The sequence below is a fragment of the Acinetobacter sp. ESBL14 genome, assembly GCF_036668815.1.
GTDB classification, from domain to species: domain Bacteria; phylum Pseudomonadota; class Gammaproteobacteria; order Pseudomonadales; family Moraxellaceae; genus Acinetobacter; species Acinetobacter gyllenbergii.
Genome location: NZ_JAZEVS010000002.1, coordinates 115,344 through 173,014, shown reverse-complemented (window position 1 = coordinate 173,014; position 57,671 = coordinate 115,344). Strand labels below are relative to the sequence as shown.

Genomic DNA, 57,671 nt, shown 5'->3' with positions numbered 1-57,671 from the left:
TTGACTAAATCATTGTTCGTAAATTGAAATTAATTTTGAAAATAAAAATTGAGAATGATTTTTATTTAATTTAAATCAACTAAATCATTTATATTGTTAAAATAAATATTTTAAATATAACCAAATTCTCCCATATTAGCCTACAAATTAGAGTCGTTTCTTCCGAATAACTTGATTGAAAATGATCTTAGAATTAATACTGATAATACCCTTAATCTTATTCAATTTATTAATAATGAATTGTGAAAATGCATTCAGGTCTTTGGTCGCGACATGCAGCACATAGTTCGAGTCACCTGTAATCACATAAGCATTGATGACTTCTTCAAAGCCATCAATCTGCTTTAAGAAAAAATTATGCTCTGTTTAAGTGAGTTGAATTGGCTTTATTTCAGCAATTGTCTCGATTTCAATACCCAATTTTTCATAATTGAGCTTGGCTTAACACTTCTCGATAATGCCATGACGTTGCAAAAGCTTGACTCGTCGATGACAAGCAGAGGGGGAAAAATTCACAAGATCAGCCAATTCCTGATTTCTCAGGCGAGCATCGTTCTGCAATAAATTTAATCAACTCATAGGAGCAAAACATTTTCAATCTCAAGTGCACATCAGCAGTGCTCTAAACGTTTTGCCGCTAAACTTCTATTTTAAATAATATCAATCATATTTCACTTGAGTTCAGCGCAGGTTTTCAATCTTGAACCTACTTTAAAATCGAAAAACTCTATTCCAAACATATAAATTATCAATTTCACAAATCACCTTCCAAAGCACATAATTTAAACATACAGAGATTACAGAATTTTACCCCTAACCCTCTAGGATGTTTTCTCCCCCAAGTTAAACATCCTTTCTCAGCCCAGCTTTCCCCAAAAGCTGGGTCTTTTTTTGAGTATTTAAGTGGCTAACAATCCCAACTGTTGCAAGGCTTGATACACAATCGCTTTACGTGCATCTGCATGTTCAGGCTGGCTCATTTGCATATTCAGTGAGAATGCAATGACCTTACCATTTGGCTGTTCAATCCACCCCGTCCACCAACCCACTTGCGGGCTGACATCCATTCCCCAACCGCTTTTGGCATAGATTTTGGTATCCTGGATCTGATCCACCAATAACATCGCTTTGACTTGTTGCTGTGTCGGCTGATCAAAGGGTAATTTCTGTTTTGCTAATGCATAGGCAAAACGAACTTCCTCTACGGGAGTAATTTTTAAGGGACCAACTAACCAGAAATTATCCACTTGCGTCCCAATATTTTTATTACCATAACCTACACGCTTCACTTCACGGGTCATCAGTTCTAAACCAATCCGTCTTGCCAACTCTTGATAAACGGGTACCGCCGATGCCTGCATCGCTTCAGCTAAGGTTAAATCTTTTTCCCAGCTACTAAATGCTCGCTTTTTTCCATCCCATTTAAACACTTCATTTGGTGCAGTCTTATGATGTTGTATCCCGATCAAAGCATTCAACATTTTAAAGGTTGAGGCGGGAATATAACGCTGCTCTGCACGATCAAGCGCATTGCCATAGCTTTGAATTTTCTTGCCGTCATAAATCACCAAAACACCACTGGTTTGAGCGCTCTGGAATAAACTTGAGATCTGCTGCTGATCATTTTTTTCTGTCGTGAGCTGTTGCTTTTGTTGGCTTAAACTTTGACAAGCAGCCATAGGAATTGCAAAAAAGATGGCTGTAAAAAGCGTCAGACATTTTAATTTTTTCGACATGATCATAAAGCTGGAAAAGTAGAATAATCTGTCACTATAAGTGTTTTATCGTCATTGTTCTGTAGTGTTATTTTCATCAATAATGTGTAAAAAACAAATAAAAAAAAGCTCAGCCTTGGGGAAAGCCGAGCTAGTAAAACGATGATGTAAAACATCAAAAAACTCAAAAGAAAATGTTATGAGATATTTAAATGCAAATTAGATATCTCTTGCTATGTATTATGTGAATTAGCTCTCAGAAAGTAAAGTTGATTAAATAGATCGGGTTTATCGTTACAATCGATTTTGTTAATTGATCATTAAAAGTTCGATTTTTATGTGATTTTTAGTTTATATTAACTGAGAATGAATATCATGATTTTGCAAAGTTCATCGCAGAAAAACTCAAAAACCAGATTAAATCTCACACTTTTAGCTGCATGTTTATGACAATAATAAGAATCTTTTGAGCGAAAAAAACGATTAATAAAATCGAATAAACCAATCAAAATAGTGATACATGACATTCTGATTACTTGCTTGATATTGTCAAAAAATAAACTTATCTATTTGTTTGATATGTATTTTATAAATGGTTGACACGATTTATTTTAATCGCTCATTTTTCACACACCAGCTGATCAGCATTTGTTCGTTTATCGGAAGCCCAAATTTATTACATTGACTTCATACTTTGTTACAATACAATGACTCCAACTTTACTCTTTAATTGTTTTAAAGCTGGAAATCATTATGAAAAAACTCGGTTTAGCCACTGCTTTAGTTTTAGCCATGACCGGTGCTCACGCATACCAATTCGAAGTTCAAGGTCAATCTGAATTCATCGAAGCTAAAGACTTAAATGACAAAGACTTTACAGGTGCTGCTCAAGGTACTTACTACTTTAAAAATGTAGATGCATCTAAAGGTCCTTTAGCTGAAGCTGCGTTCTTAAACCAAGCTTCTAATGTATCTGTAGCTTACAGCTTTGCAAAATTAAGCGGTGACGAAGTTGCAACTGTTAAGAACAACTCTTTCGGTGCAAAAGGTGAAGCTTACCTTCCAACACCTTACTTACCAGTATATACAAGCGCTTCTTATAGCCACTCTCAGACTAAGTCTGAAGGCGAAAAAGACAATGGCGACCGTTTTGCATTAGAAGTAGGTACAATGCTTACTCCTAACTTCTTAGTTGCTGTTGGTTATACAAACATCGCTGACCAATTTGCTTTAGACGCAAATAGCGTTCTTTCAAATGGTATTGCTAAATCAGTAGCTCAACCATTAGTTATTGGTGAAGACCAAGATGCGATTACTGCACGTACTAAATACGTAGGTAACATCGACGGTACAAACATGGCTGTAGGTTTTGAAGCTGGCCTTGTTTACGGTGACTTCCAAGCGTATGAATTGAAAACTGACGTATATGTAACGCCTAAGTTAAGCGTTGGTGCATCATATGCAGAAGCTAACTTCAGCTCAAACCCATTAAATGAAGACAACTTCTCTCCAATCAAATCTGCTTGGGGCGCGAATGTCAACTACTTCATCACTCCAGCAATTGCTGTAGGTGCAACATATGTAAACGCGAATGCAGTACATGCAAACGTAGATACACAAACTGTTGGCTTAAACGCGAAGTTCCGTTTCTAATATTGGATTTAGGTTCTATACAGAACATCTAATTCATAGCAAAAAACCAGTTCATATGAACTGGTTTTTTGTTTTTCGATCTGAATAAGCGAAGACATCCACCCCCTCAGTTTTAAACCTTACATCTTCTTATCTTCAATATTTAAGGCACTAATCGCCAAGACGGCTTGAGTGCGATTTTGTACGCCTAGTTTACGGAAAATCGCAGTCACATGCGCTTTAATCGTCGCTTCTGATACCTCTAACTCATAGGCAATTTGTTTATTCAACAAGCCTTCTGCCACCATCATCAACACACGGAACTGCTGAGGGGTGAGCGATTGTAAACGTTCGGCTAAAGCCGTCTCATCTGCCGCACGCGGATCAAAGCCCGCATGGGTTGGTAAGTTCGGTGGTAACCAGATCTCGCCTTCTAACACCTGCTTAATCGCTTCACCGATATGGCTTGGATGTGAAGATTTTGGAATATAGCCCATTGCACCATGCGCAATCGCACGTTGAATAATTGAAACTTCTTCATGTGCTGAGACCACAATAATCGGAATTGCGGGATATTGTGCGCGCACATACACCAAGGCAGAAAAACCGGATGCACCTGGAAGATTTAAGTCCAGCAACACCAGATCAGGCTCTGAACCATGCTCTAAACGTGCATAAAACTCATCAACATCAGCTGTTTCCTGAATCTGCGCCTGTGGCAAACTATAACGAACCGCTTGAATCAAAGCATGTCTAAATAAAGGATGGTCGTCTACAATTAAAATATTCATAAGCGCTTAAGCTATCTGCAAGTACGTCACTGTACGATGTTTATTTAAATTCAATCCGCTTAAGCCTATTTTCAATTCAAGGCTAGGTCAAGCACAAGACAGGATTTATTTCCTTTTCGCGCAAAATAAATCAAATATTGATATAACTTCATTAAAATGTTCTGTAAATAAAATAGATTCAAAAATCTTGAATAGAAACAGAAAATTAACCACCTAAAATTTGATATTTATTGTGATTTATCGACATATCTTTAAAAAAGATAAGCTTGCAGCATTTCCTTATTTTACAGCTTGGCCTGCGGTGTAGATAAATAAATAGCAATTCGAAATGATCTCTTAGGCCGTTATTATGTCCAATCGCAATACTCTCACAACTCCTCTCAATATTGTCGCTGTATCAGGTGGTTTAAACAGCCCGTCAAAAACTGAAAGTTTGGTTCAGGCGATTCTGGATGAACTTTCAGAAGCGATCGATATCAAAGTCCATTTCGTTAAACTCAGTGAAATCGGGCCATTATTGGGTGGAGCCATTTACCGCAATCAATTGCCACAACGCGTACAAGATGATCTCGCAGCGGTAGAAGCAGCAGATGCACTGATTGTCGGCACCCCAGTTTATCGTGCTTCGTTTACAGGTTTATTTAAACACTTCTTCGATTTTGTTGAACAGACGGCTTTGGTCGATGTACCCGTTTTACTGGCAGCCTCAGGTGGCAGTGACCGTCATGCGCTGGTATTAGAACATCAATTACGCCCTTTATTTAGCTTTTTCCAAGCACAAACCTTACCGATTGGGGTCTATGCCACTGACCGTGACTTTACGCCTGAATATACGGTCAAAAGCGAGCAATTATCAGATCGCGTGACCCTCGCCGTGGCACGTGCCTTACCGATTTTAGAGTGGGCGCCAGCCAAAGGCCAACGTGCAGCGGCAATCAAAACCAAAACTGAACAAGCCAATCAAAATCTCGGCATCAATAAACAGATTGAACAGGCAGAGGTACTCCCATCTGCTGCGGTACCGAATCTGGATGCAGCTGAATCTCGCTTACACCCCAAGTCAGCCAAGAATCTTACTCACGTGGCATAAGCATATTGAATGGAGGATACAACGATGACAACAACAGCATCCGCAATTAAATTTGCCTACTGGGTTCCGAATGTAAGTGGCGGTCTCGTTGTAAGCAACATTGAACAACGTACCGACTGGAGCTATGACTATAACGTGCGTCTCGCACAGGCAGCCGAACGCAGTGGCTTTGAATATGCCCTCACCCAAATCCGTTTTACCGCGGGCTATGGCGCAGACAACCAACATGAATCGGTCAGTTTCAGTCATGCCCTCTTGGCAAAAACTGAAAAACTGCGGGTGATTGCCGCTATTCTGCCCGGCCCTTGGAAGCCTGCGTTGGCCGCCAAACAACTGGCCACGATTGACTATCTCACCCAAGGGCGTATCGCCATTAATGTCGTCAGTGGTTGGTTCCGCGGCGAATTTGATGCGATTGGTGAACCTTGGCCTGAACATGATGAACGTTATGTCCGTTCAGAAGAATTTATCCGCACCCTAAAAGGGGTATGGAGCACTGACAATTACAGCTTTGATGGCAAATACTACCAATTTCAGAATTACACGCTTAAACCAAAGCCGCTGCAAAAACCTTATATCGAAGTGTTTCAAGGCGGTAGTTCACGTGCGGCACGTGATATGGCTGCGCGTGTATCGGACTGGTATTTTACCAATGGCAATAGCGTTGAAGAAATCAAAAAACAGGTTGATGATGTGCGCAGCAAAGCAAAGTTAGCCAATCGACAGGTCAAAATTGGCGTCAATGCTTTTATTATTGCTCGTGATACTGAGGCGGAAGCCAAAGCAGTCCTGAATGAAATCATTGCTCAAGCCAACGTCGAAGCAGTGAATGCCTTTGGTGATGCCACCCGTGAAGCAGGCGCAGCAGCACCCGAGCGTGAGGGAAATTGGGCAAAATCGACCTTTGACGATCTGGTTCAATATAACGACGGTTTTAAAACCAATCTGATTGGCACACCGCAGCAAATTGCGGAACGCATTCTTGCTTTAAAAAATGTAGGGGTAGATCTTGTTCTTTCAGGCTTTCTGCATTTCATTGAGGAAGTTGAATATTTTGGAGAAAAAGTTTTACCGCTGGTCCGTCAACTTGAACAACAACAGGAGCATCATCTCGCAGCAAAATCAGCGTAGTTTTCAGCGTTAAATAAAAAGAATAACAAAACAAATGGCAGATACTCCCCCAAGGCTCGGCTTGGGGCTTTTTTATTTTAATGGGTCTCAATTTCACGCATGACGGTTTCAACCGAATAACGGCACCACTGCGACAGCTGTTCAATAAATTCATTTAATTGTGGCGGGTTAAAGTGGCTCACGATCATATAGCAGGCATTGCCAAGAATTTTAAAACACTCATCCACTTGCTCATATTGTTTAACCAAACGCTCAACCTCAATAAAAGCTTGCTGATCATTCATAAACAATTGGATGAATTGTTGATGTTCATACTTTATCGCGATGGTGTAATTTTTGATAATGCCTGCATCCATTAACTGTGCAATACGAGCACCCACTGCCTGCCCAGTACGATGCACGCACTGTCCAATTTCTTTATGGCTTAAACGTGAGTCTTGCTTCAGCAATTCAATAATTTTTAAGTCGATGGGATCAAGTTCAATATTCATTTTTCATTACGAAAGAAAACCAGCAACAATGCTTTCACCTGAATATAGCCGATTTCTCTGTTTCAACCTATGCTTGTTTTATCTTAATCTTGGAACTAAACATAATGAAACAGGCCCTACTAATTATTGATGTGCAAAATGATTATTTTAAAAATGGCAAAATGGAATTGGTCAATCCAGAGCTTGCTCTGCAATATACCAACCAATTAGAAGATCATTTTATCCAAAACAATTTACCGATTATTTATATTCAGCATATTAATCCAGCTTCAGCCAGTTTCTTTCAGGAAAATACCGTCGGTGTTGAATTACATCCACAACTGAAAGTGACCAAGAACTCAATCATTGTTGAAAAGCATTTTCCCAATAGCTTTCTGGAAACCAATCTTCAAGCGTTGTTACAGCAGCATCAAGTTGAGCAGTTAGTGATAACTGGCATGATGACCCATGTCTGTATTGATTCGGGTACACGTGCAGCCAAAGAACTCGGCTATCAACCTATTGTGATTGCAGATGCGACGGCAACCCGTGATCTCGAACATGCGGGTAAAACCGTCAAAGCCGCAGATGTGCAAACGGCGTTCTTATCTGCACTGGGTTTCTTTGCCACTGTACAAAACACGGCAGATTTTTTGGCACACAATTAAATAATACAGATAAAAAAAAGAGCGTTCCATCGAACGCTCTTTTCACATTTGCATCGGGTTTATCGGTTTGGATAAACCGTGGCAATCAAATGTTCAACCACAGCAGGTTCAGCCAACGTTGAGGTATCCCCCAAAGTATCCAATTCATTTGCCGCGATCTTTCTTAGGATACGGCGCATGATTTTACCTGAACGAGTTTTGGGTAATGCAGGCGCCCAATGCAGTGCATCTGGGGTGGCCACAGGCCCAAGCACTTTACGCACCCAATTGACCAATTCCTTACGTAGCTCCTCAGACTCAGCCACATCAGCTTGTAAAGTGACAAAAGTACAAATGCCTTGACCCTTAATCTCATGCGGCATGCCGACCACTGCAGCCTCAGCCACGGCCTCATGTGCCACCAATGCACTCTCAATTTCAGCCGTCCCTAGACGATGACCAGATACATTGAGTACATCATCGACACGTCCAGTAATCCAGTAATAGCCATCTGCATCTCGGCGTGCGCCATCACCAGTGAAATAACTGCCTTTAAAGGTCGAGAAATAGGCTTCAATAAAGCGTTCTGGATCGCCCCAAATGGTTCGCATTTGACCTGGCCATGAATCTTTAATCACCAGATTACCTTCGGTTGCGCCTTCCAATTCATTGCCCTCAGCATCGACCAAGGCGGGTTGTACCCCGAAAAATGGACGTGTCGCGGAACCTGGTTTTAAGGCGGTTGCGCCTGGAAGTGGTGAAATTAAAATGCCACCCGTTTCAGTTTGCCACCATGTATCGACAATTGGACAGCGACCTTCACCGACCACTTCGTGATACCAGTTCCATGCCTCTGGGTTGATCGGTTCACCGACCGAACCAAGTAAACGTAAACTACTGCGATCACTTTCACGCACATAGGCATCGCCTTCACGCATCATGGCACGAATCGCTGTCGGCGCCGTATACAGAATGGTGATGTTGTGCTTATCAATTACATGACCGATACGTGCCCACGTTGGGTATTGTGGAATCCCTTCAAACATCACGGTGGTGGTGGCATTACTCAGTGGCCCGTAAAGTAAATAACTATGCCCTGTAATCCAGCCTACATCGGCGGTACACCAATACACATCATCTTCGCGTAGATCAAAGACTTCTCTAAAGGTGGTATTCACATAGACCAGATAACCACCTGTGGTATGCAATACACCTTTCGGTTTACCTGTTGAACCAGAAGTGTACAGAATGAAGAGCGGATCTTCTGCTTTCATTGGTTCTGGTGGACAGTGCTCATCCACTTCCATGATGGCAAGGTGATACCAAATATCACGCTCAGCATTGAACTGAATCGGATTACCTGTACGATGCACCACAATGACATTTTGGACACTATCCGTTCCATCAATTGTTAAAGCAGCATCCACATTTTCTTTGAGTGGAAGCAACTTGCCACCACGCATCCCCGCATCTGCGGTAATCACTAATTTCGCTTGGCTGTCTTCAATACGGCTGGCCAATGAGTCTGGCGAGAAGCCACCAAACACCACACAATGCACTGCACCGATACGTGCGCAGGCCAGCATGGCTATTGCCGCTTCAGGCACCATTGGCATATACAGCACCACACGGTCGCCTTTACCAATACCTTGCTTCTTTAACACATTGGCAAAACGGCAGACTTCATCATGCAGTTCAGAGAATGAGATGATTTTATGACGTGAGGGGTGATCACCCTCCCAGATAATGGCAGGCTTTAATGGATTATCTTTAAGATGACGATCTAAACAGTTGGCTGAAACATTCAACTCACCATCTGCAAACCATTCGATTTTGAAATTGTCTTGCTGGAAACTGGTATTTTTGACCTGTGTAAATGGTTTGATCCATTCAATCTTGCTAGCTTCCTCTGCCCAAAATGCTTCAGGTTGCTCAATCGAATGCTGGTAACGTTTGAAATAGTCTGCTTCAGAGATTCTGGCCGTTTCTTTGAATTTATCAGGCACTGGGTAGATTTCTTTCATAGCTCACTTCCTTGGTTTTTTATCTCATACCTTAGATGTTCTCATCTATTGCTCGGGTATGTTTTGTTCTCTCTCGCAGTATGGGCACCATTTACAAGCGCAAACAATGCGGCTTTGGTCGTAGAAATGTCAGGACGATGCTGTTGCAACTTTTTAGCTAACATGCTCAACTAAAATAACAAAGCCTGTTGTTTTACAACCTACTTACTTTCAAAAATTTACTCAAAATAATTTAAATTTGAACTGCTTGTCTATGCTTTTTGTTCTTAAAATAAGTGATTATTTTGATCATTGCCAAAAGCTTAAAAGATTTAATAATCAGAAAAATAGGAATACACTATGTTTGATCCCGCAACAACTGTGCAAGTACAGCCCCGCAGTGACCATCCACTCTCGCCAAGCGGCCGTTTCAACCGCCTCAGTTATCTAGGCTGGTATGGTTTACTCAGTGTGACCTGTCTGGCTGCATTTATCTTGATCTTTGCCTTCGCGGGTATTTTTGCAAGCAGCAATGTTGATGCTGCCATATTTAGTGCATTTTCAGGCATGTCTGTCTTTGCCATGATTGCCGTGTGGTTGGGTGCCTTTTATTTGCAAATCGTGCTTTTAATTCGTCGCCTGCATGACTTAAATAAAACAGGCTGGCTCTGTTTGCTGTTATTGGTGCCTGTGATTCAACTGCTATTTACACTATATGTTCTATTGGCACCAGGTACACCTCATCGCAATGATTATGGTGATATTCGCCCCTCTCGTGCTTGGGAAAAACTACTGGCATGGTTGATGATTTTGGTCACCTTACTGATGATGTCAGGTATCTTCATTTTTGCTTATTATTTTGCCACTCCAGATCTCTGGGAAGCCCCAACACAGATCATTCAAAATAGCACCGAATATTTTTAAGTGACCGCATTTAGCGAATTGATTTGATCATGAGCGGAAGCAAATATTGAATTTCACATGCGTATTGGCAATAAATTCATTATGATTGCTCCCCTCATTTACTCCTCCTTTGCGAAATAGAGAGCTTGCTGTGGCAAACGAACAAACAACATTGACTGAAGTGGCGAAAGATACCGGCGCGCTGATTCATCAAGCAAGCACCAAGACCACTGAAACGGTATTGGCCCATACCGAAAAGTATCACGATGCCTATACCACCATTGATAAAATCATGGACAGCTTTTGGGAGCGCATTCCCTATATCGGGATTGCGATTACTGTTTTCATTATTTTTTGGCTGCTGACCAAGTTGTTTAAACTCTTTATCCGCAAGACTTTAGAAAATCGCAGCTATACCCGCCAAAACCTAGTATTGGTTCTGAATCGCGTGGGTAGTACCTTTATTATCTTCTTTGGCTTCTTGATTGCGTTGGTGATTGCCATTCCGGGCTTTACCCCGAGTCAATTGATTGGTGCTTTGGGGATTGGTTCAGTTGCGATTGGTTTTGCCTTCAAAGATATCTTCCAGAACTTATTGTCAGGAATTCTGATTTTGATCAGCGAACCCTTCCGTATTGGCGATGATATTGTGGTGAATGGTTTAGAAGGCAATGTCGAAGATATTCAGATTCGTGCCACCTTCTTACGCTCACCAGATGGCCGCCGTATTGTGATTCCCAATGCCACGGTCTATACCAGTGCTGTCACCGTCAATAATGCTTATCAACGTCGTCGTTGTGAGTTTGTAGTCGGTATTGGCTATGAAGATGACATGCAAAAAGCCAAGAAGATTATTCTGGATATCTTAGACCGTAATCTGAATGTACTGAGTCAACCAGGCTTCTCGGTCAATGTCACCGCACTGGCAGATTTCTCAATTAATTTAACCGTACGCTGGTGGGTCAATACCACTGAAACCAGCACCTCAGCATCTATCAGCGAAATTCAAGAACTGGTGGTGACGGCTTTTGACGAAAAAGGCATTTCAATTCCTTATCCAGTGCAGGAAGTCAAAGTCTATCGGGGTGATCAATCTGAACAGAGCGATGCTTTAGACAAACAAGCGCCCTAAAATATTCGACACCGCTGTTTCAGTTCGCAAAATTCGGTTGCCTAAGCTCATCGCTTGGCAGCCGTTTTTAATGAGCAGATCGACCTCATAAGGAATAAATCCTCCTTCTGGACCAATGATCACACTACAGCGCTGTTGAATCGCATAAGGCATCGGCTGCTCAGCATAGGGATGCGCCACATAAGCAGGCTGTTCTGCACTGATCAACGTTGGTAAAACATCTTCAACAAAAGGCTTGAAGCGTTTATAGAGCTGAATGTCTGGTGTAATGGTATCGCCCGCTTGTTCCAAGCCCAAAGTTACATAATCATTCAGTTGCTGTAAAAACGGCGTTTGCCAATAGCTTTTATCCACACGATAACTATGAATCAAGCTAATCCGCTCCACCCCCAAAGTCACTGCATCCATGATGATACGGCGCAATACTTTAGGGCGGGGTAAGGCCAAGATCAGATGGACTGGAAGCTTGGCAGGAACGACTTCTGTTTGAATTGGACGAACCGTAATACCATGTTCGCTGATACAAACAACCTCCGTAAGGTAGCGCTGACCTGCACGAACCCCAACTTTCAGGGTATCACCAACATTGAGCTGTAAGTGCTGAGCTAAATGCTGCAATTGTCTGGGCTGGCTAATCTGCCACGCATCCACCGAACTACACTGTTCGGTTTCAAGTAAAACAATATTCATGATAATGCTGTTTGCTGTAAATAGTGATCAAGGCACTGAATGTGCTGCTGTAACGAGCCTTTATTTGCCTGTAACACCTGATCAGCCTGTCGAACCAATTGCTGAGTCTGTGCATTATCCCCTAGGCAGGCTAATAACTGCTGCCCCACCTGTGCTGCATCCTCTCCAATCAAAATGCCTTGTTGCGCCACAAACTCATCCACAATCGTTTGAAAATTGAAATAACGCGGACCAATGACGGTTGGCACATTCAAGACCATCGGTTCTAAAATATTATGCCCGCCACCTGGCTCATTCAATGAACCACCAACAAAACAAGCTTGGCTCAAAGCATACCAGAGCCACATTTCCCCCATACTATCAGCCAGAAATACTTGAGTATCTGCTTGAATGGATTGTTGCAAACTACGCCGTTGGGTTTTTAAATTTAAACCCTGACAAACTTGGTACACCTCATCAAAACGTTCTGGATGACGCGGCACCACAATACACAGCAACGCTGGATTTGAATTTAAATGCAGCTGCAATTGTTTGAGTAAACTTTGTTCTTCGGGTGCATGCGTACTGGCTAAAGTGATGATCTGACGATTCGCCAATTGCCATTCTTGTTTGAGTTGCTGTGCTTGCATGACAAAATGCTCTGGTGCAGCAATATCAAATTTAATATTGCCAACCACCTGACTTTTGACTGGATCAAGACCTAGATCGACATAGCGTTGTTGCGTTGCCACATCTTGGGCCAATAGCCAAGTCAACTGTTGCAGCATCGGTTGAGTTAAACGACGAACCTTGCCATAACCTTTGGCCGATTTTTCGGAAAGGCGTGCATTCAATAAAATACAGGGAATCTGTTGCTGCTGTGCTTCGGCAATTAAATTGGGCCAGATCTCCGTTTCAACCAATGCCAATAGCCGAGGTTGATACAAATTAAAAAAACGTTTTAATAATGCTTTTTGATCGACAGGCAAATACACCGCCTGAAATAAATCGAGATAAGGGGCTTTTAAAAACAGGGATTTTGCCCGAGCTTGCCCCGTCTTGGTGGTATTGGTCACTAAAACCGGATGACCTAATTTTAAATAATGTTCAATTAAAGGCTGTGCCGCGTTGGTTTCACCAACAGAAACAGCATGAAACCAAATTGCCCCTAAATTTTTAGCAGGCTGAAACGGCCCAAAACGCTCGATACATTCCTGCTGAAACAGCGCATCAGTTTCTGCCCGTTGTTTGATTTTCCAACGGTATAAGGGCTTGATACAAGCCAATAAAACGTTATACCAAAACGGTGTTTGCTGTGCTGCTGTGTTCTGCGCCATCCGAGACCATAGTTGACAATGTGATTGCTGCTCATTATGCGGAATTTAAAACAAAAACTCATGCAATTTTGGTAAATCACATGAGTCATTTTTTAAAGTTTTAAAGCAGATTAAGCTTCTAACTGTTCAAAGGCAGGATAATCAGTATAACCCTCAGCACCATCACCATATAGCGTTTGTGGCTGAAGTGGATTTAAAGGCAAATCGTGTTGTAAACGTTCAAATAAATCAGGGTTCGCGATATATTGTTTACCGAATGAAACTGCATCGGCTTGGCCTGTCGCCAAAATACGTTTCGCAGAATCCGCGGTTAAACCTTCATTGGCAATCCACACCCCTTTAAATTTAGGACGGAGTTGCGGCAATAAGCTATCTGCAGCCTCATACTCGCGTGTGAAAATAAAACCAATATTGCGTTGATTCAATTGCTCAACCACATAACCAAAAGTTGCCAATGGATTTTCATCGCCCATATCATGGGAATCACCACGCGGTGCAAGATGCACACCGACTCGACCAGCACCCCACACCTCGATAAAGGTATCTACAACTTGGAGCAATAAACGCGCACGGTTTTCAATTGCACCGCCATATTCATCATTTCGCTGGTTAGTTGTGCTTTGTAGAAATTGGTCAATCAGATAACCATTGGCTGCGTGCAATTCAACACCATCAAACCCAGCGGCTTTGGCCTGTTCAGCAGCATTTCTATATTGCGCAACGATTTCTTGAATTTCTTCATGCGATAAGGCACGTGGTGTCACAAAAGGACGCTTTGGACGAAGTAAGCTCACTTCACCGGCAGGTTGAATCGCACTCGGTGCCACAGGCGTATCACCATCCAATAAGTCTGGATGTGAAATACGACCGACATGCCACAGCTGAACCACAATTTTTGAACCTTGTGCGTGCACGGCTTCAACAATTTTATGCCATGCCTGTGCTTGTTCTTGCGACCACAAACCTGGTGTATTGGCATAACCCGCTGCTTTTGGGCTAATCACCGTTGCTTCGGTAATAATAAGGCCAGCATTGGCACGTTGTTGATAATATTCCACCATCAAATCGTTTGGAATACGCTGTGCACCACTACGTGCTCTAGTTAAAGGAGCTAAAACCAAGCGGTTTTTAATCGTGAAATCACCTACTTGCAAAGTAGAATTTAGTTCAGCCATGATCGCCTCAACTTACACTTCTTCGATTTAAAGTGCTTGTTTTAAATGTTCGATATATTGCTGAATCAAAGCTTCATTGCGCGTGAAATAAGACCACTGTCCATATTTCTCAACCTTAATCAAACCTGCCTGTTGCAATACAGACAAATGATTCGACATAGTTGATTGTGCAACTTTTCCTAAACGTTCGATGTGCCCTGCACATACACCCCGTTCAAAACTACCACCACATTGCTCAACGGGTAGAAATTGCTCAGGCTCTTTTAGCCATTGCAAAATCTGTCGACGTAATGGATTGGCTAAGGCTTTGCTTATAACATCAATATCCATAGACTCACCACGTTTCTCAAGCGGCAACGCTTTGTTCAGCACCTGAAACCAGTATATCGAAGTTTTTAAATATTAATATCCATTTTTTTCGATATTAATATCATATTTTTTCGATTAACCAGCCGATGCTGAACGAGATTGCCGTTTTAATTGGATTAAAACTTATAAACCTTGTTTCAAACTTGCTTCAATGAACTTATCTAAATCACCATCTAACACCGCTTTGGTATTGGAATTTTCCACACCAGTACGCAAGTCTTTAATGCGTGAGTCATCGAGAACATATGAACGAATTTGACTGCCCCAACCGATATCGGACTTCGAGTCCTCTAAGGCTTGAGCAGCTTCATTACGTTTGCTCATCTCTAATTCATAGAGTTTGGCACGTAATTGCTTCCACGCATGGTCACGGTTAGCATGTTGTGAGCGTTGGTTCTGACAAGCCACTACAATCCCTGTCGGTGCGTGAGTTAAACGTACTGCAGAATCGGTTTTGTTAATGTGCTGACCACCCGCACCCGAAGCACGGTAAGTATCGGTACGAACATCGGATGGATTGATATCAATCTCGATATTGTCATCAATCTCAGGGGAGATAAATACCGCAGAGAATGAAGTATGACGGTTGTTATTACTGTCAAATGGTGACTTACGGACTAAACGATGTACGCCACTTTCAGTACGCAACCAACCATAAGCAAACTCACCATCAACACGGATGGTTGCTGATTTAATTCCAGCCACATCACCGTCTGACACTTCCATCAATTCAGCTTTAAAGCCATGACGTTCGATCCAGCGCAAATACATACGCAATAACATCGATGCCCAATCCTGTGCTTCTGTACCACCTGAACCTGATTGAATTTCAAGGAAGCATGGATTTGGGTCCATTGGATTGCTAAACATACGGCGGAATTCAAGATTACCTAGCGCCTCTTCAGCACTATCCAACTCGGCCTGAACATCCAATAATAAACTTTCATCATCTGCTTCAACCGCAAGGTCAAGCATGGCTTTGGCATCATCTAACTGTTCAGCAAGACGATCAAACACACCAATCGTATTTTCTAAGCTGCCCTTTTCTTTGGCGATGGTTTGAGCACGGTTTTGATCATTCCAAATCGCTGGGTCTTCTAATTCTCTTAAAACTTCTTCTAAACGCTCAACCTTTAGATCGTAGTCAAAGATACCCCCGTAGTGTTTGGCTACGATCAGATAAATCTTTCAATTGAATTAAATACGGATTAATTTCCACGCGTCTGTTCTCACACTATTTTTTCACTTAATCCGTTATTTTAACATAACTGTTTTAGTCGACACAGCCATGTCATTTTTAATACTTTTATTTATTAAAATAAAAATTATAAATAAATTTATTTTATCTTTTAAATATTTCTAAGCCCTGATTTTGCTCGGCCCATTGTGTGAAAATTAGACTAAATATACTAAAACACACAATTCCTCCTAAATTTTAATAAATCAAAACAATGAATTTTTAATGATAAATATCAATAATTTAAAATGTAATTATTACAAGTTAATTACATTTGTACAGTTCGATTACCTTATCAAGATTGACGCTCGTGAAAATTGCTCTAGACTCAAGTTGTAACAAAACATGTATCAGTGTTTAACACTTGGTTTAAATCTTAATGAGGAAACAACCATGAAAAAATTAGCAATTGCATCAGCACTTTTATCTGCAATCGCAGTTACAGGAACTGCTCATGCTTATCAAGCTGAGGTAGGTGGTTCTTATACCTATAAAGACCAAGATCGTTTTGGTGACAGTGATCGTTTCAGCGTAGATGGGAAATATTACTTCAACCCAGTGCAAACACGTAATGCACCGCTTGCTGAAGCAGCTTTCCTTGACCGTGCGAGCAACGTAAAAGCACAGTACGCTTATGAAAAAGATGATGCATTCAAAAACAATCAATATGGTGCAGGTATTGAGTACTTTGTTCCTAACAGCGACTTCTATTTAAGCGGTAATATTGGCCGTGAAGAAATCAAACCAAATTCTAAATATGCAACTGATGAAGACAAATTAAAAATCAACCATTACTCGGCTGAAGTGGGTTACTTACCAGCACCAGGTTTATTGGTTGCTGCGGGTGCAAAAACGGTTGACGTGAAAGACGGCGACCGTGAAACCAGCCCGACGCTTCGTGCCAAATATGTCACTCAAGTTGGTCAAAATGACGTGAACTTAGAAGCTTATACAGCTTTTGGTGACAACAAAGAAGTGAAATTAAAAGGTGATTACTTCATCGACAAAACTTTAAGTGTTGGTGTTGATTATCAAAAACTTAAGTATGACGACACAATCGTTAACTCAAATGAATGGGGTATTTCTGCGAAGAAATTCTTCAATCAACAAGTGAGCTTGGAAGGTCGTGTAGGTTTCGGTAACGATAAATCATATATTGATAATGACTACACTTCATTCGGTCTTCGTGGTGCATACCGCTTCTAAGACCTGAACAGAAGCATATAAGCTAAAAAACGCCCTGAATCATTCAGGGCGTTTTTTATTGCTTCAAATAGTGTTCTTATCCACTTTTAACCCCTACTCTTTCTTTCTTCCCTTATAAGTTTTTCAACTGCTGTCTGCATTTAGCAATTGACGCTTATCTATTTTTGAATACACTACTCAATGTAACAAAATATGTATTATTTTTAATCGGGGGAAATTCTAATGAAAAAATTAAATCTTCTTGCAACACTTGTGAGTGCTTGCTTTGCAGTCAATGCCCATGCTTATCAAACCGAAGTTAACGGTGCATATGAACATATCAATATGGATGACGGTAAAGGTAACAGTGCGGTCATCACGGGTAAATATTATTTTAGCCCTGTGCAAACCCGTAATGCGCCTTTGGCAGAAGCTGCTTTCTTAGATAAAGCATCGAATATCGGTGGTGGTTATGCCTATAGTAAACTCAAAGATGATCAAGATTTTGGTGACTTACAATTCAACATTATCGGATTTCAAGGTGAATTTTATGTTCCTAATTCACAATTCTATCTTTCTGGCGCCTTGCACCGTACCAATATCAAAGCAACAATTAATGGCCTAGGTTCTGATTCTGAAAATGGCGATGGCTATAGTCTTGAAGCGGGTTTCTTGCCCATCAATGGATTACTCCTTGCAGTCGGTGTTGCCGATTTATCTGATAGCCTAAATCCAGTGCAAATTGCTCAATATGGCTTTACCAATACCCTTTCAAATGCTGCAATCGTGTCTGGTGAGAATGACGATACTGCTGTTTCTTTACGCGCGAAGTATGTTTCACAAATTGGGGGTTACTATACCAACTTTGAAGCACTCAGTTATATTGGTGATGAAACAACTTATCGTTTAGGTGCCGATCTTTATCTTGATCCAACCCTCAGTGTTGGTATCTCATTTGCAGATTCTACTGCGGATGATTCAGACAGTGTTTTCAGTCTTCGCGCACAAAAATTCTTTACCCCACAATTTGCTTTAGGTGTCGGTTATACCACAACAGATGGCGCTGACTCTTACGGCCTTAACGGTACTGTCCGCTTCTAATCAATCGCATATTAACAATAAAAAAATCCGCTCATCAGAGCGGATTTTTTTATTGTTTTAAATAGGCAATCTGCAGTTGTAGACTAGTGCTGCCATTAAATATATTGCGCTCCAAGGTATACACTAAATCCACATAACCCAGCATTGGATTAAATTCAAAACGATCCATGGCATTAAATGCAATCGCATCAATGGCATGTGACCCAACCGCCAACTTGAGTTTTAAATGTTGCTCCTTGAGCCAACGATAATCAATGACTTTAAAGCGTCCTTCAAACTGCGGTAAAGGAAACTTTTGTCCCCAAGGTCCAAGCTGCTCAATCCAATCCAAGGTTCCTAAATGCAAATCTGACTCATGTAATTCCCCATCAGTCCATAAAGTCGCTGTAAATAAATCATCATCCATCTCAGCAATAGCGTGGGTGAAAGCAGCTTTGAATGCATCAAAATGTTCTTTCTTCAACGTCAGGCCCGCTGCTGCTGCATGGCCGCCAAAATGACTAACCAAATGCGGATTTTGCTCAGCAACTTGCTCAATGGTATCGCGAATATGAATACCATCGATTGAGCGTGCTGAACCTTTAATATGGATACCATCTTCATCGGGTGCAAATACCAGACTTGGACGATGGAATTGCTCTTTTAAGCGCCCAGCCACAATACCAATCACACCTTGATGCCATTGTTCATCAAACATCACCAGTGCAGCAGGTAAATGCTCTGTTTCTAACTGAATATGTTGCAGTGCACTCAGTGCTTGTTGCTTCATTTCAGTTTCAACTTGACGACGTTCAATATTGAGCTGATTCAATTGCTGCGCAATTGGATAAGCTGTTTGCATATCGGCAGCGAGTAGACACTCAATCCCAATCCGCATACTTTCCATACGACCTGCGGCATTAATACGAGGACCGACGACAAAACCTAAATCCTGTGCGCGCAAGCTCGCAGCATCACGACCCGCGATATCCAATAACGCCAAAATGCCTGCACGACATTGATGTTGCTGAATCCGCTTTAACCCAGCATCAATCAAAATCCGATTGTTATAGTCTAGACTTGCGACATCGGCATAGGTTCCCAAAGCCACTAGATCTAGATACTGGGTGACTTTGCTACTGCTTTTAGCTTGCTGACTGCGGTAACTCGCCAATTTCGCCAGTACATAAAAAGCCACGCCTACCCCCGCCAATGCTTTACTGGGAAAGTCACAATCTAGCTGATTCGGATTAACCACAGCCTCAGCACTCGGTGTCGGCTTAGTGGTTAAGTGGTGATCGGTAATAATCACCTGCATACCCAGTGCCTGTGCCGTTTCCACACCGGCATGGCTGGAAATCCCGTTATCGACTGTGATCAAAAGATCAGGCTGATAACTGTGCTTGGCTAATTCAGCAATTGCCGGCGTGAGTCCATACCCATACTTAAAACGATCAGGCACCAGATACTCAACGCTAGCCCCCATATCTTGCAGGACAAGAACCATTAAAGCAGTACTGGTCGCCCCATCGGCATCGTAATCACCGACAATCACAATCTGTTTTTGCTGATCAATGGCTTGATCAATCAATACAACGGCCTGCTCCAAACCTTTGAGTTCAGGAGAGAGCAAATGTTTGAGTTTCAACTCCAGTTCTTGCTCAGACTGCACACCACGTCTTGCTAAAATTTCGGCAATAAACGCAGGCACGCCCTGAAACTGTTCAGGGCGTGTCAGTAAGGGTCTTTGTTGAATTTGGATCTGGGTCATTTATGGCATCAAGCGTTGTATAGTCCAAAGACCATTTTGTTTTTCATAACTTAAACGGTCATGTAAGCGATTTGGTCGCCCTTGCCAAAACTCATAGTAATCGGCTTCTAAGCGATATCCACCCCAAAATTCAGGCTTATCCAACTCATCTTGAACTTGGCTTTGCAGCGCTTGAAAACGTTGTTGCAATAACTCACGGCTTTCAATCACCCCACTTTGCGGGGTACTGATATGTGCAGCAATCTGACTATCACGTGGACGCTTATGGTAGTAATCCGTCGATTCTTGTTCAGAAATCTTAACAACTTTGCCACCAATACGGATCTGACGCTCTAGACTTGGCCAGTAAAATAGCAGTTCAGCATAAGGGTTTTCTGCCAAGTCCAACCCTTTTTGACTGTCATAATTGGTATAGAAATCATAACCCTCTGCTGTCGCGCCACGTAATAATACGGTACGCACATGCGGACGACCTTGCTGATTTGCTGTCGCCAACGACATGGCATAAGGCTCATGCAAATGTGCTGCAAGGGCATGATTGAACCAATTCAGAAATTGCGCATGCGGTTCAGCACTGATCTGAGCTTCATGTAATTCACCTTGCTCATAGCTCAAACGTAATTCGCTGAGGTCTTTAATGACATCACTCATGATGGCCCTCCCTTAAGCAGCTTGAGCTTGAGCGCGTACTGCATCGGCCAAATGATTGGCCAAAGCCTCAACTTCTTGCTGCTGATCGCCTTCCACCATGACACGAATCACAGGTTCCGTACCTGATTTACGAATCAATAAACGGCCTCGACCTTTTAGTTGCTGTTCCGCTTTCTCAAATTCTGCAACCAAGGCAGGAATCGAATAAGGGTCAATCATGTGTTGCAGGCGAACATTGACCAACACTTGCGGGAATAACACAAAACCGTCCACTAACTCATGTAAGGCTTTGCCTTGTTCAACCATCACCGTTAACACTTGCAGAGCTGCGATAATGGCATCTCCTGTCGTACTCTTATCCAAAGTCAAAATATGGCCTGAAGGCTCACCACCTGTCACCCAATTCTTTTCTTCCAGGGCTTGTAATACATAGCGGTCACCCACTTTGGCACGGACAAAGCCAACCTCAGCTTTTTGCAAAGCCAACTCAAGCGCCATATTACTCATGACCGTACCTACAACGCCCTCTGGCTTATGTTTTGCCTGAGTTGCAAGGACATACAAAATATGGTCACCATCAATCAATTGACCATTTTTATCCACCATCACCACACGGTCAGCATCACCATCGAAGGCGATACCCACATCGGCTTGATGTTCCAATACCGCTTTCTGTAATTGTTCTGGATGAGTTGAACCGCAGTTTTCGTTGATGTTTAAACCGTCTGGCTCGTTAAACAGTGGAATAACTTTAGCACCGAGCTCACGGAACACTGACGGACCTACGCTATAGGCTGCTCCATTGGCACAATCCACTACGATTTTTAAATTACGTAAGTCAAAATGGTACGGGAAAGTTGATTTACAAAATTCGATATAACGACCATTGGCATCCTTAACACGCACACTCTTTCCTAGATTTGCAGTGTCCTCAATCAGTAACTCTTTTTCCAGTTCCTGATTGATTTGGTCTTGTAGAGAGTCTGGTAATTTTTTACCTTCGCTGGAAAAGAACTTAATGCCATTATCAAAATATGGGTTATGCGATGCAGAAATCACAATCCCAGCATGCGCATGTAGCGCGCGGGTAAGGTGCGCAATCGCAGGAGTGGGTAGTGGCCCCAATAAATGCACATATACACCTGCCGCATTCAAGCCTGCTTGTAACGCAGCTTCTAAAATATAGCCCGATAAGCGCGTGTCTTTCCCCAGCACCACAATCGGTTTATTTTTAGGGCTATTTCTTTTTAATACTTTTCCTGCGGCAAAGCCTAATTTTAGTGCGAACTCAGGAGTAATTGGCAGTTGTCCAAATTTACCGCGAATTCCATCAGTACCAAAATAACTCATCTTCTACTCACTTTCTTATCTTTTATATGGTCTGTAACCATATCTTTCTTCATCTACTTCACTTTACACCAAAACAAAAAAAACCGTCAGTGGCCTGACGGTTTTTCAATCAGCAAAATTACCAAAAATCAACCAACTCGATAGTTTGGTGCTTCCTTAGTAATAGTGACGTCATGAACATGTGATTCCGACATACCTGCTGAAGTAATTTTCACAAATTTTGCATTTTGACGAAGATCTTCAATCACCGATGAACCGGTATAACCCATTGATGAGCGTAGACCACCCATCATTTGGTGAACGATATTCCCCATTGGTCCTTTATATGGAACTCGACCTTCGATGCCTTCTGGGACTAACTTTTCAGCACCCGCTTTAGCATCTTGGAAATAACGGTCTGCAGAACCAGATACACCCGCCATTGCACCCAATGAACCCATGCCACGGTATGCTTTGTAGTAACGGCCTTGGAAGAATTCAACTTCGCCTGGTGCTTCTTCAGTTCCAGCAAGAAGTGAACCCACCATAATCGTGCTCGCACCTGCGCCAATCGCTTTCGCCATATCGCCAGAGAAACGAATACCACCATCTGCAATCAAAGGAATTTGATCTTTCAATGCGTTCGCAACGCTATCAATTGCAGAAATCTGTGGCATACCAATACCAGCCACGATACGTGTGGTACAAATCGAACCAGGGCCGATACCGACTTTGACGGCATCTGCGCCTGCATCAAGCAATGCCAATGCTGCATCACCAGTCGCAATGTTGCCACCAATCACTTGCACTTGTGGGTAGTTGGCTTTGACCCAACGTACACGTTCGATTACGCCAGCAGAATGACCATGTGCGGTATCTACCACAATCGCATCAACACCAGCATCGACCAAAGCTTCGACACGGCTTGGTGTTTCAGCACCTGTACCAACCGCAGCACCCACACGTAAACGACCCAAATCATCTTTACAGCTGTTTGGATAGCTTTCAGCTTTACGGAAGTCAGTCACCGTAATCAAGCCTTTCAGCTCATGGTTCTCACCAACAACCAATACTTTTTCAATACGGTGTTTTTGCAATAATGCTTGGATATTTTCTTTAGATTCGCCTTCACGTACAGTCACGAGACGATCTTGACCTGTCATGATATTACTAACAGGCTGTTCAAGATTGGTTTCAAAGCGTGTATCACGACCTGTCACGATTCCAACCACTTTGCCGTCTTTCACAACAGGTACGCCACTAATATTATTGGCCTGAGTGATTGCAATCAATTCACGAACTGTTGTTTCAGGGGTGACCGTAATTGGATCTTTCACCATACCTGCTTCAAATTTTTTCACACGACGGACTTCAGCGGCTTGCGCTGCGATATCCATATTTTTGTGCAAAATACCAATACCACCGTTTTGCGCCATCGCAATTGCCATACGTGACTCAGTCACCGTATCCATTGCAGCAGAAACGAGAGGGATATTAAGTTGAATTCCGCGAGTTAAACGTGTCTTTAGGGAGACATCTTTTGGGAGAACAGTTGAGTAGGCAGGAAGTAATAAGACATCATCGAAGGTTAACGCTTCTTGAACGATGGTCAGCATAACAATCTCACTGGTAATTTCCGTGAGCTATTATAAACAAATTTCGATGTGATTTTCATTTTCTATGATGAAAATAATTTGAATCGACGCTTGAATGACTTTTCACCTAATCGATTTTCGTCTTGAACCTTAAAACCACAGTCCGTATCTTGGCGCTTCAATATGAGAATTTTCAATAACCTACATTGAAAATTATAAAACTGACTAGTGGGATAACGACTTTGCTATTCCACCAGCCATAAAACGTTATATTTCACTGATCATTGCTTAACTCATTTCAGCTGGCAAACTAAAGACATATTCATTCATTAAGTCCACACCACATTCTAAGGTTTCAATCCAATCTAAGAATTGATTGATCATCTCCTTACCAATAAAAGCAGTCCCATGTTGCGGTACAATCATTTCCAAATCCATTTGCCGCACCATATTCACCCATAAACGAATCACTTTATTGGAACACATATAGCGTTGATGAAAGCCTTTCATCTTTTTAATATGGGCGTCAAAATCAGTAATCGGCAGACTGGCATCCTCAACAATGGAAGCCCCCATATCGCCTGAAAACAGAATTTTGGCAGTTGGATCATAAAACTGAAAATTCCCCACCGAATGCAGAAAATGCGCAGGGACAGCCACAATCGCAGACTCGCCCAAAGGAATAATTTGCCCTGTATCTGACAGTTCGATCAGACGCTCTTCCCAATTCCCTTTCATGCGATCACTCATAAAGGCTGAATTTAAATGAGGTAAAAAGCGCGCCCATAGTTTAGAGGCTACCACTTTGGCATCGGTATACACCAACCAACGCGGCATTGAGGTAATAATGTCAGGGTCTTGATGTGAAGCCATCACATAGTCCAAATTCTTTAATTTGGTATAGCGGTTGAGCTCCATGGTTAAAGGCACATAAGTAAGGTCGCCACCTGGATCTAGAACCGCTGCACGTTCATGATCAATAATTAAAAATTGATTGGCCTGAATGCCCTCACCTTTCACCAAACTGGTAAAACTAATACATTTATGTGTACCGTTATCAAATAATATTTGCGATGTTGTCCGCTCAAAACTCATAACTACCCCAGAAAAATTCTTTAAATATGAAATATTTTTAATTCCATAATAAAATAATGGGATTTAGTTCATGTTTCAATCAGATATTGGATTTTTATCCTAATTTATCAGAAAAAACCCATCTCTATTGGATGGGTCTGGATGATCTTAAATTCAAACCATTTATAAGAAATAATGCTGCACTAGAGTTGAAACACCGACAATCAAGAAAATCGCAGCGCCAATTTTGTGAATCAATGAAATCGGTAATTTATCTGCCAACTTATTACCAATAAATACTGCAGGCGCATTGGCAAGCATCATCCCAAATGTGGTACCCAGCATCACCCAGAACACGCTGTCGAAGCGCGCTGCTAAAGCCACTGTTGCAATCTGGGTTTTATCGCCAATTTCAGCCAAGAAAAACAGGATGAAGGTTGCACCAAATACCCCAAACTTCTGCCATTTATTGATATTTTCAGTTTCATCACCTAGTTCATCTGGTATCAGCATCCAGATTGCCATGCCAATAAAACCAAGTGCCAGAATCCATAATAAAATTTCAGGACTGAGTACAGTGGTAATCCATTGTCCCAATACAGCAGAAATACCATGGTTAATTGTGGTGGCCAGTAAGATGGCTATTAAAATCGGAATCGGTTTACGGAATCGTGCAGCCAGTAACAGGGCAAGCAATTGCGTTTTATCACCCATTTCAGCAAGGGCAACAATTGAAGTGGAGATGAGGAATTCATACATAGTGAATGCTCTGGCTAGCAAAATATACCGATGACCTACCGCTCCTGCTAGCCAAAATCAAATAGATTGATGCAGAGTGGTAAATCAAAGGTCTTGCCAACAAAAGCACAGCTGAGAAGCTGTTCTTGGTTCTTTGCTATGATGACCATGTTCGGTTGAACAATTATGTTGATCATCACCTCTTTACTTTGCGTAAAGAGCGGCTACTCCCCAATGAAGTGAATCCATTCTAGCAAACAATAAAATGCTTTTGAATGGTTATGCCCAAAATTTTTGGTAACTCCACAGCAACACCCGTAAAAGACCAAGCAAAAAAGCCAAATAGGCACTTAGCCCCAAAAAACCAAAGCTGCCCCAACCACTCGCTCCGCCCACATCTTGTGCTTGAAACTCCATTGCCATCACAACGGTCGCAAGCAACACTTCAAGCCCCATGACCACATACATCACCCAATCCCATGGAAAATGTAAGAAGCTGACCCACAAGCCCATCGCTACAAAAACAATCAGCAACAAAGGCAGCATCACCCGATAAATCACCAACATCCCCGCTCCCTCTAGCAATGAAAATGTATTCTCAGCTCAACATAACATACATCTATTCATATTTTGTTCAGCCTAAAAACAGAAAACCCCGCTTCTGCGAGGTTTTCCAAGTTCAAAACAATTAGAGCAATAAGCTACGGATGTCTTTTAACAATTTTGTCAGCTTATTGGTAAAACGTGCTGCGTCAGCACCATTAATCACACGGTGGTCATAAGACAATGACAACGGCAACATTAAGCGCGGATCAAAGTCTTTACCATTCCACACAGGTTGCATCGTGGCAGGTGAGATACCTAAAATCGCCACTTGTGGCCAATTGACTAACGGCGTAAATGCAGTACCACCAATACTACCCAAACTAGTAATGGTGAAGTTGGCACCTTGTAGATCTTTCGGTGACAATTTACGATCACGGGCTTTTTGACTGAGTTCCGCCAATTCAGCTGCAATTTGCTTAATTGATTTCTGGTCCGGATTACGCAGTACTGGAACTGTTAAACCATCTGGTGTTGCAACCGCAATCCCCATATGAATTTCGTTACGCAACAAGACTGACTTCTGATCATCAGCCAAATGGCCAGCAAAGTACGGCTCTTCTTTCAGCAAATGCGCAACCGCCTTGGCAATAAAGGCCAAGATGGTTAAGCTGAGACCCTGCTTTTTAAAGCCATCTTTCAGTTCGCCACGCCATGCTTCGAGTTCAGTAATATCCGCCAAGTCAAACTGCGTCACTTGAGGAATGAAATTGTTCAATGACAATTGCGGTACAGACACTTGCTGTAAACGCGTCATCGCTTTCACTTCACCGCCACCAAATGCATTAAAGTCTGGCAACTTCGGTAAGCCTGAAGCCACTGGAGCAGCTTGAGAGGTCGATGCAGCCTGTGGTGCAGTCAAACGCGTTTTCACATAGGCAAAAACATCGTCCTTCATCACGCGACCATGCTCACCAGAGGCTTTGACCTGTCCAAGAACCACACCTAACTCGCGTGCCAGTTTACGTACCGCTGGCCCAGCATAGACTTTGGCATTATCTGCTTCTTGCTGTTTGGTCAGCTTCTCAGCTTGCGCTGGGACACTTGGTGCTGCTGTCGTTGCCGCCTGTGGTTTTGCTGGTTCAGCTTGAGTAGCAGGCGTAGTGGCTGGTTGAGCTTTTGGCACTGTTGCTGGTACAGCAGCCTGACCACTCACCTCAATCGTTGCCAAAGCCACGCCTTGACGCACTTCTTGATTGGCAGAGACATGAATTGCTTTCACAATCCCTGCAACTGAGCTTGGCACTTCAACCGAAGCCTTATCTGACTCAACCACGCATAAGCTTTGTTGGGCTTCGACGCGATCACCAACATTGACCAGAATTTCTGAAACAAGTGCTTTTTCTACACCCAGATCAGGCACTTCAATTTCAACATTACCTGTTGAGGTATTCGTTGCAGCTGGTGCTTCTGTTGTTGCGACTGGCGCTTCTGTTTGAGCAGGTGCTGCTTGCGATTCTGGTGCAGCAGCCGAACTTGCGGTCTTGACCTGAATCAAAACCACGCCTTCCTTAATGCTATCGCCTTCTTTGATTTGGATGGCTTCAACAACACCAGCAACAGAGCTTGGGACTTCTACCGTCGCTTTGTCTGATTCAACCACGACAATACTTTGTTCTGGCTCAATCTGATCACCGACTTTGACCAACACTTCTGCAACCAGCGCTTTTTCCACACCAATATCTGGAACTTTTACATCCACAACCTGGCTTGCTGTCGCTACTGGAGCGGCAGCGGGTTGTGCTTTTGTTTCAGCTGCGACAGGTTTCGCTTCTGCTTTTGGCGCTTCTGCTTTCGGTGCTTCGTTCGCAGGTGCTTCAGCAGCAGACTCAGACTCTAATTCAATCAATGCGACGCCTTCAGTGACTTCATCGCCCTGTTGAACCAGAATACTTTTTACGATACCTGCTGCAGTGCTTGGTACTTCGACCGTTGCCTTATCTGACTCTAAAACCAAAAGGCTATCGTCTACTGCAACATGGTCGCCTACTTTGACCAAGATTTCTGCAACCAGTGCTTTATCTACGCCAATATCAGGTGCTTGGATTTGCATGATTATTTCCCCTCACCTGTTTGCGTTTCATGGTATTCAGCAACTGCCTGAACTTCTGGGTGCGCTTGTGGCGCCCATGCTACTGGACGGTCAGTATCTAACTCAAAATTAGAAATCGCATCTTTCACTAAACGTGCATCCACTTCGCCTTCATCTGCTAATTTTTTCAACGTCGCAACCACGATATGCGCAGCATCAACACCAAAGAAACTACGCAAGTTGGCACGTGTATCTGAACGACCGTAACCATCAGTACCTAAGGCAACAAATGGACGACCATCTGGGAGATATGCACGGATTTGTTCGCTATACGCACGCATATGATCTGTCGCAGAAACAACGATACCTTCTGTACCACGTAACTGTTTAGATACCCAAGATTCTTTCACTTCTTCAGTCAGTGGGTGTAGGCGGTTGTATTCTTCACATGCCATGCCATCACGCGACAACTCATTGAAGCTGGTTACACTCCAAACGTTTGAATGGATTTGGTATTCATCACGTAAGATTTTCGCAGCTTTGATCACTTCGCGAAGAATGACACCTGAACCCAATAATTGCACAGTGGCTTTTTCGTCTTTTTCGAACAAGTACATACCACGTTTAATGCCTTCCTCAGCCCCTTCTGGCATTGCAGGATGCTCGTAGTTTTCGTTCATTACGGTTAAGTAATAGAACACTCGCTCTTGGTTCACATACATACGTTGTAAACCGTCATGTACGATCACTGCCAATTCATAACCAAAACATGGATCATAAGATACACAGTTTGGAATGGTGTTCGCCAAGATATGTGAATGACCATCTTGGTGCTGTAAACCTTCACCATTCAATGTGGTACGACCAGCAGTTGCACCGAGCAAGAAACCTTGTGCCTGTGCATCACCAGCAGCCCATGCAATGTCACCAATACGTTGGAAACCAAACATTGAGTAGTACATGTACATTGGAATCATCGGCAAGTTATTGGTTGAATAACTGGTTGCCAATGCAGCCCATGCACTCATCGCCCCCGCTTCGTTAATGCCTTCTTGCAACATGTGACCATCACTTGCTTCACGGTAATGCATTAACTGTTCTTGGTCTTCTGGGGTATATTTTTGACCGTGAGCGGCATAAATACCCAGCTGACGGAACATCCCTTCTAAACCAAAGGTACGTGCTTCGTCTGGAACGATTGGAACAACGCGGTCTTTAATGGCTTTTTCTTTCAGTAAAGCAGCAATTAAACGCACCATCAGCATCGTGGTCGATTGTTCTTTACCACCTGAACCATTTAATACCGCATCAAATACAGAGAGTTCAGGAATCGCTAAAGTTTCACTCTCACGACGACGTGCAGGTAGGTAACCCCCTAATGCTTCACGACGCGCCTTCATATACTTCATTTCTGGAGAGTTTTCACTTGGACGATAGAATGGCAACTCTTCTAACTTATCATCTGTAAATGGCAGATTAAAACGGTCACGTACATACTTCAAAGAGTCGATCTGCATTTTTTTGATTTGGTGGGTTTTGTTCACCGCTTCAATTTCTTCAGATAAACCGTAACCTTTAACTGTTTTCGCAAGAATAACGGTAGGTTGACCTTTGGCTTTCATTGCTTCTGCATAGGCAGCAAAAACTTTGTACGGGTCATGACCACCACGGTTAAGATTATCAATGTCTTCATCGCTCAAATCTTTGACCAGTTCCGCAGCTTCAGGGTACTTGCCAAAGAATTTCTCACGGGTATATGCACCACCTTTCACTTGATAGCGTTGGTACTCACCATCAACTGTTTCTTCCATGACCGCTTTTAAAGCGCCAGAAGCGTCTTGTGCAAGCAATGGGTCCCAATGACGACCCCAAACCACCTTAATCACACGCCAGCCTGCACCGCGGAACAATGATTCAAGCTCTTGGATGATCTTACCATTACCACGTACTGGGCCATCCAGACGCTGTAAGTTACAGTTCACCACCCAAACCAAGTTATCTAATTTTTCACGACCTGCCAGTGAAATTGCACCCGTACTTTCAGGCTCATCCATCTCACCATCGCCTAGATATGCCCAGACTTTACGATCTTCTTCTTTGATCAAGCCACGATTCATCAAATACTTCTGAATGTGCGCTTGGTAAATCGACATAATCGGGCCTAAACCCATTGATACAGTCGGGAACTGCCAGTAATCAGGCATTAAATAGGGATGCGGATAACTTGGAAGACCATTTCCACCCACTTCACGGCGGAAATTATTCAATTGATCTTCAGTTAAACGACCTTCAAGGAATGAGCGCGCATAGATACCAGGCGCACAATGTCCTTGGTAATAAATCATATCACCGCCAAAGTTATCTGAGGCAGCACGGAAGAAATGGTTAAAACCAACATCATAAAGCGTTGCAGACGATGCAAAACTTGCAAGGTGACCACCCAAATCATCACCGGTTTTATTGGCACGCAACACCATTGCCAATGCATTCCAGCGAATCAAGGCACGGATACGACGTTCCATATCCTGATCACCAGGCATCGCTGGTTGTTCTTCAACTGAAATGGTATTGAGGTAAGGGGTATTTAGGCGTTGGATTGGAACATGTTTTGCAATAGCCCGTTGATAAAGTTTTTCTAGTAAGAAAGCAGCACGCTCCGTGCCCATATGTTGTAATACTGAATCAAATGCTTCTTGCCATTCCTGGGTTTCTTGCGCGTCAGAGTCGCCATAAAACGCCATACAATTCACCTTTTCCCTTAAGTTATTTGTCAACCCTATTTTTATCATGTTTTGCGGTGATAGAGGTATTGCCCTAAATGAATGCAAAACGCCTTATTATTTTCTGACAAAATAGTCATTGACCGAAATGAAACAAAAAACATAAAAAATCGCCAATAAAGGCGATTTTTTTGGATATTTATATACAACTGTTAACAAATTACATTAAGGCAACATTGCTAAATAAGTTGATGGATTTTTCCGTTGACCATCTTTCACAACTTCAAAATGTAAATGTGGTCCAGTACAACGACCTGTACAACCGACATTGGCAATATGCTCGCCCGCCCCAACACGGTCACCCGCATTGACCATTAAACGCGATGCATGTGCATAACGGGTGATATAACCATTGCCATGATCAATTTCAACATACTGACCATAACCTGTACCCCAACCTGACTTAGTCACCACACCAGGGCCTGTCGCATAAATTGGCGTACCTGATGGTGCAGCAAGATCAACACCTGAATGGTGACGGGTTGAACCGAGTAAAGTACGAGTTCCCCAAGATGAGCTAACTCGACCTTCTTGTAATGGGTGGCTGACCAACCAAGAATAACCTGTATTTGCAGAGAACGAAGAAGGTGCATTGTCTTGAGATGAAATCGCTGAACGACCATATTTCTTCTCGATCGTTGCATTGTTCAATTCAATGGTTTTTTCACGTAATTTAACTGACACATTCGATACGGCTGGCAGATCCATATCAGCAGAATGAGTATAAGAACCTTGAGCTAAGGTTTTTGATAATTGCTCTAAACGGTCATCACCTGTGGCTTGACCAATGTTCTGATAATCTGCAAAAGCAACCGAAGCAGCTGAAGCAGCCAATGAAAATGCGAGTAAAATACGACGCGTATGATGCATAAAAAACCTCTTGAAACCGTCCTTCAAACGTTCCTTTATCATCTGTTCCTTGATAACAGTTGGAGCAAACGCTTAAGATGGACACATTACCTCCGAGGAAGTTCTATGTCTGAGCCTAACAACGTTTTCCAACAGAAAGGACAACACATAAAAACTGGAAACTTAACGTTTCTGACGACGCAAGTCACACAATGGAAACAACTTACGAAAATTATTCAACCCTTACTGCCCCAACCAGAGCAATGGCAGGTTGTTTGTTATCAACATGGCGTTTTGATCATCACTGGTGAAAATCAAGCAATGATTAGTCAACTCAGCTATTTACAAAGCCACTATGTTGCGCAGTTAGCTCAGCTCGAAGGACTCAAGGAATTACGAAAAATTCAAGTTCGGTTAAGAAACAAAACAGTTGTCTCTCGTGAACCCTCTCCCCCAACAAAAACACTAACATCAGAGACCCAAGAGCAATTGCGCAGCGCCGCTGAATATGTGAGCGACCCTAAGCTTAGCCAAGCTTTACTACGTTTGGCAAGCAATAAAAAGTAAACTGCATAGATTAAGTGTTGGAATACACTCTAATTTTGTGTGATGAAAATCTCAGATTCAATTGTTATAATATAACATAGGCAATAAAAGACAATGACTTATGTCACACTCACATAAGGAATTGGACAATCACTCTCGTTATTAAATGTTACAATTTCATAGCTGCTTGGATCGTTTTGAACATTGCGTAATAGCTGGTTGTTCAACGCATGCCCTGATTTGTACCCATCAAACTTGGCAATAATCTGATGTCCAAGTAAATATAAGTCACCGACGGCATCTAAAATTTTATGTCGTACAAACTCATCAGCAAAGCGCAAGCCTTCCTCATTGACCACACCGGTATCATCCACGCCAATTGCATTTTCAAGACTCGCACCCAACGCCAGATTATTGGCTTTTAAATAGTCTAAATCTTTCATGAAGCCAAATGTTCGTGCTTCACTGACTTCATAGACAAAGGTTTCTGTTGAAAAATCGATCGTCGCTGATTGGTATTCTTTGGCAAAGGCAGGATGATCAAAGTCGATGGTAAAGTTCAGTTGGAAGCCTGAATGCGGTGAAAAAATGGCTTTTTTGTCGTCGATTAAAGCCTCTACAGGCTTTAAAATGCGAATGAACTTCTTTGGCGCATCTTGCTCCGCCAGTTCACCTTGCATCAATAAATAAATAAACGGTCCCGCGCTACCATCCATAATCGGTACTTCGGATGCAGACACTTCTACAATCAGGTTATCAATCCCCAAGCCAGCAATCGCACTCATCACATGTTCAATGGTTCCGACTTTAATGTCGTCACGCACCAGATTCGAACACATAAAAGCTTCTTGGATTAACAGCGCATTGGCCGTAATATCCACTGGAGGATTTAAGTCGATACGGCGAAAGACAATACCCCCATCAATATGATGCGGAACAAAATTAATCAGCACCTTTTGACCACTGTGCAGACCAATACCGCTCGCTTTCACCACACGCTTGAGAGTACGTTGTTTCAACATGCCATACCAACTTCATTTGCAAAAACCGATATAACTTAGCATATTTTGCCATTTTAAAAAAATAAAAAAGGGGGCAATTAATTGCCCCCTTTCTCTAAATATATGATTTTATTATTTACGCTGTTGATTTTTCAGATAGTCTTGAATGCTCATTGGCGATGATCGTGGCGTAGAACTTGCCGCAGCGCTCACTGGCGCATCGGTATTTGTACGTTTGCTGATCGCAGGAACATCATCCTCATCAACCGACTGCTGTACAGCTTGAGAAGCTGGTGCATGTGAAGTCACCGCACGACGCTTCTGATCAACTTCACTCGCATTACGGGTTAAACCTGTTGCAATGACCGTAACGCGTAATTCATCACGTGCATCCGGATCAAATACTGTGCCGTAGAAGATTTCACCTTCATCCAAATCAACGATTTGATTGACCACATCAGTAATGATTTCAGTTTCACGTAGAGTAATATCATCTCCACCCGTGATGTTAATCAACACACCTTTGGCATTGATAATATTCACATTATCAAGCAATGGGCTACGAATTGCCTGCTCAGCTGCTTGACGAGCACGGTCTTCACCACGACCTAAACCAGCACCCATCATGGCATAACCACGGGTACTCATCGCTGTTTTCAAGTCCGCAAAGTCAAGGTTAATATGACCACGATTCACCACAAGATCAAAGATACTGCGTACCGCATTCAGCAACACATCATCTGCCTTTTTATAGGCATCTTTCATTGAAATATCGCCATATACGCTGAGTAAGCGTTGGTTTGGAATGATGATCAATGAATCCACATGTGCTTCTAAAGCATCAATGCCTTTTTCAGCAGACTTTTGACGACGACGGCCTTCAAAGTTGAATGGCGTAGTCACCACACCTACAGTCAAGATGCCCATTTCTTTGGCAACTTCGGCAACCACTGGCGCAGCACCGGTACCTGTACCACCGCCCATACCGGCAGTGACAAACACCATGTCAGTCCCTTCAAGATGCTGACGAATCACTTCACGACTTTCTTCTGCCGCAATTTGACCCACCTCAGGATTCGCACCAGCACCTAAACCACGTGTACTTTGTTCACCCAATTGAATTTTGAACGGGGCATTCATGCTATCCAAGGCTTGTTTGTCGGTATTTGCACAAACGAACTTTACACCTTGAATGTCAGATTGCGCCATATGCTGCACGGCATTACCACCGCCACCACCAACGCCAAATACTGTGAAACGGGCTTGACCGTTGCCATTGTCTAGTTCATCTTCTATAAATTCAAATGAGGCCATGACCTTTAGATTTCCTAATATTAATGGCAGTTACTTCAGCCCGTTACTGCCCTGATTTTTAAACAACTGATGTTTAGGATGCTGTTCAATAATCGCTAGCTTGTCAAGTACAGTGGCGGATTTAGAACAACTTCCTAACAAATTTTCCCAAAAATAACTACAACTTAAAAGATGGCCTTTAATTTGCTATTTAATGCATTCCAACCATTGGCAACGCGATCAACAAAACTACGATCACTTGCCTCTTCTGGTTCTTCCACCGTATCTTGCAAATCACTTTGGCTAAACATCAACAAACCCGCTGCGGTTGCGTACATAGAACGACGCAAGGCTGCTAAGTGCTGATCATCCGCATAGACCTGTAACGGCGGATTGCCCAAGTGCGCAGAGACACCCAACATACGACGTGCCAGATTCACCATGCCTTCAATTTGACAGGCATCCCCAGTGAGTACCACGCCATGATAGAGACCATGAATTGCACCACTATGCTCTAACTCTTCACGAATGAGGCTAAAGATTTCTTCATAACGTGCAATGATGATTTCTGCAAGCTCAATACGACTGATGGTTTGTGTACCATCAATGCCTTGTACTTGAATCATGTGATCAGGTTTGACCACGCTCATATCCACGCAGCCATGCAAAATCTTGATGCGTTCCGCTTCTTCCGTGGTGGTCTGCAAAACAGCAGCAATATCACGGGTGACATTCTCACCACCACGTGGCAAGGTCCGTGCAAGTGCCAAACGACCATCCAGATACACCGCAATATTGGTAATACCCGCACCAATATCCACCAAGCAAACACCATATTCTTTTTCGTCTTTGAGCAGACTGGCTTCAGCGGTTGCCAAGCAAGACACCACCATTTTCTCCACCCCGATATTGGCCCCTTTCATGGCACGATCAAGGTTTTGCATGGTGCTGATCGGCATCATCATCAACTGATAATGCCCGGTCATGCTATGCGCCGACATATTGACTGGGTTTTGTACCCATTCCGCCGAATCACCCAGCTCAAAGCCCAATGGCACTGCGCTAGCAAGATAATAATCTGGCGACACATGACTGGCTTTGGCCAATTCTAATGCGCGTACCACTTCATTTGTCGTAATAATATGATCGTGGTTGGCAACTGGCGTACGGCCTGAGGCATAAAAACTTTGTAATTCAGTACTTGGAATCGATACCCATGCACTATGAATACGGCATTCAGCCATATCCTCTGCTTCGGATACCGCATTTTTAATCGCCGCAATCACCTTGTCTAAGCTAACAATCTTGCCTTTAACCATACCTCGGTTGCGAGCAGTTGCCATGCCAATGACCTGGATCTTATCCGGCGCATGGATCTTACCAATCAAAACTGTGACTTTATGAGTCCCAATATCAATCGCAACAACTGAGGGAACAGCTTCACTCATTACTTCAATACCATATCTTTAGTGTTGTTTAGGACCACTGCCCTTTATTTTAAGCCACGTATTATGGCTTTGCCTGAATTGCCCCTGCAAGGCTTGTGTCATCAATCGTTACAACTAACTGACCGTTGACAATCTTTGGCGGAGCTGCGTTTTTCCACTGAATAGCCAAGCCATTCCGATAACGCAGATCAATTGCCGTGATTTTTGACCATACAGGTTTTAAATCCGTTTGTGCCAAATGGCTTAAACGCTGAAGCTTATTCATGGTCTGATCCTGATCTACAATAATCCGTAGGCCTGAATCAAACTGCATGAACCACGTCATACGCTCGGTTAAATACAATTCTTTTAATCTCAAATTCGCTGGATGAAACAGTTGATTAATTTCATTATAGCGACGCATCATCATTTTGGATTGGCTGGCTGGCCCATGCAGTAGCGGCAAGTTTGGATGTGCTGTTGGCACTGCCTCGCTAAATACATCACCATTGTCACTGAGCAAACGCCCTGTTCCCCAACGTGCAATCGCATGACGCGGCATCACCCGCACCCGAATTGCATTTGGCCAAGCCCGTGACACCACCACACGATCAACCCATGACACTTTTAATGCTTGATCGCGAATTTGCTCTAAATCTGAAGTGAAGTAGTTATCTTTAATAATCGGATTCAGATATTGAACTAACTGCTGGTTCTCAACATCAGAATTGGTCCCGACCACCTGCAACTGCGCCACTCGAGCATCTGTCATGACTTTATATAAAGCAAACAAACCCAGTGCCAACACCGCAAATGCAATCACCAGCAATATCCAACCACCCGCATTCACCATCTTTTGTCGAGGCGAAGGCGGTTTCTCGTGAATCGAGCTAATGGCTGGCCGTGTTTTACGGCGCATCGAAGCAGGTAGTTGAGCCATAAATCGTTAAGCCGACTTTGTTAAGGTTTGCTCTAAAATCGCAACGCAGAGCTGATCAAAGTTATAGCCCACTGCTTGCGCCGCTTTTGGCACCAACGAGTGGCTGGTCATACCTGGCACTGTATTTACCTCTAATAACCAGAAGTTACCCTGTTCATCCTGCATCGCATCAATACGACCCCAGCCTTCTGCACCGACCGCTTGGAAAGCGCGTAAGCAAAGCGCCTGTAAGCTTTTTTCTTCTGCTTCACTCAGACCGCAAGGAATGCCATATTCCACATCATTACGTTGATATTTGGCTTCATAGTCGTAGAACGCCACATCTGCGGGTGGCTGTAAACGAATCACCGGTAATGGCTGACCATTCAGGAATGAAATGGTGAATTCACGACCCGTGATCCACTTTTCTGCCATCACCACAGCATCGTGCTGAGTGGCTTTTTCAATCGCAGCAGCAAAATCTTCAGCTTTTTCAACTTTACTCATGCCAACGCTCGAACCCTCATGCACTGGCTTGATAATCACAGGTAAGCCCAATTCTGCAATCACAGGCTCAAGATCCGTGTCTTTGGTAATGATACGGTAGGGTGCAGTTGGCAGATCACTGCCCTGCCAGATTTGCTTGGTTTTGACTTTATCCATGCCAATCGCAGAACCTTGTACACCCGTACCCGTATATGGCAGGTTTAACCATTCCAATACGCCTTGGATCTGACCGTCTTCACCGCCACGACCATGTAATACGATAAAAGCACGATCATAACCCACCAGTTCAGTCACGCTTCGATCTTGTGGGTCAAATGCTTCTGCCTGTACGCCCGAACGCAATAACGCCTCTAGAACAGCTTGACCGCTGTCCAATGACACAGCGCGCTCAGCCGACTTCCCACCAAACAACACAGCAACTTTGCCGAATTTTGCAGCATTTGACACGTTTATATCCTTAAAACTTTTAATATTCACAAAACAAAATTATTTGGCATACAAGCGATGCTGAGCCAATTCTACCGAAATTGCACCGACGTTACCCGCGCCTTGTGTTAATAACAGGTCATTTGCTTGTAACACTTTTTGTAAAACGTTCGGTAAATTGCCATCCACTGGATCAACCAAGATCGGTTCAACTTCGCCACGTAACCGAATACTGCGTGCTAAAGCACGACTATCAGCACCCACAATCGGCTTTTCACCCGCTGGATAGACTTCCAGTAATAACAATTGATCGACTTGTGATAACACATCGACAAAGTCATCAAAACAATCACGGGTACGGCTAAAACGGTGTGGTTGGAACAACATCACCAAACGACGGTCTGGATGGCTGGCACGCGCGGCTTTAATGGTCGCTTCAACTTCTTTCGGATGGTGACCATAGTCATCCACTAACTTCACCAAGCCTTCGCCCACTTCATATTCACCTTGAACTTGGAAGCGACGACCGACACCACTAAAGCCTTCTAAAGCACGACAAATCGCACCATCAGAAACACCTTCATCGGTTGCCACACCAATCGCAGCCAACGCATTCAAGACATTATGCAAGCCCGGTTGATTGATGGTGACACGCAATGGCTCACGGTCTTTACGCAATACGGTAAAGTGCGACTGCATGCCTTCTTGTTCAACATCAACCGCACGAATATCGTTGTCTTCATCAAAACCATAGGTCAAGACTGGGCGGCCCACACGCGGTAAAATTTCACGAATATTGGCGTCATCACCACAGACCACAGCCAAGCCGTAGAATGGCAGGTTATGTAGGAACTGAATAAAGGTATCTTTTAACTTATCAAAGCTGCCTTCATAGGTGTCCATATGATCTGCATCAATATTGGTCACGATCGCAGCCATCGGTTGCAAATACAAGAAAGAGGCATCTGACTCATCTGCTTCCGCCACGATGAAACGACTTTCACCGAGCGCTGCATTCACACCTGTACTATTCAGCAAACCGCCAATTACATAGGTCGGATCAAGGTTTTCTTCAGCCAACATGGTGGTCAACAAACTGGTGGTGGTGGTTTTACCATGCGTACCCGCAACCGCAATCCCGTGGCGGTAACGCATCAATTCACCCAACATTTCCGCACGGCGTACAATCGGAGTCCGCTGTTCAATCGCTGCTTTAATCTCTGGATTTTCAGGATCAATCGCAGTCGACACCACCAATACATTGGCATTTTTAATATTGTCAGCCGAGTGACCAATAAATACTTTAATGCCATTGGCTTCAAGTTGAGCTGTGGTTTTCGACGCTTTAATGTCTGAGCCTGAAATCTTATAACCTTGGTTACTCAATACTTCGGCAATACCGCACATCCCCGCACCACCAATACCAACAAAGTGGATATTTTTAATACGGCGCATTTCTGGCACTTTAATCAGCTTTTTGGCTTGGCTTGGATTTGTAGGAGACATAGATAAACTCGAATTACAATTTTTTAATTAGATCAACCACATGCTGTGTTGCATTCGGTTGTGCTTGTTGACGTGCTTTAACTGCCATTTCAGACAGGAGTTGGCGATTTAATAAGGTTGCTAACAACTCATCCAAAACAGCAGGTGTCATGTCTGCTTGCTGGCAAATCTTGGCAGCACCCGCATTGGCCAAGAATTTCGCATTTGCAGTTTGGTGGTCATCCACCGCAATCGGTAACGGCACAAAGATTGCAGCCAAACCTGCAGTTGCCACTTCGGTTACCGTTAAAGCACCGGCACGACAAATAATCAAATCAGCTTCACTATAAGCCTTGGCCATATCCTGAATAAAAGGTTCAACCTGAATATTCAAACTGGCAGGGGCATCTTGATACAGTGCACGCGTGGCATCTTGCTTGTTTTGACCACATTGATGAAATACCTGCAGCGGCACAGTGACCTTTTTCAAGGCCTCAGGCAAACGCTCATTCAGCGCTTGCGCACCGAGCGAACCACCCACAATCAAAACATTCAATGGCAGTTGTTCTTGTTCGCGGGTTTGATAGCGCCAAGAAGGATTTAAAATCGCAGTGATTTCCGCACGCACAGGATTACCTGTGGTCACGACTTTATCACTGTTTGCAAATGTATTTGGAAAAGCCTGACACACGGTCTTGGCAATACGTGCCAATTGAGTGTTGGTAAAACCTGCAATCGCATTTTGCTCATGGATCAATACAGGAATACCGAGTAAACGTGCAGCCAAGCCGCCTGGGCCTGCCACATAACCACCGAAACCAGCGACTGCATCAATCTTGAGCTGTTTCATATAGCGCATAGCGCTTAAAGTCGCTTTTAAAATTTTAAACGGTGCACTGAGTTTACGGACCAAACCATTGCCGCGCACACCTTGAATATCAATTTGATAAATCGGAATATTTTGATCTTTCAACAACCGATTTTCCATTCCTGTCGGGGTCGCCAACCATGAGACCTGACAGCCTTCTTGTTGCAGTTGTCTAGCAACAGCAAGTGCAGGAAAAACGTGTCCACCTGTACCAGCGGCCATCATCATGACATGTTTAGGTTTGTTTTCTGGGGAATTGGTCACAGTCTAATTCTTCAACTCAAAAAAGAAGGTTATCGTCTATTGTTTTCGGCAGTTATTTTAATCCTAAAGCTTCATTCACGAAAAGCGAATTTCACCTGTTTACAACAGAAAGCTGGGCTTTTTTCGATTCTTTGTTAAAAACAAGGTTCTGCCGATATACAAAAGCCCGTTTGCCTGCCAATTATGCTGACATTCAAACGGGCAATTCGGTCAAAAAACAACTTTTTAGTTTTGACGACCAGCTTCTAAAACATCAAAAAGATCATCGGCAATTGACGTCCCAAACTGTGCATCAATCTCACGGATACAGGTTGGACTAGTGACGTTAATTTCAGTCACATAGTTGCCAATCACATCCAAACCAACAAAGACCAGCCCTTTTTCACGTAGGAATGGACCGACTTTTGCCGCAATCAATTTATCATTTTCAGTCAGTGGACGAGCCTGGCCTAAACCACCTGCAGCCAAGTTACCTCGCACTTCACCATTTTGTGGAATACGCGCCAAGCAATAGGGAATCGGCTCACCATTGACCATCAAGATACGTTTATCGCCTTCCACAATTTCAGGGATATAACGTTGCGCCATAATTGGACGGGTGCCCATTTCCGTGAGCATTTCCAAAGTCGAACCAATGTTTACCCCATCTTGGTATAAGCGGAAAATTCCCATGCCGCCCATGCCATCCAAAGGCTTCACAATGACATCGCCATGTTCTTTGATAAATTCACGAATCAGACTTTGTTGTGAGGTCACCAAGGTTGGTACTTGAAGCTCTGGGAACTGCGTGGCAAACAATTTTTCATTACAGTCACGTAGCGATTGTGGTTTATTGATAATCCACACGCCTTCACGCTCGGCTTGTTCCAAAATATAGGTGGTATAGACAAAGTTCATGTCGAAGGGTGGATCTTTACGCATCAACACCACATCGTAATCTGCCAACGATTCTTTGCGCTGCTCGCCTAGCTCATAGTAATGGTTATAATCTTCAAAGACTTTCAGCGGTGAGATTAGGCCAAAGGCTTTGCCTTGATCGATATATAAATCGTGCTGTAATGCATAACCCAATTCATGTCCGCGACGGCTGGCCGCCCATAACATTGCCATGGTTGAATCTTTTTTAAGATTCACAGTTTCAATCGGGTCCATCACCACCAGTACACGCATAATCTGACGCTCGTATTTTTAATCTTGGCAAAAAGTATAGCGAAGTTTGCGGTCAATCGTGAAACAAGTTGTATAAATCTTAAAGATTAAAAAATCTATTTTGTTCAATTAATTACAACATATTAAAAATATTCAGCTTTATGATTTAATTTGTTTCGGAAGAGGAAATCACCAGTAGATGCATCGTAGACCAGTCATTTCCATTTTCCTCATTTTCTAGGCTATTTATCGCAAAAGCTTTTGAATATCTTTGGCAATTTTTTCAGGTTTGGTGATTGGGGCATAGCGTTTGACCACTTCACCGTTTTGATTGATCAGAAACTTAGTGAAGTTCCATTTAATGCTGCTGCCTAATAGGCCTTTGGCTTCAGAAGTAAGGTATTGATATAAGGGATGTGCGGTTGGGCCATTCACATCGACCTTGGCAAACATCGGGAAAGATACACCATAGTTACGTTGACAGAAACTGCCGATTTCTTCATTGCTGGATGGATCTTGATTGGCAAATTGGTTACATGGAAAACCCAGAATCACCAGACCTTGTTGTTGGTAGTCCTGATATAGCTTTTCCAAGCCTTCAAATTGTGGCGTGAGACCGCACTGGCTTGCAGTATTCACCACCAATAAAACTTTGCCTTGGTAATCCGCGAGGTTCTTTTGTTCGCCTTCTAACAGTTCAGCCTGAAAATCATAAATCTTGCTCATAGGTGTTCTCTCATCTATCCAATGGTGGAATTGCTCATAATAATTTGCTGAATCTTTCAGTTTGCTTATTTAATATTGCACACAACTATCTTGTGTGCAAGTTTATTATGCGCAATATACTTTTAAAGCAATCCAATTTATACTGAATGTTCAACAACCGAGTCGAGGACAGATCATCATGGCTGACGTTTCATTTTTGGATAACCAAGTGTGTTTTGCCATGTATTCCGCGACCAATGCGATGATTCGTCAGTATCGCCCTTTGCTGCAGGAATATGATCTGACCTATCCGCAATTTATTGTGTTGTTGGCTTTGTATGAGCAGGACAATGTAATGTTGTCTGAGATTGGGCAAAAGACTTTTTTTGATTCTGGAACGCTGACACCGATTATTAAAAAACTTGAAGAAAAGCAGTTTTTAAAGCGTGTTGCGGTCAAAGAAGATGAGCGGATGAAGAAAGTGATCTTGCTGGAAAAAGCACTGACTGCAAAAGATGAAATTACTCTGATTCCGTTTAAGCTCGCCTGCTCTTTGGGTATGGACCCAAATGATTTAGTAGAGATTCATAATCTTTGTCATCGTTTTTTAAAGGGTTTGGAACAATCTAAACTCGAAAGTCTGGAAAATTAAATGCAGCAAGCGATTGTCGGTTTTCATCTCGATGAAGAAGGACATTGGGTTGCTGATCTTGCTTGTGGGCATGGTCAGCATGTACGTCATGACCCACCGTGGCAAAATCGCCCTTGGGTGTTAACCGAACAAGGGCGCAGAGAGAAATTAGGGGTAATGTTGGAATGTAAGAAGTGTGGGGATGTACAATTCGGATAATAAGGTTTTATGTTAATCAGATGATCGAAACGCCCTATTTATGGGCCATGGGACTGTTCTAAATTTTGTGTAAGTACTTAATTTTCATTTTAATCACACTTAAATCCTGATAACTGTAATTCTTGTTTTAGATTATCAGCACCTTCTGAGGTCATAAAATTTTGGAGATAGTTTGTTGATTCAAAATAAGACTCGTGGACTGTGTTATTTATGATAATGTTGTCAGCGTTTATAACTGCATTTGCCATTGAGCACACTTCTTTTTTCTCTTTATCAGTCAGAACCTTTACATCATTTTCAGCGTTATTCAATATCAATTTGCCACGAACAATGATTTCTAACTGTGGGTAAACTTTTTCTAGCATCTGTAAATATTTCTTTTCATCTGCATAATTTGGATATTCTTTCGCTTGAATTGTACTGATTGCTGAAATAGCAAGTAGGCTCATTAGGATCTTTTTCATTTTATAAGTTTTTGTAAAGCTTCGGATAACTAAGTATAGCATTCTATTGTTGAGCCGTTGAATGAGAATTTAGGCTTATAGTGATACTCATTCATTTTGGTTTTGAACTTCACTTCCATGTCATAGACCTTATCGGTAGGCTTGTACAACAAAGCCAAATTAACATAATACGGCTTATGCAAAACGCTCGAATCTTTTACTTACATATCGATCTCTTAAGTTAATCCGTTCAAGGGTTCAGCGCACTGGAACGGATTTTTTATCACTTTTCACGTTCCACACCTTTTTAATCATTATTCCCAATAATCAATTAGCCAAATTCAATAAGAAGGAAGCCCTCTCTGCTTCCTTTTCTACATCTAACATTTAGATACCGCACTTTTCAAGATAGGTTTATATATACCAAAGCGAATTCTAGAACTATAGGTTTAAGTATTGACCTCAAGCCAACTTGAGCTTTTATAGTTGTCCCTTAATCTAAAAATATGGATAGATGGATGGGTAACTTAAATAAAACGTTTCTCATATATGGCGTCAGTAAAGGTCTAGGCAAAGCCATTGTTCAAGCTGTACCAAAGCCAACAGATACGATCTATGGCGTCTCTCGCACCCAACCACAACAAACTCCAAACCTAAACTGGATTTGTGCTGATCTATCCAAACCAGAGCAGGCTGTAAGCGATGTAAAAACAGCAATGGGACAGCAAAAACTTGATGTACTGATTTACAATGTGGGTATTTGGGAACAACAAGCTTTTAGCGACAACTATAATTTTGAAGATGTCTCTGCTGCTGAAATCAACCAAATCATCAATACCAATATCAGCACCTGTATCCAGTCGATTCAATCTCTTATTGAAAATCTAAAACTCTCCAACAACGCTAAAATCATTCTGATTGGCTCAACGTGGGGTGTTGATAATCATAACGGTAAAGAACTTGTTTTCTCCGCAACTAAATTTGCGTTAAGGGGCATTGCGCAATCTCTTCGAGAAATCTTGCGTGAACACTTGATTGGCGTCAGCGTACTGAACTTGGGCTATCTGGCCAGTGAATATGAGATTGATCAACCTACTCAAGATGTTTTAGAACAAACCGAATATTCTCTCATCCCTTTAACCGATGTGATTCAGGCGATTCATTTTATTCTTTCAACCACTAAGGCAAGCTGTGTTAAAGAAATCCTGATGCCTGCAATGTTGGATCAGAATGTTTAAATTCTGGTCCGCATGACCACAGGCCTCATCATCGTTTTATTTCCTATTTTTTATAAAGACACCTCTGTATACTATGCTCTTGAAATAACCGCTTATAAGCTCAACTTTCCAAAACGATTAGATCAACGCAGATGTACAAAATAATTCTAATTCTCTTTTTATGTGGGCTATCTACCGCCTGTATGAATGCAAAATATATTGATGATCCAGATCAATATTTTGATCTTTTGGGTGAAACAACAGAAAGTAAAAATTTTGAGCGATTTGTTCATCAACTCGAACCCAAAGAAATGCCCCAGCTCAGCAATCAATTCTGGAATGACGAATTTCCTAAGCTTGATTTCTATGATCAAAGCTTAATGTTTCCTCAAAATGGCATCGAAATGCTGTTAAAGAATAAAAAAATTGTCTCGATCAAGTTATATCTACCTGATCAAGAGGTTTCATTTGCAAACTATAAAGGGCGAAAATTACCCCTCGGTCTTTTCAGTGATGACACCGAAAAACAAGTGACGAAAAAACTAAAGACCCACAAAGACACCAATACCAATCCTCATCGGAACGTCAAAGAATTTGAAACTGAAAAAGCCAGTGTTGCGATTGATCAAGCAACCGGAAAAATCATTTACATCGAACTACATGAGTATCCCCTACAAGACTAAAAGCATTAAGAAATTAATTAAATTGGATAATTTTGAATGAAAAGCACACTTAAATATGTATTCGCCAGTATCGTTCTACTGCACTCGAGTCACAGTTTTGCAGATAAAAAGATCAGCACAGAAGAAAAGGCCGTTTATGGAGATATCGGTGCATTACTATTCGGTCAGTCTAAAGATACTCAAGTCACGTCAACCCCTGATGGTGTTTATATTGAATCTCTATTTTGTCGGAAACAGACGCCTCCTTTCGCAGCATTATTAAAAGGGCGACTCGCCATCAAACAGGATCAGGCCTTAATTTCTCTTTTCCAAAATATGTTCTGCGCACCTGCAGATGCGGATTCGCAAGTGAGCTTAAAAGCTTTTTCAAACCAGATTCAGGATTCACTGCCCTTTAGTTTGGCCCCTTATATGGGGATGCAAGAGTTAGGACACTGGTCCCTCAAGGATTCTATCGTCCTTTCCAATACCCCAGCCAAACAAGTTGAAGTCAATATGTTTGGATTAAACCCTAGACAGGTTTCAAGCTCAGTGGTTTTTTGGCAGGTTGTTTCACCCACACAAGTACGTGTTTGGTTTGGTATGTTTAAAATGGCCCCTTCAGATGCCATTATCTATGAATTTAAATTTAAAGATCAGCACTGGAAACTCACCCATCTTTGGATGAGTACTCGTTTGTAAAATAGAGACGAGATAAAAATTATCTCAGCTGAATAGTCGAATATTTTTTGTGAAAATACCAACTGGGGACGACTAAAAATAATGGTCCGATTCACGTTTATAGAAGCGCTTTTTCTTATTCCTGTTCTATTTTGGCCAATCACTCAAGTTGTATTGGCTATACTACTGGCACTTTGCTATAGCTATCGCCGTTATTCCATAGCTAAATATCTTTTGTTCTTCTTTATCCTACTCACCGTCTTTTTCTCACTCACTGTAATTTTTTTCTTTTGGAACAACTGGATATAAAAAAGAGTATAAAGTGGTCAAAATCTTAAAGCCCACCCGTTATTTCGCAAGCCAACAGCAACTGGACTAAGATCAAAAATCAATCCAACCTGCGCCTTATAATAAAAAAGGAAGCCTCAGCTTCCTTTTCGTTCACATCTAAAGCTTAGATGCCATATTTTTCACGATAGGCCTGCATGTTGGCCAAAGCGTCTCTTTCGCCTTTTGTATCTAAATAATCCATCAAATCTTTCATGGTAATCAATGCATGCACAGGGATTTCGAGTTCTTTTTGCACTTCTTGAATCGCAGAAAGCTGACCTTGACCACGTTCTTGACGATCTAGTGCAACCAACACACCTGCAATTTCTGCGCCTGCATTTTTTAAGATGGTCACAACTTCACGAATCGCAGTCCCCGCAGTGATCACATCATCAATGATCCAAACTTTTTGACCTGCAACCGATGCACCCACCAACACACCGCCTTCACCGTGATCTTTGGCTTCTTTACGGTTAAAGCCCCAAGGTACGCTCTTACCATGCACTTGAGACAATGCCACCGCTGTTGCTGCGACAAAAGGAATCCCTTTATACGCTGGACCAAAAATCACACCGACATTGTCGCATTGTACTAGTTTGTCGGCATAGCCTTGCGCTAACAAAGACAGTGCTTCACCATCGTTTAGCAAACCTGCGTTAAAGAAATAAGGACTGACACGGCCTGATTTTAAGGTAAACTCACCAAATTTAAGCACTCCACGTGATAATGCGAGTTCGATAAAAGCTTGCGGATGAAATGACACAGGCGTTGTCATATAAAGTGCTCCAAATTCTTCAATTGAGGTTAAACAGACGTATGATACCAAAGGATAGCTATCCAAGTGATGTAAAAATTCTTCGAGTCGTTTCAATTAACGTAAATGGCTTGCGCTCATCAGTCACCAAAGGCCTGCTCGAATGGTTAGAACAGTCAGGTGCCGATGTGGTGTGTATGCAGGAAAGCCGCATCACCCATGAACAATGGACCGATAAATTTAAACCAGAAGGCTGGTATACCCACCTGTTCCCTGCTGAACGCGCAGGCTATGCAGGTACGGCGATTTATAGCCGTCTGCCATTTGTATCGGTCAAAGATGGTTTAGGCTTTGAACTCGCCGATTCCCAAGGCCGTTTTACCACGGCTGAATTTGATTTAGGGCTGTCACAAACTGTTCATATTGCCTCGTTATACTTGCCATCAGGATCAAGCGGTGACGAAGCGCAAGCACGCAAAGACGTGTTTTTACAAGAATACGCCAAAATACTCAAACAGTGGCGAGATGAAAATAAATCAATCATTGTCTGTGGGGATTATAATATCGTGCATAAACGCATCGATATTAAAAACTGGTCAGGTAACCAGAAATCTTCTGGGGTTCTGCCACATGAACGTGCTTGGCTTGATCATATGTATGACGAGTTAGGTTATGTGGATAGCTTCCGCGAAGTTCGCCCTGAAGCAGAATTGTATTCATGGTGGTCAAATCGCGGTCAAGCACGTGCGAAAAATGTTGGGTGGCGTATCGACTACCATGCCTGCTCTCCAGACTGGAAAGCACGCACAACAAATGCATGGGTGTATAAAGAACAATGGTTTAGCGACCATGCACCGGTGATTATCGACTATAAAATACACGAATAAGTGAACACTTGTTCACTTTGCCCGCTTCTTTAGCTTACATAACTTGTCGCTTTTGTGTATTTTTATTTCACTCCTAGAACGGCATTATAGCTTCACGGCACAGGGAAGCGGTCAGGATGACCAAAAAGGGATAGGACGCCGTAGGAAGATAAAATAAACTTAGATTAAGTTTATTTGCATGGATGAGACATTGGACGTTGAAATGAGACCCGCATAATCAGGAAGATTATATGCGGGTTTTCTCTTTTCTAAATCTTGGATTTTATTTCTTTAATTTATCTTTATCACTTCTGCTCAAACTACATAATTATTTCTGTTTCATATACATGACCGATCAACATGATAAAAAATTTCAACTGGTACATTCCCCTACTTTTACGTTAGGCTTTGACTCATCTCTTTTATTGTTTTTATGGTTTTTCACATGTTTAAAATTTACGGGATTAAAAATTGTAATTCGATGAAAAAAGCCTTTGATGCATTACAAGCCAACGGTATCAATTACGAATTTCATGATTATAAAAAACAAGGCATTGATGCAGAGACTTTAGCACTCTGGCTAAAAGAGATCGGTGCGGACAAAGTACTGAATAAAAAAGGCACCACATGGCGCAAACTCACTGCCGATGAGCAAACACATGCCACCAGCAATGAACAGAACCTGATTGAAGCCCTAATTGCGCAACCAAGCCTGATTAAGCGTCCTGTACTGCAAACCCCTCAAGGTTTTGTGATTGGCTTTGATGAAGCCACCTATCAAGCTCTATCCGCTTAAATACGATCAATAAAGCAATAAAAAAACCGAGTCTCATGACTCGGTTTTTGGTTATTTAAATTTAGCTTAGTTGGCACGAATCCAAGTTTGGTTACGACCTAAAGCAGCGACACCAATATAGCCACGTAATTTCAGCTTCTTACCACCTTCGATAATTTCAGCTTTCAATTTATAGGTTTTACCATTTTTAGGATCGATAATTGAACCGCCATCGTAATTCACACCACCGACATTTTTCAGGCCATTCACAATGGTCACGCCTTTCAGTGGTTTGTTATGATACGTTCCTTCACACTTAGAGCAGGCATTTTCCTGACCTGCCACTAAATACTTTTGAATTGATGCAGTGAGCGTTCCATCCTTTTGCTCCGTGAACTTCACGATCGCCTTTGGCTGTTTTGTTTCATCATCAATGGTCTGCCAAACACTGCCATTCAGCGCATCCGCTGCATTGGCAAAAGTTGTCAAACCGAGCAATCCAAATGCTAAAGCAATTTTCTTCATTTTTGTAATATCCTTAAGGGGTCTTTCAAACTGAAAGTATTGAGAACTTCAATCAATATTGCAATTCTTGATTATGACTATTTGGTATAACCTGAGTAAGGGTGTCATAGCGCACATTTTTTCAGAGATTATCGTCGTGCGTAGCCATCACTTATTTTCAAGAACTTTCTTATTGGTATACTGATCTAACAATATGGAAAAATTATGAAATTTGCTACTGTTTGGAAATATTATTTTACTGAATCTTTACTTAAAGCGACGATTCGGACACCGAGTCAATTTAATTTGGCCCCAAATGCATTACGCCCTTTACTCGATCAATTGTGTCGCCTATTTCCACAAGATCCAACAGTACAAGTTCGCCCGATCCGCTTAGCAGGTGTGCGCGGAGAAGAAATTAAAGCGCAAGCTACCGCAACACAGCTGATCTTCCACATTCATGGTGGTGCCTTTTTCCTCGGCAGTTTAAACACGCATCGCGCCTTAATGACCGATCTTGCTGCACGCACCCAAATGCAAGTGATACATGTTGATTATCCACTTGCACCAGAACACCCTTATCCTGAAGCGATTGATGCGATTTTCGATGTTTATCAAGCGTTATTGGTACAAGGGATTAAACCCAAAGATATTATTATCTCCGGCGACTCTTGCGGTGCTAATCTTGCTTTGGCACTGTGTTTACGTCTCAAACTGCAACCTGAGTTGATGCCAAGTGGCTTGATTCTGATGTCGCCTTATCTCGATCTGACCTTAACCAGTGAGTCGCTACGCTTTAACCAAAAACATGATGCACTCTTGTCTATCGAGGCCTTACAAGCAGGTATCAATCATTATCTCACAGATAACATTCAGGCCGATGACCCACGTGTTTCCCCCTTGTTTGATGACTTAAAAGGGCTTCCACCCACCTTGGTACAAGTCGGCTCTAAAGAAATTCTATTGGATGATTCAAAACGCTTTAGAGAAAAAGCGGAAAAAGCCGATGTCAAAGTCCAGTTCAAGCTGTATACCGGCATGTGGCATAATTTCCAAATGTTTAATGCTTGGTTCCCTGAAGCCAAACAGGCATTGGCCGATATTGCCGATTTTGCCCATGCACTTGATCGTGACTGAACCAAATAAAATCGTGTAAAAAATGGTCAGCTATGGCTGGCCATTGTCACTCTTAATTCCCTTTTGTCATCATAAAATAAAAGTCATTGGATATTTAGATTACAGCTGATTTATCAAAGAATTTTTCCCGTCCTAATTTGCACTAAAAGCCTAGAGTTCGTCTTTTTTCTCATTCTAAAGATGTTATTGTTATTTCAATAATCGTTCTTCAATATTTTGACGACAGATCTACAGTTGCTGGGAATCTCATTGCATAAAAGGATGCATGCCAATGGTGAAGATTCGTTTTAATCGGACAACTGACACAAAAGGATGGGGCTTTAAGCTTTCTTGGGAACATCATATTGTAGTCAATTGGACCATACTTAAAAAAAGTATTTTATTGCTGATACTGGCTGCATTTATGAGCCTATTTTGGATCAGCTGGGACATTTTTGTGCTGACCCACCCCCAATATGCCGAATGGGTCAATCTCGGGATTGTGCGTTCACACTTAATCACCAGTCTGATTACCTTAACGGTGATGCTGCTGCTGATTATTCCTTGTGCGATATTTAAAGATCGGACTTGGGCACAGAATGTGCTCCCGATTCTCAGTGTGCAAATTTTCACGGCGATGCTGTGCCACAAAGGCTATCTCGCAGGCAGTTTTAGCCCAGCCACCATGGTCGGCTATGTCAGTGTAGTCGGTGTGGGTTTGGTTCTATTTGACCGCAGGATGGTCTATTGTGCGCTTATTCCTGCAACATTGGCTTTGCTGCTTTGCAACTATCTAAGCATGATTGGGGTGTTGACCTATGCGCCCCTGTTCAACATGCAACGCTTAAATGAAGTACCAATGCATCCTTTTTGGGTGGGCAGTATGGTGTTTTTCTTATTGCCAATTTTGTTAGCCTGCTTATTTTTATTTGAAATCTTATTAACGCAATGGCGGACTCGGGAGATGACCATTCAAATTCTCAGTCGTCTTGATCCACTGACCAATGTGCTCAATCGGCGCAGCATTGGGGGCTATTTGAATAAGTTACACCAACATCCAAATCCACTGTACTCGATTATCCTGCTTGATCTGGATCATTTTAAAAGCATTAATGATCAGTATGGGCATAGCATGGGGGATCAAGTCTTGGTCCAAGTTGCAAAATGCTTGACCAACAATCTACGCGATCAAGACATTATTGGTCGTTTTGGTGGAGAAGAGTTTATTTTATTACTGCCCAGTACCACGACCATACAAGCTCAAAGCATCGCAGAACGCTGCCGTATTGCTATCTCACAACTGCGTTTTATCACCGACTATAAGCAAGAATTTAGCATCAGCGCCAGCTTTGGGATAAGCAGTTCACTCAGTGCCGATGAGCCACATTTGATCATCAGTCAGGCTGATCAAGCCCTGTATGCAGTCAAAGCAGAGGGCCGTAATCAAGTTAAAATCTTTACTGAACTGGCAATAACCTAGACTGATTAGGGCTTTGCCAATCCTCACTGAACCCTTATGCTTTCAAAAATTCTTCACGGTGTTGCCGATAAGGCTCGTCAAAAGGTACAAACATCTGCTCTTGTCTGGCCTCGGCTATCCATTGCTGTACCGATGCCAAAGACAAGATTTTTTGCACATAGGCTTGGCTGGATGCAGACAATGGCAGTTGATAACATTCAAAACGCATTACCACAGGCGCATAGAATGCATCGGCAATACTAAATTCGCCACATAAAAAGCCGTCTTCGCTCGGACGTTCAGACCAGATCTGATCAATTCGAGCCACATCGGCACGTAACTGCGCATGTTCGGCCCAGAGTTGTTTGCCAATATGACCTAGATCCGCTTCTACATTCATGGGGCAGAGATTGCGTAGGCTTTGAAAGCTGCTGTGCATTTCTGCACTCACACAACGTGCTCTAGCCCGTAATGTTTTCTGTTGTGGCCACAACTCTAGCTCAGGATGCTGTTCCGCAATATATTCACAAATCGCCAAGCTATCCCAGACCACCAGTTCGCCATTCACAAGCGCAGGGACTTTCCCCGTTGGGTTGAGCTTTAGAATCTCTGTTTTAAATTGGCTATCTGCTTCAAAGCTATCAAACTGAATCATATGCTCCTGAAAGGAAATTCCCGCTTGTGTAAGTAAAATCCATGGGCGCATCGACCAAGTAGAGTAGTTTTTATTGCCGATAAAGAGCTGATACATGATTATGGTTTCCCTTTAAATAAAGCCAGTTGTTGTAATAGTTCTGATTTCTGGAATGCACCCGTTAAGCGCAGCGAGCGAATTTCTTGTTGTTGCTGATCTAAGAATAAGTAAGTCGGTGGCCCTAAAATATCCCACTGTGCCAATAGCGCTTGATGGGAGGCATCATAATGGCTTAGATCCATTTTAATCAGATAATAGCCCGACAATGCCTGCTGTACCTCTGCATCTTTTAAAATACGATGCTCAATCGGCTGACAAGCCACACACCAATCCGCATAGACATCAATCACAATGCCACGGTCTTTGGGTGCATTGGCTAAAATCTGCTGAAATTCATCTGCTGTTTTTGCCACATGCCATTCGGCCAATTGATCTGCCTGAACTGAACTGAGACTTTGAAAATGCTGATATTGATTAAAAGCCAGTGCTGGAATGGCTAAAATCAGTAACAATGCATAGAGCCATTGCAGCTTAGATTTCTGTACAAACAGACGATATGCCGCATAAACGATAAAGGCCAAACCTAGAACTAGGCTGAGAATTTGAATCGCGAGTTCTGGCAATAAAGGGCGAATAAAATAAATGCTCAAGGCCAGCATTAAAAAGGCAAAAATGACTTTGATTTGATTCATCCAGTCACCAGCTTTGGGTAAGGCTTTCGCCCCCAACACACTGGCGAGTAGCAATGGAATCCCCATGCCAAAACCGAGCGTAAACAGCAACAATCCACCTTGCCATTGACTCTGTGTTTGCGAGATAAACAGTAACACCCCCGCCAAAGGTGCGGTCATACACGGCCCAACCAACAGCGCAGAGATCATGCCCATGACACTAGCGCCAACCAAGGTACCGCCTTTTTGATTGGACTGCAGTTGATCCAGTCGATTGACCCAGTTCTGAGGCAGTTTCAACTCGAACAAACCAAATAAATTGAGGGCAAACACCACAAACAAAAAGCTAAATGCAATCAGTGTCGCGGGTTGTTGTAACCAGCGTTGGAAATTCAATCCTGCTGCTGAAGCAATTAGACCCAATACCGCATAGACCAAAGCCATACTCACGACAAAAGTCAGTGCAATCGACCACGCTTTAACACCTTTATTGTCACGTACAATCAAGGAAGTCAAAATCGGCAGCATTGGTAAGGAACACGGCGTAAAGGCCAATAAAATCCCTAAGCCCAGGAACAGTAAAAGACTATAAGCCAAGGAATGCTGTTCCAGCGCACTGGACCATTTTTGGTCTTGCGCCATCACGCCTGAGTTATTTGAATCTGAGGTTTGTGCAGTTGGCTCAGCTTGCGCTTCATTATTGCTTGCTGTTTGGGTATTTAAAGCTTGAGATGAACGTGCGACATCTAAAAAGCTTTTTTGGGTATTTGTGCTGACATTCTGAGCACTGACCAAGCCATCCGCATCAGTTTGGAATTCAATATTCTGTGGCGGATAACAAATGCGATCTTTGGCGCAACCTTGCCAAGTGACCCGATAATGTTGCGAGGCTTGAGTTGGAATACTAAATTCGGCTTGTTGATAATAAACTTGGCTATGACCATAGTTCTCATCATACTGCTCGACTGCTTTCGGTAAAGTCAGTGCAACGGGCTGATTACCCTGCTGCACTTCAAACTTATGCTGATAGAGATAATAATTCGGCTGAATTGACCAATGTAAACGTGCCTGATTGGACTGGGTAGATTCAACCGTAAATGCAAAAGCCTGTTCAGGACTCAGCAACGGTGCGGATGAATTTTCTTGGGCGTAAGTCAGAGACCCACATAACAGCAATAAAGTCCCGAGAAAGTAACGCATCAGCGAGAAAGACGTCCCCACCTGAACAGACATTTTCATGATTCTCTCACTACGACCTACCTGAAGCTCTCCCATTCATATAGAAGTGAGTTTAAGCACATTCAGGCGGATTGTTCTTAGAATAAAACCGATACGCCGAAGCCACCGTTATAACTTTTTTGATCGCCATTGAGGTCAACACCGATGCTGGCATCCAATTGCGTGCGATTATTCAAAGCATAAATCAGACCTGTACCAAGACCATATTCATAATCTTGGCTCTCGGCTTTACGGTAAACAAACTCTGAATAACCCGATAATTTACCAGCAATTTTATAGTCAATTGTTGGAATCGCAGTCACGGCCCAATCACTGTTTTGCGCTTCATAACGCATGGTGATCGAAGTTCCAATCAAGTCGCTAAATTCATACGCAACAGCTGAGGTGAGACTATAGATATCATCATGGTTGGTGAATTCATCATTGCCCGTTGCAATAATGGCTTCAGCCAACAATGCCATGGATAAACGATCATCTTTTAAATCAATGGCTTTTTTCAAACCAATGCTGACATCGCCTAGACCATTGGTCTCTTTTTTTGTGCCCGCACGTTTGTATTGCTGCCACACTGGACCTTGCCAACCCAATTGCAATTCGAGGCCATCAGCTAAACCTGTACGCAATAACATGTCACCATTCAAGGTCAAGGTCTTGTCTTTGACCCCATCGACCTTACCTTCTTGGTAACTCACACTCGGTAAACTTTGTTCCCATGCCAAATGTCCCACAGGGGTAATCCCTGTGCCCATACCCGCACCTGGGCGGTCAAACGAAAAGTCAGCCGCAAAAGCCGTACTTGTGAGCATTGATGCAGCCACTAAGCTCAATGTTTGCAATGTTTTCATTCTATTCCTCATTCTATTTCTAATGGCTTCGCTTATGCGCTGAGCTCTTTTGACATTTTTGCACCATGTAGGCGTAGCAATTCCAGTGTTGCACGCTCTTCTGGCAATGATTCTGACCAATCAATCTCATCAAATTCACAATCAAAGAATAACTGGCTGATCGAAGATAAAATGGTGAGACCTTCTTCGTCACGGGTATTTGGATCTACTTTTTCATCAAGTAAACGTTGAACCACAGGTACACAAGCAGAACTTGCTGCATCCCAAAGTGGACCGTAGAATTCTTCTGCATCCCACAAATGTAAATTGGCTTTGGCTTGAATAAGCGCATCTAAAATATCAAGATAGACTTTAAGTTCTTGTTGCTTTTGTTCTTCGCTCAACGGTTTACCTGCTTCGTAAGCTTCACAGATTTTTTCCCACCACGCGAATAAGCCATCACAAATCAAAGAAACAGGTGGGCCTTGTTCAGGATCAATAAAATTTGGGTCGAGTCCTTCAGCAAGTAAAGTTTGCACTTGGTCTAAATCGAGTTGTTGTATGGCTTGCACCAAGGCCTGCTGTTGCTTATTTAACATGACCAATTCTCACAATATTTTTTAATGGGTCTATTATGCCGAATATCCTGACAGGATTTTATAAAAGCATCTAAAAAATCATGTATAAATTTGATACACGCATAAAAAAAGCCCTAAACAGGGCTTTTTTTATGCGTCATTTTTACGCTTCATCATCCACTTTTACGTCGTCATCGACATCAACATATTCTGGTAAACCACCACGATGATGCTCTTTTTTCTCATATAGATGCTCCAAACTACGTTTCAGTTTCTCAATCGCACCATGAATCGAATTATCAATATTGCCTGCTTTATGTGTTACTGCAACAGGTTTCATTCCTGCTGGACGAGCCTCAATCATACAACGTTTGTCATGATCGCCCGTTTTCTCCCCGTTCTCATCACTAATATGAACCGAAAAATGTGTAATACGCTCGCTATAGCGTTGAAATTCTTGTGTAAGTTCTGCACGAACATAACTGATTAAGCGTTCACTACCTTGAATGTTTTTATCTGTACGGATTTCAATATTCATAAATATCTTCCTCTCTTATCTGTGAGACGGTGCTACAAAACTTTCTTATCTGGCACACTTTGAGCATGCAATCATTCAGTGCAGTTGTATATTCTGATTATGTAAATACCTGTTGTCTCCTCGCTTTGCATCTGTTGCTTTTCAGTATGTAAGAAGATCTTCTATACCTCCAATATCTGACTTTCCTTTGAAATATGCAAGCTGATTTTTGACATTTTGATGAAATCTTCAACAAAAAGTTGCTTAACATTCATGCCTTTTTCGACACGTCTATGCATATACAATTCTTTTGTTCATTTGGTCAAATTTGGCTTTATTTTTGCTTAATACCTTGTATCCTTGACACGCCTTTTGGGGGGAGATTTTTTAAATGCAATTGAAGCAACTTGCAGCAACAGGTTTATTGGTATCTACAGCAGCGTTCACTCAAGCAAAGCCAATTTGGCAAGATTTCAGCTTGACTGGTTTGTATGGTGAGAACTACGAAGTTGTTGATGAAAAGCAAACAACTATCACGGTTGAATATGCGGCAAAAGTAAAATATGCCGATGTATTCTTCTTTATGGACCGTATGCGTGGCAGCGATGACCACAAAAGCACCTATTTCGAGCTTTCTCCACGTTTAAGCTTGGGTGAAATTTCAGGTCAAAAACTTGCGTTTGGTCCAATCAAAGATGTGCTGATCTCAACTACTTGGGAAAGCAACAATGATGACTTTTCTAGCTTTGACAACTTCTTGTATGGTGTCGGTTTCGATCTTGCCATTCCATATTTCCAATATGCGAATGTAAACTTCTACCGCGCCAACAACGAAAATACGACTGATGACTATCAAATGACCATTGCCTATGCTTTGCCATTTAAAGTATCGAACGAAGATTTCTTGGTGGAT

55 protein-coding genes, 1 pseudogene and 1 riboswitch (1 of these 57 only partly in view) are annotated in these 57,671 nt (G+C 42.5%); of the genes and pseudogenes, 19 read left to right on the top strand and 37 right to left on the bottom strand.

Annotation, left to right across the window (positions count from 1 at the left end; all coding sequences use genetic code 11):
- Window positions 1-147: 147 nt before the first annotated feature.
- Window positions 148-561 (bottom strand): annotated as a pseudogene (locus V6E90_RS09015) (Lrp/AsnC family transcriptional regulator).
- 338 nt (window positions 562-899) lie between these two features.
- Window positions 900-1,742, bottom strand: a complete 843-nt coding sequence (locus V6E90_RS09010; protein WP_081401608.1) for an OXA-286 family carbapenem-hydrolyzing class D beta-lactamase OXA-671 — start codon at window positions 1,740-1,742, stop codon at window positions 900-902.
- Window positions 1,743-2,468: 726 nt separating this feature from the next.
- Between V6E90_RS09010 and omp33-36 the strand changes: the two genes are divergently transcribed.
- Window positions 2,469-3,368, top strand: coding sequence for a porin Omp33-36 (gene omp33-36 / locus V6E90_RS09005; RefSeq protein WP_016542660.1), 900 nt, complete (start codon window positions 2,469-2,471; stop codon window positions 3,366-3,368).
- Window positions 3,369-3,487: 119 nt separating this feature from the next.
- Here omp33-36 and V6E90_RS09000 read toward each other — a convergent pair whose 3' ends face one another.
- Window positions 3,488-4,138, bottom strand: a complete 651-nt coding sequence (locus V6E90_RS09000) for a response regulator (RefSeq protein WP_016542659.1) — start codon at window positions 4,136-4,138, stop codon at window positions 3,488-3,490.
- A gap of 349 nt (window positions 4,139-4,487) precedes the next feature.
- On the opposite strand from V6E90_RS09000, the gene msuE reads away from it, so the two are divergent.
- Both msuE and sfnG read left to right on the top strand, forming a co-directional pair.
- A complete protein-coding gene (gene msuE, locus V6E90_RS08995) occupies window positions 4,488-5,228 on the top strand; it encodes an FMN reductase (protein ID WP_016542658.1) in 741 nt (246 codons plus the stop codon).
- A 24-nt stretch (window positions 5,229-5,252) separates the two neighbouring features.
- Window positions 5,253-6,359: a dimethylsulfone monooxygenase SfnG gene (gene sfnG, locus V6E90_RS08990; protein WP_065343155.1), complete on the top strand. Its 1,107-nt coding sequence runs from the start codon at window positions 5,253-5,255 to the stop codon at window positions 6,357-6,359.
- A 77-nt stretch (window positions 6,360-6,436) separates the two neighbouring features.
- Here sfnG and V6E90_RS08985 read toward each other — a convergent pair whose 3' ends face one another.
- On the bottom strand, window positions 6,437-6,850 hold the full coding sequence (locus tag V6E90_RS08985) for an AsnC family transcriptional regulator (RefSeq protein ID WP_262756245.1): 414 nt from the start codon (window positions 6,848-6,850) through the stop codon (window positions 6,437-6,439).
- A gap of 104 nt (window positions 6,851-6,954) precedes the next feature.
- Between V6E90_RS08985 and V6E90_RS08980 the strand changes: the two genes are divergently transcribed.
- Complete coding sequence (locus tag V6E90_RS08980) at window positions 6,955-7,497, top strand: cysteine hydrolase family protein (protein ID WP_262756243.1); 543 nt, start codon at window positions 6,955-6,957, stop codon at window positions 7,495-7,497.
- A 59-nt stretch (window positions 7,498-7,556) separates the two neighbouring features.
- Here the strand turns inward: V6E90_RS08980 and acs are convergent, their stop codons facing one another.
- Window positions 7,557-9,500: an acetate--CoA ligase gene (acs, locus tag V6E90_RS08975; protein ID WP_332605147.1), complete on the bottom strand. Its 1,944-nt coding sequence runs from the start codon at window positions 9,498-9,500 to the stop codon at window positions 7,557-7,559.
- 339 nt (window positions 9,501-9,839) lie between these two features.
- Between acs and V6E90_RS08970 the strand changes: the two genes are divergently transcribed.
- Together V6E90_RS08970 and V6E90_RS08965 are read left to right on the top strand one after the other, a co-directional pair.
- Window positions 9,840-10,403 carry a DUF805 domain-containing protein gene (locus tag V6E90_RS08970; protein WP_332605145.1) on the top strand — a complete coding sequence of 188 codons (564 nt, stop codon included), beginning with the start codon at window positions 9,840-9,842 and terminating at the stop codon, window positions 10,401-10,403.
- Window positions 10,404-10,533: 130 nt separating this feature from the next.
- A complete protein-coding gene (locus tag V6E90_RS08965; RefSeq protein WP_262756237.1) occupies window positions 10,534-11,514 on the top strand; it encodes a mechanosensitive ion channel family protein in 981 nt (326 codons plus the stop codon).
- Here the strand turns inward: V6E90_RS08965 and V6E90_RS08960 are convergent.
- From V6E90_RS08960 to prfB, 5 genes are all read right to left on the bottom strand, one after another.
- Window positions 11,494-12,204: a 16S rRNA (uracil(1498)-N(3))-methyltransferase gene (locus V6E90_RS08960; RefSeq protein ID WP_332605144.1), complete on the bottom strand. Its 711-nt coding sequence runs from the start codon at window positions 12,202-12,204 to the stop codon at window positions 11,494-11,496. The genes V6E90_RS08965 and V6E90_RS08960 overlap by 21 nt on opposite strands.
- Window positions 12,201-13,520: a 3-deoxy-D-manno-octulosonic acid transferase gene (locus V6E90_RS08955; RefSeq protein ID WP_332605143.1), complete on the bottom strand. Its 1,320-nt coding sequence runs from the start codon at window positions 13,518-13,520 to the stop codon at window positions 12,201-12,203. The genes V6E90_RS08960 and V6E90_RS08955 overlap by 4 nt, the downstream gene beginning before the upstream one ends.
- 110 nt (window positions 13,521-13,630) lie before the next feature.
- Window positions 13,631-14,695: an alkene reductase gene (locus V6E90_RS08950; RefSeq protein ID WP_023271128.1), complete on the bottom strand. Its 1,065-nt coding sequence runs from the start codon at window positions 14,693-14,695 to the stop codon at window positions 13,631-13,633.
- Window positions 14,696-14,722: 27 nt separating this feature from the next.
- Window positions 14,723-15,025, bottom strand: coding sequence for an ArsR/SmtB family transcription factor (locus V6E90_RS08945; protein ID WP_010590065.1), 303 nt, complete (start codon window positions 15,023-15,025; stop codon window positions 14,723-14,725).
- 162 nt (window positions 15,026-15,187) lie between these two features.
- Window positions 15,188-16,283 (bottom strand): peptide chain release factor 2 gene (gene prfB, locus V6E90_RS08940; RefSeq protein WP_141669894.1). Its coding sequence is split into 2 segments (ribosomal slippage): window positions 15,188-16,210 and window positions 16,212-16,283, totalling 1,095 coding nucleotides; the frame shifts between segments, so codons are not numbered across the junction.
- Between the two features lie 411 nt (window positions 16,284-16,694).
- Between prfB and V6E90_RS08935 the strand changes: the two genes are divergently transcribed.
- Together V6E90_RS08935 and V6E90_RS08930 are read left to right on the top strand one after the other, a co-directional pair.
- Window positions 16,695-17,507, top strand: coding sequence for a putative porin (locus V6E90_RS08935; RefSeq protein WP_016542648.1), 813 nt, complete (start codon window positions 16,695-16,697; stop codon window positions 17,505-17,507).
- Between the two features lie 222 nt (window positions 17,508-17,729).
- Window positions 17,730-18,587 carry a putative porin gene (locus tag V6E90_RS08930; protein WP_332605142.1) on the top strand — a complete coding sequence of 286 codons (858 nt, stop codon included), beginning with the start codon at window positions 17,730-17,732 and terminating at the stop codon, window positions 18,585-18,587.
- 49 nt (window positions 18,588-18,636) lie between these two features.
- Here V6E90_RS08930 and recJ read toward each other — a convergent pair whose 3' ends face one another.
- The 10 genes from recJ to V6E90_RS08880 form a co-directional block, all read right to left on the bottom strand.
- Window positions 18,637-20,337, bottom strand: a complete 1,701-nt coding sequence (gene recJ, locus V6E90_RS08925) for a single-stranded-DNA-specific exonuclease RecJ (RefSeq protein ID WP_023271127.1) — start codon at window positions 20,335-20,337, stop codon at window positions 18,637-18,639.
- Window positions 20,338-20,988, bottom strand: coding sequence for a pyridoxamine 5'-phosphate oxidase (gene pdxH, locus V6E90_RS08920; RefSeq protein ID WP_332605141.1), 651 nt, complete (start codon window positions 20,986-20,988; stop codon window positions 20,338-20,340).
- Between the two features lie 12 nt (window positions 20,989-21,000).
- The gene (glmM, locus tag V6E90_RS08915; RefSeq protein WP_065343146.1) at window positions 21,001-22,338 is read right to left on the bottom strand and encodes a phosphoglucosamine mutase; all 1,338 of its coding nucleotides are present in this window, start codon (window positions 22,336-22,338) and stop codon (window positions 21,001-21,003) included.
- A gap of 128 nt (window positions 22,339-22,466) precedes the next feature.
- Window positions 22,467-23,933 carry an IMP dehydrogenase gene (gene guaB, locus V6E90_RS08910; protein WP_016542643.1) on the bottom strand — a complete coding sequence of 489 codons (1,467 nt, stop codon included), beginning with the start codon at window positions 23,931-23,933 and terminating at the stop codon, window positions 22,467-22,469.
- A 267-nt stretch (window positions 23,934-24,200) separates the two neighbouring features.
- Window positions 24,201-25,007: an MBL fold metallo-hydrolase gene (locus tag V6E90_RS08905; RefSeq protein WP_065343145.1), complete on the bottom strand. Its 807-nt coding sequence runs from the start codon at window positions 25,005-25,007 to the stop codon at window positions 24,201-24,203.
- Between the two features lie 162 nt (window positions 25,008-25,169).
- Window positions 25,170-25,745: a TMEM165/GDT1 family protein gene (locus V6E90_RS08900; RefSeq protein WP_332605140.1), complete on the bottom strand. Its 576-nt coding sequence runs from the start codon at window positions 25,743-25,745 to the stop codon at window positions 25,170-25,172.
- Between the two features lie 82 nt (window positions 25,746-25,827).
- A riboswitch (yybP-ykoY riboswitch) is annotated at window positions 25,828-25,969 on the bottom strand.
- A gap of 34 nt (window positions 25,970-26,003) precedes the next feature.
- On the bottom strand, window positions 26,004-26,291 hold the full coding sequence (locus V6E90_RS08895) for a hypothetical protein (protein ID WP_016542640.1): 288 nt from the start codon (window positions 26,289-26,291) through the stop codon (window positions 26,004-26,006).
- Between the two features lie 121 nt (window positions 26,292-26,412).
- Complete coding sequence (locus V6E90_RS08890; RefSeq protein WP_332605139.1) at window positions 26,413-28,380, bottom strand: 2-oxo acid dehydrogenase subunit E2; 1,968 nt, start codon at window positions 28,378-28,380, stop codon at window positions 26,413-26,415.
- Window positions 28,381-28,382: 2 nt separating this feature from the next.
- Window positions 28,383-31,100 (bottom strand): pyruvate dehydrogenase (acetyl-transferring), homodimeric type, encoded by a 2,718-nt coding sequence (aceE, locus tag V6E90_RS08885; RefSeq protein ID WP_016542638.1) that lies wholly within the window; start codon window positions 31,098-31,100, stop codon window positions 28,383-28,385.
- 204 nt (window positions 31,101-31,304) lie between these two features.
- Window positions 31,305-32,009 carry a M23 family metallopeptidase gene (locus tag V6E90_RS08880; RefSeq protein WP_016542637.1) on the bottom strand — a complete coding sequence of 235 codons (705 nt, stop codon included), beginning with the start codon at window positions 32,007-32,009 and terminating at the stop codon, window positions 31,305-31,307.
- A gap of 105 nt (window positions 32,010-32,114) precedes the next feature.
- Between V6E90_RS08880 and V6E90_RS08875 the strand changes: the two genes are divergently transcribed.
- Window positions 32,115-32,555 (top strand): hypothetical protein, encoded by a 441-nt coding sequence (locus V6E90_RS08875; RefSeq protein ID WP_004657154.1) that lies wholly within the window; start codon window positions 32,115-32,117, stop codon window positions 32,553-32,555.
- A gap of 98 nt (window positions 32,556-32,653) precedes the next feature.
- On the opposite strand, the gene lpxC is transcribed toward V6E90_RS08875, so the two are convergent.
- The 9 genes from lpxC to V6E90_RS08830 all read right to left on the bottom strand — a co-directional run bounded on the left by lpxC (window position 32,654) and on the right by V6E90_RS08830 (window position 42,599).
- Window positions 32,654-33,556 (bottom strand): UDP-3-O-acyl-N-acetylglucosamine deacetylase, encoded by a 903-nt coding sequence (gene lpxC, locus V6E90_RS08870; protein ID WP_004657153.1) that lies wholly within the window; start codon window positions 33,554-33,556, stop codon window positions 32,654-32,656.
- Between the two features lie 111 nt (window positions 33,557-33,667).
- Entirely contained in the window at window positions 33,668-34,849 is a 1,182-nt protein-coding gene (ftsZ, locus tag V6E90_RS08865) for a cell division protein FtsZ (RefSeq protein ID WP_332605138.1), read from the bottom strand.
- A 164-nt stretch (window positions 34,850-35,013) separates the two neighbouring features.
- Window positions 35,014-36,276 (bottom strand): cell division protein FtsA, encoded by a 1,263-nt coding sequence (ftsA, locus tag V6E90_RS08860; RefSeq protein ID WP_016542634.1) that lies wholly within the window; start codon window positions 36,274-36,276, stop codon window positions 35,014-35,016.
- Window positions 36,277-36,337: 61 nt separating this feature from the next.
- Window positions 36,338-37,195, bottom strand: coding sequence for a cell division protein FtsQ/DivIB (locus tag V6E90_RS08855; protein WP_016542633.1), 858 nt, complete (start codon window positions 37,193-37,195; stop codon window positions 36,338-36,340).
- A gap of 6 nt (window positions 37,196-37,201) precedes the next feature.
- Entirely contained in the window at window positions 37,202-38,128 is a 927-nt protein-coding gene (locus tag V6E90_RS08850; RefSeq protein ID WP_016542632.1) for a D-alanine--D-alanine ligase, read from the bottom strand.
- 39 nt (window positions 38,129-38,167) lie between these two features.
- Complete coding sequence (murC, locus tag V6E90_RS08845) at window positions 38,168-39,613, bottom strand: UDP-N-acetylmuramate--L-alanine ligase (RefSeq protein WP_016542631.1); 1,446 nt, start codon at window positions 39,611-39,613, stop codon at window positions 38,168-38,170.
- Window positions 39,614-39,626: 13 nt separating this feature from the next.
- Window positions 39,627-40,724 carry an undecaprenyldiphospho-muramoylpentapeptide beta-N-acetylglucosaminyltransferase gene (gene murG, locus V6E90_RS08840; RefSeq protein ID WP_081408987.1) on the bottom strand — a complete coding sequence of 366 codons (1,098 nt, stop codon included), beginning with the start codon at window positions 40,722-40,724 and terminating at the stop codon, window positions 39,627-39,629.
- 225 nt (window positions 40,725-40,949) lie between these two features.
- Window positions 40,950-41,894 carry a glutathione synthase gene (gene gshB, locus V6E90_RS08835; RefSeq protein WP_016542629.1) on the bottom strand — a complete coding sequence of 315 codons (945 nt, stop codon included), beginning with the start codon at window positions 41,892-41,894 and terminating at the stop codon, window positions 40,950-40,952.
- Between the two features lie 225 nt (window positions 41,895-42,119).
- Entirely contained in the window at window positions 42,120-42,599 is a 480-nt protein-coding gene (locus tag V6E90_RS08830; protein WP_004803595.1) for a glutathione peroxidase, read from the bottom strand.
- 178 nt (window positions 42,600-42,777) lie between these two features.
- Between V6E90_RS08830 and V6E90_RS08825 the strand changes: the two genes are divergently transcribed.
- Both V6E90_RS08825 and V6E90_RS08820 read left to right on the top strand, forming a co-directional pair.
- Window positions 42,778-43,230 carry a MarR family winged helix-turn-helix transcriptional regulator gene (locus V6E90_RS08825; RefSeq protein WP_332605137.1) on the top strand — a complete coding sequence of 151 codons (453 nt, stop codon included), beginning with the start codon at window positions 42,778-42,780 and terminating at the stop codon, window positions 43,228-43,230.
- On the top strand, window positions 43,231-43,428 hold the full coding sequence (locus tag V6E90_RS08820; RefSeq protein WP_332605136.1) for a DUF3565 domain-containing protein: 198 nt from the start codon (window positions 43,231-43,233) through the stop codon (window positions 43,426-43,428).
- Between the two features lie 89 nt (window positions 43,429-43,517).
- On the opposite strand, the gene V6E90_RS08815 is transcribed toward V6E90_RS08820, so the two are convergent.
- Entirely contained in the window at window positions 43,518-43,877 is a 360-nt protein-coding gene (locus V6E90_RS08815) for a hypothetical protein (protein WP_023271118.1), read from the bottom strand.
- Between the two features lie 512 nt (window positions 43,878-44,389).
- Here V6E90_RS08815 and V6E90_RS08810 point away from each other — a divergent pair.
- From V6E90_RS08810 to V6E90_RS08800, 3 genes are all read left to right on the top strand, one after another.
- On the top strand, window positions 44,390-45,109 hold the full coding sequence (locus tag V6E90_RS08810) for an SDR family NAD(P)-dependent oxidoreductase (RefSeq protein WP_332605134.1): 720 nt from the start codon (window positions 44,390-44,392) through the stop codon (window positions 45,107-45,109).
- Window positions 45,110-45,291: 182 nt separating this feature from the next.
- Entirely contained in the window at window positions 45,292-45,771 is a 480-nt protein-coding gene (locus tag V6E90_RS08805; RefSeq protein ID WP_332605133.1) for a hypothetical protein, read from the top strand.
- 36 nt (window positions 45,772-45,807) lie between these two features.
- Complete coding sequence (locus tag V6E90_RS08800) at window positions 45,808-46,452, top strand: hypothetical protein (protein ID WP_332605132.1); 645 nt, start codon at window positions 45,808-45,810, stop codon at window positions 46,450-46,452.
- A 433-nt stretch (window positions 46,453-46,885) separates the two neighbouring features.
- Here the strand turns inward: V6E90_RS08800 and pyrE are convergent, their stop codons facing one another.
- The gene (gene pyrE, locus V6E90_RS08795; RefSeq protein WP_332605131.1) at window positions 46,886-47,536 is read right to left on the bottom strand and encodes an orotate phosphoribosyltransferase; all 651 of its coding nucleotides are present in this window, start codon (window positions 47,534-47,536) and stop codon (window positions 46,886-46,888) included.
- Between the two features lie 41 nt (window positions 47,537-47,577).
- Here pyrE and V6E90_RS08790 point away from each other — a divergent pair, with 41 nt between their 5' ends.
- Both V6E90_RS08790 and V6E90_RS08785 read left to right on the top strand, forming a co-directional pair.
- Window positions 47,578-48,402, top strand: coding sequence for an exodeoxyribonuclease III (locus tag V6E90_RS08790; RefSeq protein ID WP_005209503.1), 825 nt, complete (start codon window positions 47,578-47,580; stop codon window positions 48,400-48,402).
- 424 nt (window positions 48,403-48,826) lie between these two features.
- Window positions 48,827-49,177: an arsenate reductase gene (locus V6E90_RS08785; protein WP_016542622.1), complete on the top strand. Its 351-nt coding sequence runs from the start codon at window positions 48,827-48,829 to the stop codon at window positions 49,175-49,177.
- Between the two features lie 66 nt (window positions 49,178-49,243).
- Here V6E90_RS08785 and V6E90_RS08780 read toward each other — a convergent pair whose 3' ends face one another.
- The gene (locus V6E90_RS08780; protein WP_016542621.1) at window positions 49,244-49,681 is read right to left on the bottom strand and encodes a DUF2147 domain-containing protein; all 438 of its coding nucleotides are present in this window, start codon (window positions 49,679-49,681) and stop codon (window positions 49,244-49,246) included.
- 204 nt (window positions 49,682-49,885) lie between these two features.
- Here V6E90_RS08780 and V6E90_RS08775 point away from each other — a divergent pair, with 204 nt between their 5' ends.
- Both V6E90_RS08775 and V6E90_RS08770 read left to right on the top strand, forming a co-directional pair.
- Window positions 49,886-50,797: an alpha/beta hydrolase gene (locus tag V6E90_RS08775; protein ID WP_262756216.1), complete on the top strand. Its 912-nt coding sequence runs from the start codon at window positions 49,886-49,888 to the stop codon at window positions 50,795-50,797.
- A 271-nt stretch (window positions 50,798-51,068) separates the two neighbouring features.
- Entirely contained in the window at window positions 51,069-52,256 is a 1,188-nt protein-coding gene (locus tag V6E90_RS08770) for a GGDEF domain-containing protein (protein ID WP_016542619.1), read from the top strand.
- A gap of 34 nt (window positions 52,257-52,290) precedes the next feature.
- Here the strand turns inward: V6E90_RS08770 and V6E90_RS08765 are convergent, their stop codons facing one another.
- The 5 genes from V6E90_RS08765 to V6E90_RS08745 form a co-directional block, all read right to left on the bottom strand.
- A complete protein-coding gene (locus V6E90_RS08765) occupies window positions 52,291-52,986 on the bottom strand; it encodes a glutathione S-transferase family protein (protein WP_016542618.1) in 696 nt (231 codons plus the stop codon).
- Window positions 52,987-52,988: 2 nt separating this feature from the next.
- The gene (gene dsbD, locus V6E90_RS08760) at window positions 52,989-54,839 is read right to left on the bottom strand and encodes a protein-disulfide reductase DsbD (RefSeq protein WP_332605130.1); all 1,851 of its coding nucleotides are present in this window, start codon (window positions 54,837-54,839) and stop codon (window positions 52,989-52,991) included.
- Window positions 54,840-54,916: 77 nt separating this feature from the next.
- A complete protein-coding gene (locus V6E90_RS08755; RefSeq protein ID WP_332605129.1) occupies window positions 54,917-55,684 on the bottom strand; it encodes a transporter in 768 nt (255 codons plus the stop codon).
- A 32-nt stretch (window positions 55,685-55,716) separates the two neighbouring features.
- A complete protein-coding gene (locus V6E90_RS08750) occupies window positions 55,717-56,262 on the bottom strand; it encodes an ankyrin repeat domain-containing protein (protein ID WP_332605128.1) in 546 nt (181 codons plus the stop codon).
- A gap of 142 nt (window positions 56,263-56,404) precedes the next feature.
- On the bottom strand, window positions 56,405-56,779 hold the full coding sequence (locus V6E90_RS08745; RefSeq protein ID WP_016542289.1) for an HPF/RaiA family ribosome-associated protein: 375 nt from the start codon (window positions 56,777-56,779) through the stop codon (window positions 56,405-56,407).
- Window positions 56,780-57,149: 370 nt separating this feature from the next.
- Here V6E90_RS08745 and V6E90_RS08740 point away from each other — a divergent pair, with 370 nt between their 5' ends.
- A protein-coding gene (locus V6E90_RS08740) for an outer membrane protein OmpK (RefSeq protein WP_016542288.1) crosses the window boundary here: on the top strand, window positions 57,150-57,671 show its 5' portion. Its footprint extends 204 nt past the window's final position; 522 of the gene's 726 nt are visible here — the first part of the coding sequence; its start codon is at window positions 57,150-57,152; the stop codon falls past the right edge of the window.

Bases quoted from the DNA above. Each gene is read 5' to 3' on its own strand.
- V6E90_RS09010 (WP_081401608.1), bottom strand. From the start codon at position 1,742: ATGATCATGTCGAAAAAATTAAAATGTCTGACGCTTTTTACAGCCATC.
- omp33-36 (WP_016542660.1), top strand. From the start codon at position 2,469: ATGAAAAAACTCGGTTTAGCCACTGCTTTAGTTTTAGCCATGACCGGT.
- V6E90_RS08895 (WP_016542640.1), bottom strand. From the start codon at position 26,291: ATGTTGGTGATTTATCGGGTGATGCTGCCTTTGTTGCTGATTGTTTTT.
- V6E90_RS08905 (WP_065343145.1), bottom strand. From the start codon at position 25,007: ATGAGTTTTGAGCGGACAACATCGCAAATATTATTTGATAACGGTACA.
- gshB (WP_016542629.1), bottom strand. From the start codon at position 41,894: ATGCGTGTACTGGTGGTGATGGACCCGATTGAAACTGTGAATCTTAAA.
- msuE (WP_016542658.1), top strand. From the start codon at position 4,488: ATGTCCAATCGCAATACTCTCACAACTCCTCTCAATATTGTCGCTGTA.
- V6E90_RS08770 (WP_016542619.1), top strand. From the start codon at position 51,069: ATGGTGAAGATTCGTTTTAATCGGACAACTGACACAAAAGGATGGGGC.
- V6E90_RS08750 (WP_332605128.1), bottom strand. From the start codon at position 56,262: ATGTTAAATAAGCAACAGCAGGCCTTGGTGCAAGCCATACAACAACTC.
- V6E90_RS09000 (WP_016542659.1), bottom strand. From the start codon at position 4,138: ATGAATATTTTAATTGTAGACGACCATCCTTTATTTAGACATGCTTTG.
- murC (WP_016542631.1), bottom strand. From the start codon at position 39,613: ATGTCTCCTACAAATCCAAGCCAAGCCAAAAAGCTGATTAAAGTGCCA.
- V6E90_RS08825 (WP_332605137.1), top strand. From the start codon at position 42,778: ATGGCTGACGTTTCATTTTTGGATAACCAAGTGTGTTTTGCCATGTAT.
- guaB (WP_016542643.1), bottom strand. From the start codon at position 23,933: ATGCTGACCATCGTTCAAGAAGCGTTAACCTTCGATGATGTCTTATTA.
- V6E90_RS08755 (WP_332605129.1), bottom strand. From the start codon at position 55,684: ATGAAAACATTGCAAACATTGAGCTTAGTGGCTGCATCAATGCTCACA.
- pyrE (WP_332605131.1), bottom strand. From the start codon at position 47,536: ATGACAACGCCTGTGTCATTTCATCCGCAAGCTTTTATCGAACTCGCA.
- V6E90_RS08900 (WP_332605140.1), bottom strand. From the start codon at position 25,745: ATGTATGAATTCCTCATCTCCACTTCAATTGTTGCCCTTGCTGAAATG.
- aceE (WP_016542638.1), bottom strand. From the start codon at position 31,100: ATGGCGTTTTATGGCGACTCTGACGCGCAAGAAACCCAGGAATGGCAA.
- V6E90_RS08765 (WP_016542618.1), bottom strand. From the start codon at position 52,986: ATGTATCAGCTCTTTATCGGCAATAAAAACTACTCTACTTGGTCGATG.
- V6E90_RS08745 (WP_016542289.1), bottom strand. From the start codon at position 56,779: ATGAATATTGAAATCCGTACAGATAAAAACATTCAAGGTAGTGAACGC.
- acs (WP_332605147.1), bottom strand. From the start codon at position 9,500: ATGAAAGAAATCTACCCAGTGCCTGATAAATTCAAAGAAACGGCCAGA.
- V6E90_RS08880 (WP_016542637.1), bottom strand. From the start codon at position 32,009: ATGCATCATACGCGTCGTATTTTACTCGCATTTTCATTGGCTGCTTCA.
- V6E90_RS08830 (WP_004803595.1), bottom strand. From the start codon at position 42,599: ATGAGCAAGATTTATGATTTTCAGGCTGAACTGTTAGAAGGCGAACAA.
- V6E90_RS08985 (WP_262756245.1), bottom strand. From the start codon at position 6,850: ATGAATATTGAACTTGATCCCATCGACTTAAAAATTATTGAATTGCTG.
- V6E90_RS08890 (WP_332605139.1), bottom strand. From the start codon at position 28,380: ATGCAAATCCAAGCACCTGATATTGGCGTAGATAAAGCACTGGTTGCA.
- ftsA (WP_016542634.1), bottom strand. From the start codon at position 36,276: ATGAGTGAAGCTGTTCCCTCAGTTGTTGCGATTGATATTGGGACTCAT.
- V6E90_RS08945 (WP_010590065.1), bottom strand. From the start codon at position 15,025: ATGGATATTGATGTTATAAGCAAAGCCTTAGCCAATCCATTACGTCGA.
- V6E90_RS08960 (WP_332605144.1), bottom strand. From the start codon at position 12,204: ATGAATATTGTTTTACTTGAAACCGAACAGTGTAGTTCGGTGGATGCG.
- pdxH (WP_332605141.1), bottom strand. From the start codon at position 20,988: ATGAGTGATGTCATTAAAGACCTCAGCGAATTACGTTTGAGCTATGAG.
- V6E90_RS08935 (WP_016542648.1), top strand. From the start codon at position 16,695: ATGAAAAAATTAGCAATTGCATCAGCACTTTTATCTGCAATCGCAGTT.
- V6E90_RS08790 (WP_005209503.1), top strand. From the start codon at position 47,578: ATGATACCAAAGGATAGCTATCCAAGTGATGTAAAAATTCTTCGAGTC.
- V6E90_RS08930 (WP_332605142.1), top strand. From the start codon at position 17,730: ATGAAAAAATTAAATCTTCTTGCAACACTTGTGAGTGCTTGCTTTGCA.
- ftsZ (WP_332605138.1), bottom strand. From the start codon at position 34,849: ATGGCCTCATTTGAATTTATAGAAGATGAACTAGACAATGGCAACGGT.
- recJ (WP_023271127.1), bottom strand. From the start codon at position 20,337: ATGACCCAGATCCAAATTCAACAAAGACCCTTACTGACACGCCCTGAA.
- V6E90_RS08875 (WP_004657154.1), top strand. From the start codon at position 32,115: ATGTCTGAGCCTAACAACGTTTTCCAACAGAAAGGACAACACATAAAA.
- V6E90_RS08780 (WP_016542621.1), bottom strand. From the start codon at position 49,681: ATGAAGAAAATTGCTTTAGCATTTGGATTGCTCGGTTTGACAACTTTT.
- V6E90_RS08855 (WP_016542633.1), bottom strand. From the start codon at position 37,195: ATGGCTCAACTACCTGCTTCGATGCGCCGTAAAACACGGCCAGCCATT.
- V6E90_RS08950 (WP_023271128.1), bottom strand. From the start codon at position 14,695: ATGGCTGAACTAAATTCTACTTTGCAAGTAGGTGATTTCACGATTAAA.
- V6E90_RS08815 (WP_023271118.1), bottom strand. From the start codon at position 43,877: ATGAGCCTACTTGCTATTTCAGCAATCAGTACAATTCAAGCGAAAGAA.
- V6E90_RS08785 (WP_016542622.1), top strand. From the start codon at position 48,827: ATGTTTAAAATTTACGGGATTAAAAATTGTAATTCGATGAAAAAAGCC.
- V6E90_RS08775 (WP_262756216.1), top strand. From the start codon at position 49,886: ATGAAATTTGCTACTGTTTGGAAATATTATTTTACTGAATCTTTACTT.
- V6E90_RS08800 (WP_332605132.1), top strand. From the start codon at position 45,808: ATGAAAAGCACACTTAAATATGTATTCGCCAGTATCGTTCTACTGCAC.
- V6E90_RS08805 (WP_332605133.1), top strand. From the start codon at position 45,292: ATGAATGCAAAATATATTGATGATCCAGATCAATATTTTGATCTTTTG.
- lpxC (WP_004657153.1), bottom strand. From the start codon at position 33,556: ATGTTGAAACAACGTACTCTCAAGCGTGTGGTGAAAGCGAGCGGTATT.
- V6E90_RS08820 (WP_332605136.1), top strand. From the start codon at position 43,231: ATGCAGCAAGCGATTGTCGGTTTTCATCTCGATGAAGAAGGACATTGG.
- sfnG (WP_065343155.1), top strand. From the start codon at position 5,253: ATGACAACAACAGCATCCGCAATTAAATTTGCCTACTGGGTTCCGAAT.
- glmM (WP_065343146.1), bottom strand. From the start codon at position 22,338: ATGAGTTATTTTGGTACTGATGGAATTCGCGGTAAATTTGGACAACTG.
- V6E90_RS08955 (WP_332605143.1), bottom strand. From the start codon at position 13,520: ATGGCGCAGAACACAGCAGCACAGCAAACACCGTTTTGGTATAACGTT.
- V6E90_RS08980 (WP_262756243.1), top strand. From the start codon at position 6,955: ATGAAACAGGCCCTACTAATTATTGATGTGCAAAATGATTATTTTAAA.
- dsbD (WP_332605130.1), bottom strand. From the start codon at position 54,839: ATGAAAATGTCTGTTCAGGTGGGGACGTCTTTCTCGCTGATGCGTTAC.
- V6E90_RS08810 (WP_332605134.1), top strand. From the start codon at position 44,390: ATGGGTAACTTAAATAAAACGTTTCTCATATATGGCGTCAGTAAAGGT.
- V6E90_RS08970 (WP_332605145.1), top strand. From the start codon at position 9,840: ATGTTTGATCCCGCAACAACTGTGCAAGTACAGCCCCGCAGTGACCAT.